Genomic DNA, 55,338 nt, shown 5'->3' with positions numbered 1-55,338 from the left:
CACCTTGTCGATCCAGATGTCGATGCCGAGCGCACAGCCAGATTGTGCCTGGAGCATTTTTGCTGCGCGCACGATCAGGTTGCTGTCGTGGGGAACGCCTGCGAATTCAGTGTGCAGTTGAATCACGCCGTCATCGCGCACGGCAAACGTGATTTCATCGCCGTAATCGACAAACTGAAACAGTGTCTGCAACTCGTGGTAACCGTCTTCACGGCGACCAAGAATGTGCAGCATCAGATTGAGTTTGGCCGGCGAGGGCAGGGTCAGACGTGCAGCGGTCATGGGTTATTGCCCCAACTTGCGCGGTTGCCAGGTTTTGATCACCAGCGTTACGTCGAGGTCGGTGCCGTGCAGCTTGATGCGTTCTGGCAACCAGTAACCATTTTGTTCGGTGTAAGCGGTGTATTCGACTTTCCAGCCATCCTGTTCAAGGTTGGCCAGACGGCTGTCGGCGTCCAGATTCAGGCGGCTTTTGCTGTCTGGTGCAGGCAGGCCACGGACCCACCAGGCCAGATTCGACACCGGCAATTTCCAGCCCAGTTGCTCTTCAAGCAAAGCTTCCGGCGATTGCGATTCGTAGCGACCCTGGTTGGCGACTTCCAGCGCCACCTTGCCCGGACGCCCGGTCAGACGTGCCGCGCCGCGACCCAGCGGGCCGGACAGGCGGATGTCGTAGTAATCCTGACGTTGCAGCCAGAACAACGTGCCGCTACCGGAATCTTTCGGTGCGCGGATGCCGATCTTGCCGTCAATCTGCCAGCCGTCGAGGCCGGTCAGCTGTTGTTTGTTCGCGGCCCATTGAGCGGGACTGCCGTGGCCCTCGACCGATTCGCGAGTACCAAAACCCGAGCAGCCAGCGAGCAGGGCGATGAAGCTGAAAACAATAACGTGGCGCAAAAACATGAGTTAAAGAGTCTCGGATCCGGTCAGGCGCTTGATGGTGCTGCGCAGAATGGTGCTGTCGGGCTGATCCTTGAGGAATTTGCCCCAGACTTGCTTGGCTTCACGCTGGTTGCCCTTGACCCACAACACTTCGCCCAGATGCGCGGCGACTTCGTGGTCAGGGAAACGCTCCAGCGCCTGGCGCAGGTATTTCTCGGCGTCGTCCAGATTGCCCATGCGGAAGTTCACCCAGCCGAGGCTGTCGAGTACCGCCGGGTCTTCCGGATTGATCTGGTGTGCCTGCTCGATCAGCGCTTTGGCTTCAGCGTAACGAGTCGTGCGATCGGAAAGGGTGTAGCCCAGAGCGTTCAGCGCCATGGCGTTGTCCGGGTCACGCTTGATGATCAGGCGCAGGTCTTTTTCCATCTGCCCCAGGTCATTGCGTTTTTCCGCGAGCATGGCGCGGGTGTAGAGCAGATTCAGATCGTCCGGGTATTGCAGCAAGGCTTGCTGCAAGGTTTTCCAGGCCTTGTCGTCCTGTTTATTGGCCGACAGGGTTTCCGATTCGATCAGGTACAACTGGATCGCGTAATCGGGTTGTGCGTCGCGCTCGGCCGCCAGTTTGCTTTGTGCTTCGGCGGTTTTGCCGTTGTTCATCAGGATATCGGCCTGACGCAATTGCGCCGGCAGATAATCATTACCCGGGCCGACCTGGGCGTATTCGATCAATGCGCCTTGCGGGTCGTTGCGTTCTTCGGCGATGCGACCGAGGTTCAAGTGCGCCGAATCAACGTGGCTTTCCCGGGCGATCAGGTCTTCCAGATACCCTTTGGCCTCATCCCAGGCCTTGGCTTCCAGGCATACCAGCGCCAGCGAGTAGCGCAGTTCGTCGTCTTCCGGGTATTGCTGAACGAGGCTGGAGAACTCGGCCTTGGCGTCGTCCATCCGGTCCTGTTCGACCAGCGTGCGCGCATAGGTCAGGCGTAGACGCTTGTCGTCCGGGTACTTCTTGATGCTTTTGCGCAGCAGCGGCAGTGCTTCGTCACCACGATTCATGGTTTGCAGCAGGCGTGCGCGCAGCAGAATCGGGGCGATTTCGCCGTCTTCCGGTGGATTGTCTTCAAGCAGGGTCAGCGCCGCTTTGTTGTCGCCGTCCTGCTGCAAGAGCAGGGCCTTGCCGAAAATCAGCTGGCTGTTCTTCGGGTGGCGTTGCAACAAACGGTCGAAACTTTTCATCAGACCGTTGCGGGTCTCCTGATCGGTATCGGCTGCCGATAGCGCGAGGAAGTCGAAATGGGTGTCGCCCTTGCCCTGCAGGACTTTCTCCATGTAGACCATCGAGTCGTCGTAACGCCCGGCGCGGGCCAGTTGCACGGCGGCGGCGCGTTGCGCTTCGAGATCGTCCGGAGCGTTTTTCGCCCAGATAAGCGCAGTATCCAGCGCTGGCTGATCCGCGCCGAGGTATTCGGCGATACGGAACGCGCGCTCGGAAACGCCGGGATCCTGCGTATTGATGGCCTGGGTCACGTAGTTGTCCAGGGCAATGTCGAAACGATTGCGCTGGCCAGCGAGTTCGGCGCTCAGCAGGCTGAACACGGTTTCTTCGCTGAACGAGCTGTAAACCTTGGGCTTTTCAGGCGCGGGCGTGGTGTCTTCGACCGGTGAGGCACCGTCCTGCGAAACGGGGGCCATGGCCTGGCAGCCGCTGAGGAAGACAAAAGCAAGGAGCAACGCGGAGGATCTATTCATATAGGAAGAGGACGACTAACCTGCGGTCGGATCATCATGACACAAGCCTTCGGCCAAACATAACCGAGTCTCAATTGTGCCCATTATAGGGGCTGACAATTGGGACAATAGTCAGCGGTAGTTGTTCTGAATCTGACGAAGGTGGACAATTGCCGGCTTCACGTCACCATCAGCGACCTTGAATGGCCTTCCTTGCACTTGGTATTAACCACAAGACTGCTTCAGTAGACGTCCGCGAGCGCGTGGCCTTTACCCCTGAGCAGCTGGTTGAGGCCCTGCAGCAGCTCTGCCGAATTACCGACAGCCGCGAAGCTGCGATCCTCTCCACCTGCAATCGCAGTGAGCTTTATATAGAACAGGATCAGCTTTCTGCGGATATCGTGCTGCGCTGGCTGGCCGACTATCACCATTTAAGCCTCGATGAGCTGCGCGCGAGTGCTTATGTGCATGAAGATGATGCGGCAGTTCGTCACATGATGCGCGTCGCCTCCGGGCTCGACTCGCTAGTGCTGGGCGAACCGCAGATTCTCGGCCAGATGAAATCGGCCTACGCCGTGGCCCGCGAGGCCGGCACCATCGGCCCGTTGCTGGGGCGACTGTTTCAAGCGACGTTCAACGCCGCCAAGCAAGTACGCACCGACACCGCCATCGGCGAAAACCCGGTGTCCGTGGCATTTGCCGCAGTCAGCCTGGCCAAGCAGATTTTCAGCGACCTGCAACGCAGCCAGGCCTTGCTGATCGGCGCCGGCGAGACCATCACCCTGGTCGCCCGTCACCTGCATGAGCTGGGGGTCAAGCGCATTGTCGTCGCCAACCGTACGCTGGAGCGCGCCAGCCTTTTGGCTGAACAGTTCGGAGCTCACGCGGTGCTGCTCTCGGACATCCCGGCAGAGCTGGTGCGCAGCGACATCGTCATCAGTTCGACCGCCAGTCAGTTGCCGATCCTTGGCAAAGGCGCGGTCGAGAGCGCATTGAAGCTGCGCAAGCACAAACCGATCTTCATGGTCGACATTGCCGTTCCCCGGGATATCGAACCGGAAGTCGGCGAGTTGGACGACGTTTACCTCTATAGCGTCGATGATCTCCACGAAGTGGTCGCCGAAAATCTCAAGAGCCGCCAGGGTGCAGCCCAGGCGGCCGAAGAAATGGTCTCGGTTGGCGCCGACGATTTCATGGTGCGCCTGCGCGAGCTGGCAGCGGTCGACGTGCTCAAGGCCTATCGTCAACAGAGCGAGCGTCTGCGTGACGAAGAGCTGCAAAAGGCCCTGCGTCTGCTGGCCAACGGCGGCAACGCCGAAGACGTGCTCGGGCAACTGGCCCGTGGCCTGACCAATAAACTCTTGCATGCGCCCAGCGTGCAATTGAAAAAGCTTTCTGCCGAAGGCCGCCTCGATGCGCTGGCCATGGCCCAGGAACTCTTTGCCCTCGAGGGCTCACCGGATAGCTTTTCGGATAAAAAACCGCAATGAAAGCGTCACTGCACAATAAGCTGGACACCCTCCAGGATCGTTTCGAGGAACTGACCGCGCTGCTCGGCGACGGCGAAATCATTGCCGATCAGGCCAAGTTCCGCGCCTACTCCAAGGAATACGCCGAACTCGAACCGGTCGTACACGCCTATCAAAAGCTGCTCAGCGTACAAAGCGATCTTGAAGGCGCGCAGGCGCTGCTCAAGGACAGCGACCCGGACATGCGCGAAATGGCCGTGGAAGAAGTCCGCGAAGCCAAGGAATTGCTGATCACCCTGGAATCCGACCTGCAACGCATGTTGCTGCCCAAGGACCCGAATGACGGCCGCAACGTCTTCCTCGAAATTCGCGCCGGCACCGGCGGCGACGAGGCGGCGATCTTCTCCGGCGATTTGTTCCGCATGTACTCGCGTTATGCCGAGCGTCGCGGCTGGCGTGTGGAAATTCTCTCGGAGAACGAAGGCGAACACGGTGGCTATAAAGAGGTCATCGCCCGCATCGAAGGCGACAACGTTTACGGCAAGTTGAAATTCGAGTCCGGCGCGCACCGTGTACAGCGTGTGCCCGCCACCGAATCCCAAGGCCGTATCCACACCTCGGCCTGCACCGTGGCAGTGTTGCCTGAGCCGGACGAGCGCGAAGCCATCGAGATCAACCCGGCGGATTTGCGCGTCGACACGTTCCGCTCCTCCGGGGCCGGTGGTCAGCACGTCAACACCACCGACTCGGCGATCCGTATCACGCACATACCGACCGGCACTGTCGTCGAGTGTCAGGAAGAGCGTTCCCAGCACAAGAACCGTGCCCGAGCGATGGCCTGGTTGTCGGCCAAGCTCAACGATCAGCAAACTGCAGCGGCGGCGAATGCCATCGCCAGCGAGCGTAAATTGCTCGTCGGTTCCGGCGACCGTTCCGAGCGCATCCGTACTTACAACTTTGCCCAGGGCCGGGTCACCGACCACCGCGTCAACCTGACGCTGTACTCGCTGGATGAAATTCTCGCCGGTGGCGTTGAAGCGGTGATCGAGCCGTTGCTGGCCGAATATCAGGCTGACCAACTCGCAGCGATAGGTGAATAAATGACCATCATTGCCAGCCTGTTGCGTGCCGCCGAATTGCCGGACTCACCGACTGCGCGTCTGGACGCCGAATTGCTACTCGCCGCTGCGCTGGGCAAGTCACGCAGTTTTCTCCACACCTGGCCCGAGCGCATCGTGCCGAGTGAAGCCGCGCTGACCTTTGCCGAGTACCTGCAACGTCGTCGCGGCGGCGAGCCGGTGGCCTACATTCTCGGCCAGCAAGGTTTCTGGAAACTCGATCTGGAAGTCGCACCGCACACGCTGATCCCGCGTCCGGACACTGAACTGCTGGTGGAAGCGGCGCTGGAATTGCTGCCCGCGACCCCGGCCAAAGTGCTCGATCTCGGCACCGGCAGCGGCGCGATTGCTTTGGCCCTGGCCAGCGAGCGTCCGGCGTGGAAAGTCACCGCCGTGGACCGTGTACTGGAAGCGGTGGCCCTGGCTGAACGCAATCGCCAACGCCTGCACTTGAACAACGCTACCGTGCTGAGCAGCCATTGGTTCAGCGCGCTGGAAGGTCAGCAGTTCCAGCTGATCATCAGCAACCCGCCGTACATTGCCGCCGCTGATCCGCATCTGGTCGAGGGCGATGTGCGCTTCGAACCAGCCAGTGCGCTGGTAGCCGGTGAAGACGGGCTCGACGATCTGCGTCTGATCGTCGACCAGGCGCCGGAGCATCTGCAGGCCGGCGGCTGGCTGATGCTCGAACATGGCTATGATCAAGCCGAGGCCGTGCGTGATCTGCTGCTGACTCGCGGTTTCGAAGAAGTCCACAGCCGCACCGATCTGGGCGGCCATCAACGGATCAGTCTGGGGCGCCTGCCGTGCTGAATGATCAAGAGCTGCTGCGTTACAGTCGACAGATTCTGCTGCAACACATCGACATTGATGGTCAGTTGAAGCTCAAAGACAGTCGTGTGTTGATCGTCGGCCTCGGCGGTCTTGGTGCACCGGTGGCCCTGTATCTGGCGGCGGCGGGCGTGGGTGAGCTGCATCTGGCGGATTTCGACACGGTCGATCTGACCAATCTGCAACGCCAGATTATTCATGACACCGACAGCGTCGGCATGAGCAAGGTCGACTCGGCGCTCAAGCGTCTGGGGGCGATCAATCCCGAAATCAAACTGGTCGCCCATCGTCAGGCGCTGGACGAGGATTCCCTCACCGCTGCCGTGACGGCGGTGGATCTGGTGCTCGACTGTTCCGATAATTTTTCCACGCGTGAAGCGGTCAACGCTGCGTGCGTGGCCGCAGGCAAACCCTTGGTCAGCGGCGCGGCGATTCGCCTTGAGGGGCAACTCTCGGTGTTCGATCCACGTCGTCCCGAGAGCCCGTGCTACCACTGTTTGTACGGCCACGGCAGCGAAGCCGAACTGACCTGCAGCGAAGCCGGTGTGGTCGGGCCGCTGGTTGGCCTGGTCGGCAGTCTGCAGGCGCTCGAGGCGTTGAAAGTGCTGGTCGGCTTCGGTGAACCACTGGTGGGCCGCTTGTTGTTGATCGATGCTCTGGGTTCGCGATTCCGCGAGTTGCGGGTCAAGCGTGATCCGGGTTGCAGCGTTTGCGGATCGCGCCATGCGTGAGGCACCGATCGCGGTGTTCGATTCCGGTGTCGGCGGCTTGTCGGTATTGGCGGAAATCCAGCGCTTGCTGCCCAATGAATCACTGCTGTATTTCGCCGATTGCGGGCACATTCCTTACGGCGAGAAAACCCCGGAATTCATTCGTCAACGCTGCGGCGTGATGGCGCGGTTTTTCCGCGAGCAGGGCGCCAAGGCGTTGGTGGTTGCCTGCAATACCGCCACCGTCGCCGCCGCCGCTGATCTGCGTCATGATTTTCCCGACTGGCCGATTGTCGGTATGGAGCCGGCGGTCAAACCGGCCGCTGCCGCGACCCGTAGTGGTGTGGTCGGCGTGCTCGCCACCACCGGCACTTTGCAAAGTGCCAAGTTCGCTGCGTTACTCGACCGTTTTGCCACGGATGTGCGGGTGATCACTCAACCGTGTCCAGGGCTGGTCGAGCTGATTGAAAGCGGCGATTTACATAGCGCCGAGTTGCGCGCGTTGCTCAAGCATTATGTCGATCCGCTGTTGGCCAGCGGTTGTGACACGATCATTCTCGGCTGCACGCACTATCCCTTCCTCAAGCCGATGCTCAAGTCGATGGTCCCCGAGACCATCAGCCTGATCGATACCGGCGCCGCCGTGGCGCGGCAACTTCAACGTCTTTTGGCCGAACGCGACTTGCTCGCTGAGGGGCCCGACCAAGCGGTCAGATTCTGGACCAGTGGTGACCCGCAGCACTTCCGCAAAACCCTGCCGCTGTTGGGGCAGACCGTGGGCGACGTGCAAAACTTCAGTTTGTAAAAAAAATGTGAAATAACCGAAAAATCAGCTGAACTTCTGATCAAGCGCTGACTTCTATAGCGATGAGTTACCTGGAAAACCAAACGATCGTTCCGGAAAGGGAAGTTTCAAAGTGAAGCGACTATTCTGTTTGGCCGCGATTGCGGCCGCACTGATGGGGCAAAGTATTACCGCACAAGCCGCCGGCGTTGAATTCGCCGTCGGTGCTACCAGCGATTCGACCATGACCTATCGCCTGGGAATGAATTTCGACTGGGACAAGAGCTGGCTGCAAAGCGACGTCGGTCGCCTGACCGGTTACTGGAGTGGCGCCTACACCTACTGGGAAGGTGACAAGACCTCCAGCAACAACAGCCTGTCGTTCTCGCCGGTATTCGTTTACGAATTTGCCGGCCAGTCGGTGAAACCGTATGTCGAGGCGGGGATTGGTGTCGCGGCGTTCTCCAACACCAAATATGAGTCGAACAATCTTGGCGGTTCCTTCCAGTTCGAAGACCGTCTCGGTTTTGGTCTGCGCTTCAATGGCGGGCATGAAGTCGGGATTCGTGCGACGCACTATTCCAACGCGGGCCTTTCCAGCGACAACGACGGGGTAGAGAGCTACGCGCTGCATTATACGATGCCGTTGTAAGCAGTACGCATAACCCCTGTAGGCCTTCGCCTGCTCGCGATTGCGGAGTGTCAGTCAAACAAATGTTGGCTGACACACCGCAATCGCGAGCAGGCTCACTCCTACATTTGTTTTAGGGTGTGCTTGGGATCAGCGGTACGCCGTGGCGATGCCCTGGCGCTCTTCGATGCACTCCGGCGCACCCATCTCGAACTCGCGGCAGATCAGCGGACGTTTCTCGTAAATCGTGCACATCATCGTGTCGCGATCCAGCGCCGCACACCAACCGTCGTCCAGACGCAGCATCACTTCGCCGCCCCACTCATCGGTATCGATAAAGCGATCAGGCACGCCCGTGTCGGTGATCAGTATCACTTCGAGCTGGCAGCAGCAGGCTGCGCACGTCGAACAGGTGACCGCCGGTTCGGCGATCTGGAGGTGGGGGATGGTTTTCATGGCCGGCAGTGTAAGGCAGTGCTTGCCGCGTGTGTGAATGCTCTGACAGACGCTCACTGGCCCAGGCGTCGAGCCATCAGGTGGAGCAGCGGAAACAGCAGCGCCCAGAGCAAGCCGATGCCGATCAGGCTGGGTAACTCGCCGTAAGGAAATTGCACCCCGGCCAAATGCCCGCCACCGTAATAAGACAAGGCGCCGCCGCCGGCACCGAGCACGCTGGCCAGCCACCACGGCCGGGCGCTCCACGCCAGACAATGGCGCAAGGTGGTGGCGAGCAACGCCCACAGCAACATCAGCCACAGCGGAATCAACGGCGATGGGTCCTGAAAGTCGAACACGCCGAGGCCACGCAAAGCGCTGTCCACGGCAGTGCCGACAATCACCACACTCAGTATCAAGCGGCCCTCGGCTGCCCAACTGCTGATCCAGCGCAGATGGATCACCAGCACCGCCAATGCCACTAGCAGCCCCAAACTGTTGCCGCCGAGCACGCAGGTCAGCCAGCCGATCTGGAACAACACGGCATTGGCGATCCGCTCAAGCATCGAAGCGTCCGAGCAGCGGCGCCGGCATCGCCGCCGGTTTGGCCAGCAGCAATTGCGCCGTGCCGATGGTGCGCTCGAGGAAGCCACCCTCGCAGTAGCACAGGTAAAACTCCCACAGCCGCAGGAAATAATCGTCATAGCCCAGCTCGCTCAAGCGACCGTGAGCGCGACGAAAATTCTCGTGCCACAGGCGCAAGGTCTTGGCGTAATGCAAACCGAAATCTTCCATGTGCAGCAGGTTCATATCGGTGTCACGGCTGACGATTTCGAGCATCTTCTGCACGCAGGGCAGGGCCCCGCCGGGGAAGATGTAGCGCTGGATGAAATCGACGCCGCGCTTGGCCTGTTCATAGCGCTGCTCGCGAATGGTGATCGCCTGGATCAGCATCAGGCCGTTGCTCTTGAGCAGGTGTGCGCATTGTTTGAAGTAGGTCGGCAGGAAGCGGTGGCCGACGGCTTCGATCATCTCGATCGACACCAGTTTGTCGTACTCGCCGGTGAGGTCGCGGTAGTCCTTGAGCAGCAGCGTTATCTGATCCTGCAAGCCCAGTTGTTCGATGCGCCGGGCGGTGAAGGCGTACTGCTCTTTCGACAGCGTGGTGGTGGTCACGCGGCAGCCGTAATGCTGCGCGGCATAAAGTGCCATGCTGCCCCAGCCCGTGCCGATTTCCAGCAGATGATCCTCAGGCTTGAGCGCAAGCTTCTGGCAGATCCGCTCCAGTTTGTTCAGTTGCGCCTGTTCCAGACTGTCCTCGGGGGTGAGGAATTGCGCGGCGGAATACATCATGGTCGGGTCGAGAAACTGCTCGAACAGATCGTTGCCAAGGTCGTAGTGCGCGGCGATGTTTTTCTGCGAACCCTTGCGGGTGTTGCGGTTGAGCCAGTGCAGGCCTTGCACCAGCGGCCGGCCGAGACGGGCCAGCCCGCCCTCCATCGCATCGAGTACGTCGAGGTTGCTGACGAACACCCGCACCACGGCGGTCAGGTCCGGCGAGCTCCAGTAACCGTGGATAAATGCTTCGCCGGCGCCGATCGAGCCATTGCTGGCGACCATGCCCCAGGCTGCCGGATCGAGTACATGGATCTCGCCCAGCAAAGGGCTGCCCTTGGTGCCGAACAGCATCTGCTCACCGTCCTCGACCACCAGCAACTGGCCGTGTTTGAGCTGAGCCATTTGCCGCAACACACCGCGACGCAGCAGCGATCCTGTCAGGCCGTTGGTGCTGAACAGGCTGGCCGAAAGGCTAGAGGATTTCATGGCGGTGCTCCCTGGGAGGCGCTTTAGCGGTTTGAAAGCTGCCATCGGCAGCCTGATGAGCAAAGATCGGTGCGCGTTTGACCAGCAGTCGCAAGGCTTGCCAGTAGATCGCCAAAGCGGTTTTCGCGGTCATCCACGGAAAGCGTCGCAAGTAACGATGCAGGCTATGACGGTCGAGCGTTTCGCGTTGCAGATTGAGGGTCGCGTCGAACAGCTTCTCTTCGCCCTGCCAGTCGGCCATGTGCACGCCGAGGTTTTGCGCGGCGGGGCTGAAGCTCATGCGGTATTCAAGATCGCGTGGCAAAAATGGCGATACGTGAAACGCCTTCGCCACCGCGAAATGTTGATGGTGTTCATGCCGACCCGCCGGCAGCACGTAGTGGTAGCGCTCGCGCCACGGCGTGTTGGTGACTTCGCAGACAATCGCCGCCAGTTGCCCATCGGCTTCATGGCAATAAAAGAAACTCACCGGATTGAACGCCAGGCCCCAACTGCGCGGTTGCGTCAGCAGGCACACCGCGCCTTGTGGTTCATGACCGATGGCGATCCCGACCTGCTGGCGCACCGCGTCGATCAGGCGCATGCCGGTGCCGGTAAAGGCTTTGAGGTAGTCGCTCTCGCGAAATGAAAACGGCGCAAAACGGCTGCGGCTGGCCAATGGCGACAGGCCGAGGACCGCGTCCTGTTCTGTCAGGTCGAGGTAGAGCAAACCGATCCGGTAGCGAAACTCATGCCGGCGCGGCGCGAAACGCCGATGGCCGATCCAGCCGCTGTACAGGGCGCTGTTCATAAGGTTTCCCCGAACGCCGCCGCCACGCGCAACGCGCTGACCACGCCGTCTTCATGAAAACCGTTGGCCCAGTAGGCGCCGCAATAATGCGTGTTGTGCACGCCGTCCAGTTCGCTCCAGCGGTTCTGCGCAGCGACGGCGGCAAGGCTGAATTGCGGATGGGCGTAGGTGTATTTGGCGAGCACTTTGAACGGGCTGATGCCGGCGCTCTGATTGAGGCTGACGCAGAACGTGGTGTCGCTCTCGATCCCTTGCAGGATGTTCATGTCATAGGTCACGGCTGCATGCGTATGGCCCGCGCCGTTCAGACGAAAATTCCAGCTCGCCCACGCCAGTTTGCGTCTGGGCAGCAGACGCGTATCGGTGTGCAACACCACTTCGTTGTCGGCGTAGGGCAGGGCGCCGAGGATCGCCTGTTCGGCGTCGCTCGGGCTGGCGAGCAGTTGCAGGGCTTGATCGCTGTGACAGGCGAACACCACTTTGTCGAAATGCTCGATACCTGCCGGGCTGTGGATAACCACGCCGTGTTCGTCGCGATCAACGCGAGTCACCGGGCAGTTCAGGCGGATCTTGTCCTTGAACGTTGCCGTCAGCGGCGCGATGTAGGCGCTGGAGCCACCTTCGATGACCTGCCATTGCGGGCGATCACTGACTGACAGCAAGCCATGATTCTTGAAGAAACGCAGAAAGAACTGCAGTGGAAAATTGAGCATCTCGGCCATCGGCATCGACCAGATCGCCGCCCCCATCGGCACGATGTAATGCAGGATGAAGCGCTCGCCATAGCCGCCGGCCTTGAGGTAATCGTCGAGGGTCATGTCAGCGGCGATGCGCAGTTCGGCGAGGTCGCGCTGGGCTTCTTTATTAAAGCGCAGGATGTCCCGCAGCATGCCCCAGAAGCCCGGCGACAGCAGGTTGCGGCGCTGGGCGAACAGGCTGTTGAGGTTGTTGCCGTTGTACTCAAGGCCAGTGTCCGGATCACTCACCGAAAAACTCATTTCGGTCGGCTTGAAGCGCACGCCGATCTGGCTCAGCAGGCGAATGAAGTTCGGGTAGGTCCAGTCGTTGAACACGATAAAACCGGTGTCCACCGCGTATTGGCGATCCTCGACTGTGACTTGCACGGTGTGCGTGTGGCCACCGACCCAGTCGCTGGCCTCGAACACCGTGACGTCATGCCGGCGATTGAGCAGGTAGGCGCAGGTCAGCCCGGCGATTCCGCTACCGACGATGGCTATTTTCATGCTGGATCCCGCAGTGGCGGTGGTTTGCGCACCATGCGTTTGCCGATCATCAATTGCACACGGGCGGGCAGTTTCGACAACGGCCACAGCGCCGCCATGAACAGCGCCGGAAATGCGATCTCCAGCGGACGGTCCTTGAGTTTGGCGAAGATGTGCCGCGCGGCTTTATCCACAGGCCAGCTCAACGGCATCGGAAAATCATTCTTGGCGGTCAGCGGTGTTTCGACAAAGCCCGGGCTGATCACGGTGACTTCAATGCCCTCATCGGCCAGATCAATGCGCAGCGATTCGAACAGATAACGCAGCCCGGCCTTCGATGCTCCGTAGGCTTCGGCCCGGGGCAGCGGCAGGTAAGTCACCGAACTGGCCATGCCGACCAGATGCGGCGCCGTGCCTTTGCGCAGCAGCGGCAGGGCGGCTTCGATGCAGTAGCTGCTGGCGAGCAGATTGGTGCGCACCACATGTTCGACGATGGAGGAATCGAATTGCCGGGCATCGACATATTCACAGGTGCCGGCATTGAGGATCACCGAGTCCAGCGAGCCCCAATCCTCGGCAATCTGCTGGCCGATTTCGCGCACGGTCTGGCTGTTGGTCAAATCCCCCGGCACCACCAGCACTTGCCCGGGATAACGCTGCGAGAGCACTTTGAGTGCAGCGACCTGGCGGGAACTGACGGCCAGGTGCGCGCCGGTTTTCAGAATCTCTTCAGCCAGAGCCGCACCGATGCCACTGCTGGCACCGGTCAGCCAATAACGCCGTGGAGTTGTACGACTCATCCCATTCTCCTTTTCAGCCAGGCGATCACTCGGCCCAATACGGGTAAATGTTCATACAGCAACGCCCCGGCATCGAAATAATCCCGATGGCGATAAACCTTGTCGCGCCACAGCAGGTGCGAGCAGCCTGCGACACGAATCTCCCTGCCACTGGCCAGACGCGGATGGCGGTAACTCATGACCCAGCGCAGATAACCTTCACCCTCGCTGATCTGGTCGAAGCCGTGAAAATCGAAGCGCAGCTCGCTGACATTGGCGTACAACTCAGCGAAGTAGTCGCGCAGTTGCGCCAGCCCCTGAACTTCGTGCAGCGGGTCGGTGAAATGAATGTCGTCGCTGTACAACTCGCCCAGGCGTTGCAGATTGTCTTTGTTCAACGCTGAAAATTGCCGGGCGAAGTTGCGCAGGAAATCACTCATCGGCCTCTCCGATAGACGTACGTGAAGGCAGGTTCTTGAAGGCGGTTAGCGCGCGTTCCCGCGAGGCGCTGAGGTTGACGATCGGGGGCGGATAATCCGCGACGCCAAACAAGCCGCCGGCGCTGGCCGGGTTGTGCACCTGCTTTTTGTCGAGGTCGGCCAATTCCGGCAGCCAGTGCTTGATGAACAGGCCTTCGCTGTCGAATTTTTCCGACTGGCTCAGCGGGTTGAAAATGCGGAAGTACGGCGCCGAATCGGTGCCGGTCGACGAGCTCCATTGCCAGCCGCCGTTGTTCGCCGCCAGATCCCCATCGATCAGATGCCGCATGAAAAAGCGTTCGCCTTCACGCCAGTCGATCAGCAGGTTCTTGGTCAGGAACATCGCCACGACCATGCGCAGACGATTGTGCATCCAGCCGGTTTCGAGCAATTGGCGCATCGACGCATCAATGATCGGCAGGCCGGTGCGCGCCTCTTGCCACGCCAGCAGATCGTCCGGCGCGTCACGCCAGGCCAGCGCTTCGGTTTCCGGGCGGAACGCGCGGTGGCGCGAGACCCGTGGATAGCCGACCAGAATGTGTTTATAGAATTCGCGCCAGAGCAGTTCGTTAATCCACGTGACCGCACCGACCTTGCCGCTTTCGAATTCCCCCTGATTGCTTTGCAGGGCAGCGTGCAGGCATTGGCGCGGCGAGATCACGCCCGCTGCGAGATAGGCCGAAAGCTGACTGGTGCCGGGTTTGGCCGGGAAGTCGCGTTCATTTTTGTAGTAGTCGATCTGAGCGTCGGCGAAGGTGTCGAGACGCCGCCGGGCTTCCTGCTCGCCCGCCGGCCACAAGTCGCGCAGCGACTCACTCGGGGTAGCAAAGCCTTTGACCGCCGCAGGAATCGGGTCACTGTCGATGTTCAGTGGCGATTGTTTGCCGGGAGTTTTCACCAGCGCCGGCATCGAACGGTGCAGGCGTTCGTAGCAGACTTTGCGGAACTGGCTGAACACCTGAAAGTACGTGCCGGTCTTGGTCAGCACGGTGCCGGGCTTGAACAGCAATTGGTCCAGGTAGCTGTGAAATTCGATGCCCTCGGCCTGCAATGTCTCGGCAACGGCGGCATCGCGACGACTTTCATGGACGCCGTATTCTTCGTTGACGTGCACCGCCTGGATATTCAGTTGCCGACAAAGTTTGAGCAGCTCTGCCGGCGCCTGATCCCAATGCGCCGCCGTACGAATCAGCAACGGAATGTTCAATTGAACGAGACTGTTGCTCAGCTCTGTCAGGTTGCGCAGCCAGAAGTCGACCTTGCAGGGCGCGTCGTCATGCTCAAGCCATTGCTCTGGGCTCAGCAGATACACAGCAACCGTCGGGCCGCGCGCTGTGGCGGCCGCGAGGGCGGTGTTGTCGTGTTGGCGCAAGTCGCTGCGCAGCCAGATCAATTGCATATCGGTAGTCGTCGCGTCCATTAAATCTGCCCACGCTGAACGAGTGCCTGGTGCGCTGATAGCGCGTCTTCAGCCAGGTACAGATCAGCCATCTCGCAAGTTTTTACGGACAACTCGGCGTGGTGGATGCACACCGTTGGTCCGACGATCATTTTTGGGCAACCGACGCCAGCCAAAAGTTTTGGCAACTGCCCAGGCTGCATGGCTTTGCTGGAATACAGCAGTACGCCGCGCGCTTGCAGATGTTCGACCGCCAGTGCCAGCTCTCCGGCCGGCACCGGCCAGTCAAACACTTGTACCGGGCAATCGGCGCTGCTGATCAGCCACGCGCACAGCCACAGATGAGGTTCCAGTGGCAGGTCGGAATGATTGATCAGCAACAGAGGGGCGGCGTGCAATTGACGATTGTTATGGTAGATGCGTGCGCCGAATTTGCTGCGTAACCATGAATAAAAAAAGACTTGCTCCATCTGCGCGCCGAACTGGCCCTGCCAGCGCTGTTCGAGTTCGGCCAGCAGCGGCAGTAGCAATTGCTCGCACAGCGTGCGCGGCGGGTAGAGCGCCATGGCTTGATTGACGCTGTCGTCGAGGGCGCGTTCGTCGAGTTGGGTAACGGCCGCCAGTAGCGCGTGTTGCAAGCGTTGCCAGTCATTTTCTACCGGTTCGCTGAAGGCCTGCGCCGTGTCGAGCAGCGGCTTGACCTGACTGACCGCGACGCCGCGATTGAGCCAAGTGAGGATGGTCAGGATGCGTTGCACATGTTCGGCCGAATACAACCGGTGCCCCTTGGGCGTGCGCTGGGGGATGACCAGGCCGTAACGGCGCTCCCATGCACGCAGGGTGATCGCATTGACGCCAGTCTGGCGCGCCACTTCGCGAATCGGCAGCCAGCCTTCGTCGAGGGCTTTCTTGAAGTCGGCGCCGAGGTCTTCCTGGGCGCTGGTGTCGAGTTTGTCGTTCATCAAATGGCGTTTCGCAGGCTGAGATTTTCCGGGTGCGGCTGTAGGTAAACCTGCTGCGCAATGTATGGATCGGGATGGAGACGGAAGTGATGCTTGAGCAGCGTCAGCGGCACCACCAGCGGCACGATGCCTTGGCGGTACTGGCCGATGACGTGAACCATTTCCTGTTTATCTTCGGCGCTGATCGCCTGTTTCAGATAGCCGCTGATGTGCAGCAGCACGTTGCAGTGAGTACCGCGTGTGGCGCATTTTTTCAGTGCCGCCATCAGTTGGCTGAAATAGCGCGGGCCGAGTTCGGCGGGATCGCTCTGCGCCATGTTGCCCAACAGCTTGCCCAGCGCTTTGTATTGCGGCGGGTTGTGGGCCATCAGCAGGTATTTGTAGCGTGAGTGGAATTCGGTGAGCGCGCGGCGGCTCAAGCCTTGAGCGAGCACTTGCTGCCAGGCGCTGTAGGCGAGCACGCGAGTGATGAAGTTTTCCCGCAGCACCGGATCGTTGAGGCGTCCGGCTTCTTCCACCGGCAGGTCCGGGTGTTGTGCGCAGAAAGCCTGGGCGTAGATGCCGCGTCCACCGCCATTCACCGGGGCGCCGTTGGCGTGATAGACCTTGACTCGTTCGAGGCCGCAGGACGGTGATTGCTGCATGAAGATATAGCCGCAGAGGTCATCGAGTTCGGCAGCCATTTTTTGCCCGTATTCGGCAAGGGGGGCGGTGACGTTGATCGCCGGGTTGACGGTGCCGATGGCTTCTGGGTTTTGTGGGTCGCCGACCAGGCGGATCGGCTCGCGGGGAATACCCAGGCCGATGGAGACTTCCGGGCAGAGCGGGACGAATTCGAAATATTCAGCGAGCGTGCGGCTGCACAGTCGCGATTCCTTGTGTCCGCCGTTGTAGCGCACCTCGGCACCCAGCAGGCAAGCGCTGATGGCTATCTTTGGTTTGAGCGCGGAAGATTCGGACATGGGCACCTCAAATCTATACCTGTACACAGAACGATCTCTGTACAACTTTTTATTAGCATAGATTCAATGGTGTACAAGTCAAACAATTTGTATAAGTTTTGAGGTTGAATGCGATCTCTGGAGGAGTGAGCCTGCTCGCGATCGCGGTCGGGCATTCAATGTTTGTGTTGACTGACAAACTGTCATCGCGAGCAGGCTCACTCCTACAAGGGGATCTATTGCCAACCCAATAACCAGTGTTCGCTGTTTTTGAGGCTGTGCCAATCGAGTCGTTCGGCACGTTTGGTCAACACCGCTTGCAGTTCAACTTCCAGCACCGTGCCGTCCTCATCACGGATCAGTTCGGTGACCAGAAAATGCTTTTCGCGGTTCTGCGGGTGGGCTGCTGTCCATTTCGACAGCAGCAGTTTTTGCGGATTGAGGCGGTTCACTGCAGGTGTTCGTGCAAACGGCGAGCGGCTTCCTGGCCGCTGAGCCAGGCACCCTCAACGCGCCCGGACAGGCACCAGTCGCCGCAGGCGTACAAGCCCAGATCGGCATCCGCCAGCGTGCCCCATTCGTGGCCGGTTGCAGGCCGGGCGTAGAGCCAGCGGTGGGCGAGGCTGAAGGTCGGCGCGGGCATGGCGCTGTGCAACAGTTCGGCGAACGCACCGTGCAGTTGCTCGATCACCGCTTCCTTGGGCAGGTCGATGTGTTGCCGGCTCCAGGCACTGGTGGCGTGCAGCACCCAGGTGTCGAGGGTGTTGTCGCGCCCGGGTTTGCTGCGGTTGCGCGCCAGCCAGTCGAGCGGGCTGTCTTGCACGAAGCAGCCTTCGATGGGTGTATCCAGCGGCGTATCGAAGGCTAGGGCGACGGCCCAGGTCGGGTCCATTTTCACCCCGGCGGCGGCGCCGGCCAGTTTCGGTGCGGCGGCCAGCAGCGCGGTGGCTTGCGGGGCCGGCGTGGCAATCACGACATGGCTGAAGGGCCCGTGAGTGAAGCCTTCGGCGTCTTGCAGATGCCAGTGTTCTTCGCCACGAAAGACCTCGGTGATGCGGCAGGCGAAATGCACCTCCAGACCGTCGAGCAAGCCGCGAGTGATGGCGCTCATCCGTGGCGCGCCGACCCAGCGCGTCTGCTCGTCCGGCGACAGGTTCAGTTGTCCGCCCTGGAAGGTGTAGAGCTGCGGCGTCCACTCGGCGACCCAGCCCTGGCTTTGCCAACGCTGGACCTCGGTGACAAAACGCCGGTCGCGAGCGGTGAAATATTGTGCGCCCATGTCCAGCGATCCGGCGTCGCTGCGCTTGCTCGACATGCGTCCGCCGCTGCCGCGGCTTTTATCGAACAATTGGACGGTGTGCCCGGTCTCAGTCAGAGCCTGAGCAGCCGAGAGACCGGCGATGCCGGTGCCGATGATTGCGATAGGTACAGTCATAGGGGCCTCGTTTACCTTTCTGTACAGACTACGCCGTGGATGAAACCTGTACAATTTTGTTTTTTGGTATAACTTCCAGCATTCTCGTTCTGACAGCTTGGCCTATGGTTAAACAATAGAGCCTGCCCAATAGAAAAGATCCCTGCTTATAAAAATAGACTAGTGATCCGGGTAAAACGCCACGCGAGGAAGAAGTCATGCACATATTGCTGACCGGCGGTACTGGTTTGATAGGACGCCAGCTCTGCCGGCATTGGTTGGCGCAGGGCCATCGCTTGTCGGTGTGGAGCCGGCGCCCGGAAAAAGTTGGCAAAATCTGTGGTGCTCAGGTGCGTGGTATCGCGCGTCTGGAAGACCTCGGTGATGAGCCCGTGGACGCCATTATCAATCTGGCCGGTGCGCCGATTGCCGATCGACTGTGGACGCATCGGCGCAAAGCGCTGCTGTGGAGCAGTCGTATCAAGCTGACGGAAACCCTGTTGGCCTGGCTCGAAACACGGGCGCAGAAACCCGCGCTGCTGATTTCCGGATCGGCGATTGGCTGGTACGGCGACGGCGGTGAGCGTGAGTTGAGCGAAGACTCGCCGCCGGTGATCGACGATTTCGCCAGCCAGTTGTGCATCGCCTGGGAGGAAACCGCCCTGCGTGCCGAATCGCTGGGGATCCGTGTGGTGCTGGTGCGCACTGGTCTGGTGTTGTCGGCCGAGGGCGGCTTTTTGTCGCGGCTGTTGCTGCCGTTCAAACTCGGGCTGGGCGGGCCGTTGGGCAATGGTCGGCAGTGGATGCCGTGGATTCACATTGATGATCAAATCGCCCTGATTGATTTTCTTCTGCACCGCGATCAGGCGCGTGGTCCTTATAATGCGTGCGCGCCAAAACCTGTGCGCAATCGCGAATTTGCCAAGACGCTGGGCAGCGTATTGCACCGCCCGGCGTTCATGCCGATGCCGACGCTGGCGTTGAAAGTCGGCCTTGGCGAAATGTCTTTGTTGTTGCTCGGCGGCCAACGGGCCACGCCGGCACGCTTGCTGGAAGCGGGCTTCACTTTCCAGTTCACGGATTTACGCGCGGCCCTGGATGATCTCTCCAGCCGCCTCTGAAATAGGACGTTGCATGACCGATCACGCCTTGCTTCTGGTCAACCTGGGTTCCCCGGCCTCCACCTCGGTGGCCGACGTGCGCAGCTACCTCAATCAATTTCTGATGGACCCGTATGTAATCGACCTGCCGTGGCCGGTGCGGCGTCTGCTGGTCTCGTTGATCCTGATCAAACGCCCCGAGCAATCGGCGCATGCCTACGCGTCGATCTGGTGGGAGGAAGGCTCGCCGCTGGTGGTGCTCAGCCGACGCTTGCAAGAGCAGATGAAGGCGCAGTGGAAGCACGGCCCGGTCGATTTGGCGATGCGTTACGGCGAGCCTTCCATTGAAACGTGCCTGACCAGACTGGTCGCAGCGGGGCACAAGCGCATCACGCTGGCGCCACTTTATCCACAGTTTGCCGACAGCACGACGACCACGGTGATCGAAGAGGCCAAGCGTGTGATCCGCGCGAAGAAGCTCGATGTGCAGTTGTCGATCCTGCAACCGTTCTACGATCAGCCGGAATACCTCGAAGCCTTGGTCGCCAGCGCCAAGCCGCATTTGCAGCAGGAGTACGATCACTTGTTGCTGAGCTTTCACGGTTTGCCGGAACGCCATCTGACCAAGCTCGACCCGACCGGCAATCACTGCTTCAAGAATGAAGACTGCTGCAAGAACGCTTCACCGGCGGTATTGGCTACCTGTTATCGCGCGCAGTGCTTGCGTACTGCGGCGCTCTTCGCCGAGCGCATGGGCTTGCCGGATGGCAAATGGTCGGTGTCCTTTCAGTCACGATTGGGCAGGGCGAAATGGATCGAGCCGTACACCGAAGCGCGGCTGGATGAACTGGCAAAAAGTGGCGTGAAAAAGATTCTGGTGATGTGCCCGGCGTTCGTTGCCGACTGCATCGAGACGCTGGAAGAGATTGGCGATCGCGGCAAGGAGCAGTTCCGCGAAGCGGGGGGCGAGGAGCTGGTGCTGGTGCCGTGCCTCAATGACGATCCGCAATGGGCGAAGGCGTTGGCCACCCTATGTGAACGAGCGCCGTTGGCCCTCTAAAAGCCAAAAGCATCGCGGGCAAGCCCGCTCCCACATGATCGTTCCCACGCTCTGCGTGGGAATGCCTCTAGGGACGCTCTGCGTCCAGTGACGCGGAGCGTCACGGGCTGCATTCCCACGCAGAGCGTGGGAACGATCAGCTTGATCAGATCAGCGGCTCATCCGCCTTCTTGTTCTTCCAGCCATCATTGCCCGGCAGAATCAGGTTCAGCGCAATCGCCACCACCGCGCACAGCGCGATGCCTTTGAGGCCGAAATCGTCAGGACCAGTGCCGGTACCGACGAGTACACCGCCAATGCCGAACACCAGCGTCACCGAAACGATCACCAGGTTACGCGCCTCGCCCAGGTCGATCTTGTGACGGATCAGGGTGTTCATCCCCACCGCCGCGATCGAACCGAACAACAGGCACAGAATCCCACCCATCACCGGCACCGGAATGCTTTGCAGCAGCGCCCCAAACTTGCCGATGAACGCCAGGCTGATGGCGAAGATCGCCGCCCAGGTCATGATTTTCGGGTTGTAGTTCTTGGTCAGCATCACCGCGCCAGTCACTTCGGCGTACGTAGTGTTAGGCGGACCGCCGAACAGGCCGGCAGCCGTGGTGGCAATGCCGTCACCCAGCAGGGTGCGGTGCAAGCCCGGCTTCTTCAGGTAATCGCGACCGGTCACGCTGCCAACGGCAATCACGCCACCGATGTGCTCGATGGCCGGAGCCAATGCCACGGGAACGATGAACAGAATCGCCTGCCAGTTGAACTCCGGCGCAGTGAAGTGCGGAATCGCGAACCACGGCGCAGCGGCAATCTTCGCGGTGTCGACCACGCCGAAATAGAACGCCATGCCGAAGCCGACCAGTACGCCCGAGATGATCGGCACCAGACGGAAGATGCCTTTGCCGAACACCGCCACGATCAACGTGGTCAGCAGCGCCGGCATCGAGATCATCATCGCGGTCTGGTAGTGGATCAGTTCGGAGCCATCGCCAGCCTTGCCCATCGCCATGTTCGCGGCAATCGGCGCCATGGCCAGGCCGATGGAAATGATCACCGGACCAATCACCACCGGCGGCAGCAGACGGTCAATGAATCCCGTGCCTTTGATCTTCACGGCGAGGCCGAGGAAGGTGTAGACGAAACCGGCCGCCATCACACCGCCCATGGTCGCGGCAAGGCCGAATTGGCCCTTGGCGAGGATGATCGGGGTGATGAAAGCGAAGCTCGACGCCAGAAACACCGGCACCTGACGCCCGGTGACGATCTGGAACAGAATCGTCCCTAAGCCCGCGGTAAACAGTGCCACGTTCGGGTCCAGGCCGGTGATCAGCGGCATCAGCACCAAAGCGCCGAAAGCCACGAACAGCATCTGGGCGCCGGACAGCACCGTGCGCCAGAGCGGATCGTTGAACTCTTGCTGCATGGTCACGCGTCCTTCTGCTTGGTGCCGAAGATCTTGTCACCCGCATCGCCAAGCCCAGGAATGATGTAACCGTGTTCGTTCAAACGCTCATCAATGGACGCGGTGTAGATGGTCACGTCCGGGTGAGCCTTCTCGACGGCAGCAATGCCTTCCGGCGCGGCAACCAGCACCATCGCGCGGATGTCTTTGCAGCCAGCCTTTTTCAGCAGGTCAATGGTCGCAACCATCGAGCTGCCGGTGGCGAGCATCGGGTCGATGATCATCGCCAACCGTTCGTCGATTTCCGGAACCAATTTTTCCAGATAGGTGTGGGCTTGCAGGGTTTCTTCGTTGCGGGCGACACCCACAGCGGAAACCTTGGCACCCGGGATCAGGCTCAGCACGCCTTCCAGCATGCCGATGCCGGCGCGCAGGATCGGCACGACGGTGATCTTCTTGCCGGCGATTTTCTCGACCGACACGGTGCCGCACCAACCTGCGATATCGTAGGATTCGAGCGGCAAATCTTTTGTAGCTTCATAGGTCAACAGGGCGCCTACTTCCTGAGCAAGCTCGCGGAAATTCTTGGTGCTGATGTCAGCGCGGCGCATCAGGCCGAGTTTATGGCGGATCAGCGGGTGGCGGATCTCGAGGATGGGCATGGAAAAACTCCGGCGGCGGGCAAAAAAACCGGCCTAGATTAATCTATCCGAGGGTGATGTCCTATAGGACATTGAGTACGTTAGTCCATTAAGGCTTGATTCGACCTCGCGGGATGCGTACCTTTGCCCGCTTTTCCGAAAAACATCCCCCTGGAGAGCGCCATGTCCGCTGATCTCGAGCATATCCGTCAAATCATGCGAGAGGCTGACTGCCTGTACACCGAGTCTGAAGTCGAGGCTGCCATCGCCCGCGTCGGTGCACAAATCAACGAACAACTGGCTGACAGCAACCCGGTGGTGTTCTGCGTGATGAACGGCGGCCTGATCTTCTCCGGCAAGCTGCTGACTCACCTGCAATTCCCGCTGGAAGCGTCCTACCTGCACGCTACCCGCTATCGCAACGAAACCAGCGGCGGCGACCTGTTCTGGAAAGCCAAGCCGGAAGTCTCGTTCATCGACCGCGACGTGCTGATCATCGACGACATCCTCGACGAAGGTCACACCCTGGGCGCGATCATCGACTTCTGCAAACACGCCGGCGCGCGCAAAGTGCACACCGCCGTGCTGATCGACAAGGATCACGACCGCAAGGCGCGTCCTGACCTGAAAGCCGATTTCGTCGGCCTGCCGTGCGTTGACCGTTACATCTTCGGTTACGGCATGGATTACAAAGGCTACTGGCGCAACGCCAACGGGATCTTTGCCGTTAAAGGCATGTAATCCCGGGCTAGCCCGATCCCTGTGGGAGCGGGCTTGCCCGCGATGGCGGACTGTCTGACACATCAATGTTGGATGTGCCGACGCTATCGCGGGCAAGCCACGCTCCCACAGTTGTTTTGTGTGTGCTGATCCGTTTTGTACACCCATGCTAGAGTGCTCGGCCCCGCCTCCGGAGCCTGTCATGCGCCTCTTGATCCGCAGCTTTGCCGCCCTGTTGCTGGCCATCAGCCTGCCAATTTCTGCCGCCCCGGCCCCGATGCACAGCCAATTTCTGCCGCCGGACGATCTGACCCTGCGCGATGCCGAACCTGAACAGCAACAACTGCTGCAGGTCACCGACTATTCCGTGGTAGTCGGTGCGCAACGCCAATCCAATCAGCAACCGATCCCGGTCACATCCCCGCTGATGATCCGCCTCAAGGGCAAATCCCTGAACAAAGGCGCGACGATCACTCAGGTGCTGGTCAATTTCGATGGCGAAAGCAAAAGCCTGAAAAAGCCGCTGTATGACGACAAGAGCAAAACCCTGACGTTGTTCTACCCGCTGGCCCAATATCGCGTGGTCATCGATCTGCTGCGCAACGATACCGTCTATGTGCAGTTCCTCAGCTACGCCAATGGTCATATCTGGGCCGATTTGCACACCGGCAGCGTGCGCACGCGTTGAGCCCGGCGGCAGGGCAGGGGTAAACTGCCTGCCCCGTGTAATGTCTGCGAGCTGGAGTCGGCAATGCGTAAAGATAAGAAACAAGTGATTGGTGACGAGATCGGCGATGAGCAGATCAAGCTGTTCCTCGATTTTGAGCCGGTCGACGCCACTTCGCCGTCGCTGCACAAACTGGTCAAGGCTTATCGTGGTCTGCGCATTGATGATTTCGAGCGCTTTCTGACCTTCTTTGTCGAGGCAGGATATGACATCGATGGCAAGGACGAGCAGGGCAAGACCTTCGTTGACCTGATCGCTGATCAACGCAACGCCCCGGACTACATCGAGCTGATCGAAAAGTCCCGTACCTGAGGTCACCCGATACCTGTGGCGAGGGGATTCATCCCCGATGGGCTGCGAAGCGGCCCCAAAATCTGAATGCATGGTGTATCAGGCACTCCGCATGCACCGGATTTGCGACTGCTGCGCAGCCGATCGGGGCGGTGCGACGTTTCGCTAAATCCCCTCGCCACAAAAGTAGGTGAGCCAGCAGTGTTGGTTTTTACCCCAGCATAAAAAAACGCCCCGCACTCACTGAGTACGGGGCGTTTTTCATGCCGCAAGATCAAGCGAAGCTTGGGGTCTCGCTGCTTTCTTCAACCAGTTCCAGGGCGATGTTGTTCTGCGTGTTGATCTTGCGATACAGCGCAGCATCGGTTTCCAGAACCTTTTCACGGGCCGGGAAGATCTCGGCCAGTTTGCCAGCCCATTCACCCTTGGCCTTGGCCGGGAAGCACTTCTCGATCAGTTCCAGCATGATCGAAACAGTCACCGAAGCGCCTGGCGAAGCGCCGAGCAGGGCGGCGAGGGAACCGTCCTTCGCGGCCACCAGTTCGGTACCGAACTGCAGGATGCCACCCTTTTTCGGGTCTTTCTTGATGATCTGCACCCGTTGGCCGGCCACTTCCAGGCGCCAGTCTTCGGCTTTCGCCTCAGGGTAGAAGCGGCGCAGGGAGTCCAGGCGCTGCTCCATCGATTGCATCACTTCGCTGACCAGATATTTGGTCAGGTCCATGTTGTTTTTCGCCACCGCCAGCATTGGGCCGATGTTGCCGGCGCGAACCGACAGCGGCAGGTCCATGAAGGAACCGTGCTTGAGGAACTTGGTGGTGAAACCGGCGTATGGCCCGAACAGCAGGGATTTCTTGCCATCGACTACGCGGGTGTCCAGATGCGGTACCGACATCGGCGGAGAGCCGACGGCAGCCTGGCTGTAAACCTTGGCCTGGTGATGCTTGACCACTTCCGGGTTGTCGCAACGCAGCCACTGGCCGCTGATCGGGAAGCCGCCGAAGCCTTTGCTTTCTTCGATGCCCGAGGCTTGCAGCAGTGGCAGAGCCGCGCCGCCCGCGCCGAGGAAGACGAATTTGGCATCGACTTCACGGCTGCTGCCGCTGTTGACGTCCTTGATGCTGACGGTCCAGCCGGCGCCATTACGCTTGAGGCCGGTCACGCGTTTGCAGTATTTGACCTGAGTATCCGGAGCGCTGGTCAGGTGCTTGAGCAACTGATTGGTCAGGGCGCCGAAATTGACGTCGGTGCCGTTCATCACGCGGGTGGCGGCGAGGACTTCGTCCGGCGAGCGGCCCGGCATCATCAGCGGCATCCACTCGGCCATTTTGGCCTTGTCTTCGGTGTATTCCATGTCGGAGAAGGCGTGGTGCTTGCTCAGCACGTTGAAGCGTTCCTTGAGGAACGACACGCCTTTGTCGCCCTGCACGAAACTCAGGTGCGGCACCGGACTGATGAAGGATTTGCACGAGCCGAAGGTGCCTTTCTTGGTCAGGTATGACCAGAACTGCTTGGACACTTCGAACTGGGTGTTGATGTGCACGGCTTTCTTGATGTCGACGGTGCCGTCGGCAGCCTGCGGCGTGTAGTTCAGCTCGCACAGGCCGGCGTGACCGGTACCGGCGTTGTTCCACGGGTTGGAACTCTCCGCAGCACCGGAATCCATCAGCTCGACGACTTCCAGCTTGATCGCGGGGTCGAGCTCTTTGAGCAGCACGGCAAGGGTGGCACTCATGATGCCGGCCCCAACCAGTACTACGTCGACTGCTTCGTTATGCGCCATTTAACGCGTCTCCAAAATCTGCAGCACCAAATTGTCGGCATGGCTGCCAGGCGTTCCGGGACAGATCTGTTGTGCCCCAGCTATCCATGGTCAGGTCGCCATGTCCGAATCTTCGCAATTTTTCGCAACTTCGACGGATGCGTGCGGCCTGGCTTCAAGAGCTCCATGAACTCATTTCAGCACGTGGCTGGCAATTCGACTTATGGTCGAGACATCCGTTTTTGTGCAACCAAATCCGTAGCGGACAGGCTTCAGGCTCCGATATTCGAGGTATACCCGGTCCTGTGTCGTTGGGCTGTTTCAGACGCTAATGGTGCATGTTCAGACGCAAAACTATTCATTTGCTCGCCACACTCTTGTGAAGTTGTGAAAACCCGTTTTTTTCACGCTCTTTTGAAGACGTGAACCTCAAAAAGGGCTGTCGAAGCCTGGCACCGTGCCCGCAAAGGCAAAACAGCTCGGTGGCAGAGCGTAATGACAGCTCTGCAGATTCGCGAAAAGCGGGGTTTTGCCGGAAGAACAGGCAAGCGCGCCAACTTCACTCGATCTGTGTGGGCGGCTCTCTGTGGGCGATTTTGATGCCAATGCAAGCGCATTGACGCTGTTGCGGGGCCCGATCAGGAGACGTCCTTATAATCGGGGGGAGATTGTATCGAAGAAATGCGCGGAGTTGCTCGTGTTTAATGACTTTTATTAGGCATCCGGTCAGATGCTCAACTGCACCTGGGCCCGTGCGCGCATTTGTCGCGGTACGACCCGTGCGCTGGCCGGCAGCGGCTGGTTCAACCAGGTGAGGCGGATTTCTTCGATTTCCACCCAGCCATCGCCCATCGGTTGCAGGCTGCACTGCTTGAACGCCTGGCAGTGGCCGTTGCGGTCGAGCAGGGCAAAGCTGCGGTGCAGCGGACGTGGAGCGAACAACGAGATCAGATAACGCATGGCCGAGTACCTTGTTGGAGGACTGATTGGAAGGTTGCCCAACGGCCGTGACGTCAAGGTGTATGGGCGGTGAAGAATCTGTGACAGGAACCGCTTTCGACGGGGTTTGTCAGACATTTCAGTATTCACTGCGCGATGCTGGTGAGCTGCAGTGGCCCACCGCTATACTGCCGGCCTGTTTGTGCCTGATTCTGGAGAGAAGAGCATGTTGCAACGCCTGTTGTTCGGTTTGATCACTGTGGCCGGTTTGACCCTGGCCGGCTGCGCCCACAGCCCGCAACAACTGAGCCCGGAGCCGAAGCTGACCACGCAGTTGGCTGCGGTCGGCCGTGGCCAGCCTGTGGTAGTACGTGTGGTCGACGGTCGTCCGTCGCCAACCCTCGGCACCCGTGGCGGTCTGTACCCGGAAACCAGCGCCATCACCGTGCAGCGCGAGCAGATCCTGCCGAAGTTGCAGGCTCAGGCGGAAGCCGCCGTGCGTTTGCTCGGCTTCACCCCGACCAACAACGCGCCAAACGCGCCGCAGCTGACCGTGACCCTGGCCGAGCTGAAATACCAGTCGCCGAAAGAAGGCATGTACGTGACCGAAGCGACCATCGGCGCAACCTTCCGCTCCGACGTGCAGAACGCCAACCGTCGCTACAGCGGCCGTTACGGTGCTTCGCTGGACCAGCGTTTCGGCATGGCACCGAACCAGGAAACCAACACCAAACTGGTCAGCGATGTATTGAGCGATGCGTTGACGCGTCTGTTCAAGGACCCGACTGTGGGTCAGGTGCTTGCTGAGTAAGGCAATCGCCTGATGTGAAAAAGCCCGGGGCCAGTGATGGTTTCGGGCTTTTTCATGTCTGCACGACTTCCCTGAATGACCCAAGCCGCCTCTCACAGAAGCAGTGGTGTGTCAGGCGGCCTGTGAGTAAAAGTCGAGCACGCTGACCCCCGTCAGCAAATCGGTCTCGGGCAAATCCGCATGCTGGTGCCCGCCCAGCGCGCAATACACCAGCCAATGGCGATCCTGAACATTGAAGGCGAGGCTGCCGACGAGGCTTTGCTGTTCGTCGTAAGGGGCGATGAGGTACAGGCGATCCTGGTTTTCAGCGTGAAGCATGTCGCGTTCCGTGTCGGTTTCGAGGCGCGCATGGTGGTGCATCTACATGACGAAGCCGTGACACAGGACAGCCATCGGTCGATTGTTGGGTTATTTGTCGTAAAGGGCAGGCGTCGGGGGCAGGTTTCGGTAGAATCCCGCCGCGGTCGTCGGTCTGGCGTCCGCCACACCGATTACGTTTGAGGTCTGTGATGTCGCTGCATTTGATGACGCTGTTTACCGCCCATCCCGCCAAATTGATCAACCTGCTCGCGCTGTTATTGGCGTTCCCGGGCAGTTGGCTGCTGCACGCGACCCGCCGCCGTGAACAGCGCGCGATGGCCAGCATTGCTGCTCAGCGTCAGGCGCAACCGAACGCCGAGCCGATCCTCGATTGGGCAACGCTGCGCATGAACCGGTTTTTCTACCGTTTCGGGTTTGCCTGCCTCGGCCTGGCCCTGATCATCTCGTGGATCAGCACCCGCTTCTGAAGCGAATGCAAAACCTTGTGGTGAGGGGATTTATCCCCGATGGCCTGCGCAGCAGGCCCATGATTTCTCAGGCAGAAACCTGGGGCCGCTTCGCGCGCCATCGGGGATAAATCCCCTCGCCACAGGTGCGCAGCGCTGTTGATTACAGCGGCAACCCAGCCTTGACCCGGTACTGATTACGCACCGGCGTCGCATATTGCAGCACCAGATACGGTCGATGCTCCTCAGGGCAGGCATCCAGTCGGCTCAGCCATTCTTCCTGCGCCTTGGCCAGTTCATCCGCCGGGAACACCTCGGCAGCCTTTGGCACATTCAGCGCCGGATCAGCTTCCGCCCACTGTGCATACGCCAGGTAGTGCACCGGGAATAACCGGTAGCCGCCGAGAATCTGCTTGTCCATTTCGACTGCCAATTGCTTGGTGTCTTCGAACAGTTCTTTGATCGGCGCCGCGAAGTTCACGTGCACGCGGCCCTTGTAGCCGGTGATGCCCTTGGCGATGCTCACGTCATCCTCGCCCGGTGCCTTCGCGTAAGTGCCAGTGGTGGCGCGGATGTACAGCTCGCGGGCCTTGGCCTGGTCGCACGGGTCGTATTCGTAACTGATCGACACCGGGGTGACGTTCAGCGACTGGATCACTTCGCCGAACGGCTCGTCCTTGCGGCTCATGTGAAACATCTTGAGGATCGCCGACTCGGTACGGTCGTCGCCATCCTTCGCCCGGCCTTCAGCCTGAGCAATCCAGATCGACGCGCAATCGTTGCGGATCGAGTGGTTGATGTACGCCGAGAGCAATTGATAGGCGGCCATTTTCTCGCGGCGCCCGGTGATCGAGCGGTGCACGATAAAACTTTTGTTCAAGCGCATCAGGTCGCTGACAAACGGCTTTTGCAGCAGGTTGTCGCCAATTGCGATGCGCGGCGTCGGCAGGCCGGCGTGGTACACGGCGTAGTTGACGAAGGCCGGATCCATCACGATATCGCGATGGTTGGCGATGAACAGATAAGCGCTGCCGGACTTGAATTGCTCGACACCGGTGTAGGTCACGCCGTCGGTGGCGCGCTCGATAGTGTGGTCGACGTAAGACTCGACCTTGTCCTGCAAACTCGCCACCGAGGTCACGTCGGCAAACTCACGACGCAGCCGATGGGCTATAAGTGGTTTGAGCATCCAGCCGAAGGCACCGGCAAAACGCGGGAAGCGGAAGTGGGTGAGGATATCTAGAAACGCCTTGTCGCCGAGCAGCCTTGCCAGTACCACAGGTACTTCGCTGTCGTCGTAAGGTCGGATGGCATCGAATTCGCCCATCATGCTCTCTTGTTGGAAACGGCTAGGGTAAGTAAAGGTGTTGATCAAACACCACGGGGCACGGTCTGAAAAAGTAGCCAGACAAAAATAGCCCTGCAAATAGACCGGCGATTATACGCACAAGTCACTTGGGAGACCGCGATGCTGGAAACCGCACTGTATGAATGTCCGTATTGTGGTGAAGAGGTCGAGACGACGGTGGACCTGTCCGCTGGGGATCAGACCTACATCGAGGACTGTCAGGTGTGTTGTCGGCCGATCACGTTCGTATTGCAGGTACATGAAGAGGATTGGTTTCTGGAAGTCTTCAGCGAAAACGAGTGAGGCGCGCCCATGCAGCGAATCTACGAGCCGGAAAACCTGATGGAAGGCGAAATGCTCAAGGGCATGCTCGCCAGCGAAGGCATCGAGGCGCACCTGGTGGGGCGCGATCTGCTCGGCGGTACGGGTGAACTGCCAATTTTTGGCCTGTTGGGACTGTCGGTCGACAACGATCAGGCCGAGTACGCCCGCGAGTTGATCACCGCGTACAATGCCGCGCTGCCGCTGCCCGGCGATGAACCGGAGAGCTTCCCCGGTACGCTGGTCTGTTAGGCTGACGTTCGTTTTACTTCTGAGTCGTGTTGCCCCATGTGTGGACGTTATGCCCTGTTTCGCTGGAACCGTGATTTCGCGGCCCTGCCAGGTTTTCCTGCCGATCAACTGGCGCAGTGGAACATTTCCCCCAGTGATTCGGTGTTGATGCTGCGTGCCGCTGAAGACGGCCAGCGCACATTGGCCCGTGCGCGCTGGGGGCTTACGCCACCGTGGCTGACCGATCTGTCGCGCACGCCAGCGCATGCCCGGGCGGAAACCGTGGCCGAGCAACCGATGTTTCGTGAAGCCTTGCGTCTGCGTCGTTGCCTGCTGCCGGCCAACGGCTTTTATGAATGGCGTGGCACCCAGCGCAAACGCCCGTACTGGCTGACGCCGGGGGAGGGCTCCTCGCTGTTTTTTGCGGCGATCTGGGAAGCGTATCCGGTGCAGGAACAGGTGTGGCTGAGCACGGCGGTGATCACGCAAGCGGCGGCCAGTCAGCGCCGGCCGTTGATTCTCGATGAGGCCGGGCAGGCGGCGTGGCTGGATCCCGCGACGCCGTTGCATGTCTTGCAGGGTCTGCTCGCCAGTGAACCTGCCGCGCTGCGTGAGCGGGTGTTGGCGAATATGGTCAATGATCCGAAGCTCAATGGGCCGGAGTGTCTGACGCCGGGTTAAAGCCTGTAGATCAAAAGCCCCTCACCCTAACCCTCTCCCTGTATGTACCGGAGACATGGTGGACAGGTGTTCGGAGACATGGTGGACACTTTTTAATAGACACATTGCTCATCACCAAGGAGATGACCTGTGTCCTGGGAAGAGGTGTCCACCGTGCAGCTTCGTTCAGAGTTCGTGCATTTGGCTCGGCAAGAAGGAGCCAATGTCCGGCAGCTTTGCCGCCGATTCAATATCAGCCCAAGCACTGCCTACAAATGGCTCAACAGGTTTGAAACTTCAGGTGCAGAGGGCTTGATCGATCAGTCTCGACGACCGAAGACGTCACCCAAACGCTGCGCTGACGAGGTTGAGCAGCAGATTCTGACCGTGAGTGAGGAATACGCGGCTTGGGGCGCTCGCAAGCTCAAACGTGTGCTGGAAGACAGCGGCGCAGTAATGCCTTCGGTCAGTACCGTGCATGCGGTTTTACAGCGTCATTCACGCGTTGATTCAAAGGCCGCTGAGATTAAACCGTTTATCCGCTTCGAGCATGAAGCGCCCAACGATCTTTGGCAGATGGACTTCAAGGGCCATATCAGCCTGGCTCAGGGACGTTGCCATCCGTTGACGATACTGGACGATCATTCGCGGTTTTCGCTGTGTATCGCGGCCTGCCTCGATGAGCGACGTGAAACCGTTCAGGAGCATCTAATCAGGGTCTTTCGGCGTCATGGTCTGCCTTTGCGCATGACGATGGACAACGGTTCACCCTGGGGTGACCAGACTGGCGTTTATACCGCGCTGGAGGTCTGGCTGATGAGTCAGGGCATCAAGGTCGGGCACTCTCGACCTTATCATCCGCAAACCCAAGGAAAGCTGGAACGCTTCCACCGCAGCCTGAAAAATGAAGTCCTGCGAGACCGACATTTTATTGATCTCAACGGTGCACAACGGGCGTTTGATATCTGGCGTGATATCTACAACCAGAAGCGTCCACATCAAGCGTTGGACATGCAGGTGCCTGCTACTCGCTACAGCAGCAGCCCACGGGAATATCAGGAGCAGCCCGCGGCGCCGGAGTACGACGATGGGGATGTGGTCAGGAAGGTTCAGGTGAAGGGCGAGATCTACTGGCGGAACCGTGAATACACAGTCGGAAAAGCTTTTTATGGGAGGTCAGTAGCTATCAGGGAAACGACGGAAGATGGCATCCACGATGTCTACTGGAGTAGACATCGTATTGCCCGAATCGACTTGAACTTGCAGATCGTTACGGCAGGTAAGAAGATCTAAAACCGTCCACCATGTCTCCGAACATGTGTCCACCATGTCTCCGGTACATACACTCCCGGAGGGAGAGGGGACTGATTGGGGGATATTGACGAAATACACCGACTTGAAAGGTCTGTACTGAATCCATAATCGACTCAGTTTCTCAGGTCGATGTGTCGTGCAAGACACCTCGGTCGGCCCCCTCTCCCTCCGGGAGAGGGCTGGGGTGAGGGGCTTTTGGCTTTTCAGACCTTGAACTGATTGATCAACCGCCGCTGCTGCTCCGCCAACTTGGTCAAATCAGCACTCGCCGAACTCGACTCATCCGCGCCGCCCGCCACTTCATTGGCTACCTGACCGATATTGATCACGTTGCGATTGATGTCATCGGCCACCGCGCTCTGCTCCTCGGCCGCACTGGCAATCTGCGTGTTCATGTCGTTGATCACCGACACCGCCCGGGTAATCGTCTCCAGCGCCTCAGCCGCTTTCGCCGCGTGCTGCACGCTTTCGTCGGTGCGGTTCTGGCTGTCTTCCATGACCCGCACCACGTCGCGCGTGCCCTGCTGCAGTTGCTGGATCATGGACTGGATTTCTTCGGTGGCTTTCTGGGTTTTCTGCGCCAGATTGCGTACTTCATCCGCCACCACCGCAAACCCGCGACCCTGTTCACCGGCTCGCGCAGCCTCAATCGCCGCGTTCAGCGCCAGCAGATTGGTCTGCTCGGCGATCCCGCGAATCGCGGTCAGAATCGCGTTGATATTCTCGCTGTCCTTGGCCAGCGTCTGCACCACTTCCACAGCCTTGCCGATTTCCACCGCCAGCACGCCAATCGAGTTCGACGTGTCGCGAACAATCTGCATGCCTTGACCGGCGGCCTGGTCGGCGTGGCTGGCGGCTTGCGCGGCCTGGGTGGCGTTGCGCGCCACGTCCTGCGCGGTGGCGGTCATTTCCTGCACCGCCGTGGCAACCTGATCAATCTCGGCCATCTGTTTCTGGATGCCGATGTTGGTGCGAATCGCAATGTCGGCCGTGTGTTCCGACGAATCGCTAACGCTCTGCACCGACGTCACCACTTGGGTGATCATCGCCTGCAACTTGCTCAGGAAAGTGTTGAAGCCCTTGGCGATCGAGCCCAGTTCATCGCTGCGGTCACTGCTCAAGCGCCGGGTCAGATCGCCCTCGCCCTGAGCGATGTCATCGAGCATGGCGACCATTTGCTTCAGTGGTCGGGCGATGCCGTGGCCGACCAGCCAGATCACCAACAGGCCGACGCCGGCGATGATCAGACCGACCATGGCCATGCCGAAGGTGTCGGATTTGCGTTGGGCGTCGAGGTCGGCCTGAAGTTTCTGCAAGTCAGCCATCACCGCGTTCAACGGCAATTGCAGCATCAGTGTCCAGCGTGCGTCGGTCTGGCCGATGCCGAACGGCAGGTACAGCTCGATGCGGCCCTTGTCCTTGTTGACTGAATAAGTGACTTCGCCGCGCTTGAGATTGGCCATGTTGGCAATCTGCTCGGCGTCGAGAATGTCGCTGACCTTCTCGCCGAATTTGCTCGTGTCCTTGGTGTAGGCGACGATCCGCCCGTTGCCGCCGACCAGCGCCATCTGCCCGGCGCCGCTATAAAGTTTCTGGTTGGCGCCCAGAAGCATTTCCTGGATGAAGTTCACCGACAGGTCGGCGCCGACGATGCCTTGGAACGCGCCGTTGAGCATGATCGGCTCAATGAATGAAGCGAGCATGACGATTTTGTCGCCGACCTTGTACGGCGCCGGATCGATCACGCAGGATTTCTTGCTCTCTTTCGAGCACAGGTAGTACTCGCTGGCGCGCACGCCGGTGGAGAGGACTTTCTGATCGTCGACGTCCACCAGTTTATCGAGGCCGAGCGTGCCGTCGTCATTACGGAACCACCACGGCAGGAAGCGCCCGTTGGCCGCATCGATACCCACCACGCTGTTGCCGATGTAGGCCGCGTCGTTGTGATCGAGGGCGTTTTTTTCCCAGCCGATGTAGGTGCCGAGAATCTTCGGGTTCTTCTCGACGTTCTCTTTGATCAGGCTGATCAGTTGCTCACGGCTGACGTTCAAGCGCGGCTGGCCATCGGCGCCCGGCGTGCCGAGCAGGGCGTTGACCCGTACGAGTCCGCCGGCAATCAGCAGCGGCGCTTCGAGTTCGCGCTGGATCTGGCTGACCTGGGTTTGTGCCAGCGAGGTCAGGCGCTGTTCGATGACTTGCTCGAACTGGGCCTGGGTGCGCTGTTGCACCATATCCTGAGTGCGGGCGCCGGAAAACAGCGCATACAGCACCAGCGCGGCGACCACGCTGAGAACGATGGCGCCGGCCAGGGCGGCGACGGAAAACTGGATCGACTTGAACTTCATGGGAGCTCCGCACGCAAGAGGACGTCTGCGCTGTTGTATCGGCAGCAGGCATTGCGCCATGAGTCGCGGCGAAGGGATTTGCCCAGGGATGTCGCAAATGGATCAGTGGGCGACGCCGTGGCAGAGGCTTGTCGGGCGCTGTGAATTTTTTACGACAGGGGTGCGGGAAATTTCTGAAAGTCGCTGCAATACGTCCGTTGTATCTGGCGTCGATACAATTACCCGCCTAGGATACGCGCAGGTTTTCAGGGAGCTTTTGAATGAACAAGACATTGGTTGTAAGTGCACTGAGCGCAGCGCTGTTGCTGGCCGGTTGTCAGTCGGTCAACACCACCAGCGGCGGCGCCGTGGGTGTGGAGCGCAAGCAGTACATGTTCAGCATGCTGTCCTCGCAAGAGGTCGACCAGATGTATGCCCAGTCGTATCAGAAGACCGTCGGCGAAGCATCGAGCAAAGGCGTGCTGGACAAGACCAGCCCAGAGGCCAAGCGGGTTCAGGCGATTGCCAACCGTTTGATCGCCCAGGCGCCGAACTTCCGTCCGGATGCGGCGCAGTGGCAGTGGGAAGTCAATCTGATCAAGAGCGATGAGCTCAACGCCAACTGTGGTCCTGGCGGCAAGATCATTTTCTATACCGGGCTGATCGACAGCCTGAAACTCACCGACGATGAAATCGCTGCGGTGATGGGCCATGAAATCGCCCACGCCTTGCGCGAGCACGGTCGTGAAGCGATGTCGAAAGCCTATGGCGTTGAAATGGCCAAGCAGGGCGCGGGCGCGTTGCTCGGTCTGGGTCAGGACAGTCTGGCGCTGGCCGACACCGTGGCCAACTACGGCATGACCTTGCCCAACAGCCGTGCCAACGAAAACGAAGCCGACCTGATTGGTCTGGAGCTGGCCGCACGCGCGGGCTACAACCCGAACGCGGCGATCACGCTGTGGAACAAGATGAGCAAGGCGTCGGAAGGTTCGCCGCCGGAGTTCATGAGCACTCACCCGGCATCGACCAGCCGGATTGCCTCGTTGCAAGCGGCGATCCCTAAGGTTATGCCGCTGTACGAACAGGCCCCGAAATCCTGAGTCGGTGATCGTTCCCACGCTCTGCGTGGGAATGTCTCAAGGGACGCTCCGCGTTCCAAAAGGGACGCAGAGCGTCCCCGGCTGCATTCCCACGCAGAGCGTGGGAACGATCCTTCTCTCAGGGTTAAACCCAGCCACTGCTCTGCATCGCCTTGTACACCGCGACGATCGCCAGAATCAGGAATGCCGAAGCTGCCAGGCGACGGATCAAGGTCAACGGCAATTTATCCGCCGCAAAATTACCCGCCAATACCACCGGCACGTTAGCAATCAACATGCCCGCCGTGGTGCCGATAATCACCAGCCAGAGTTCCGGGTATTGCGCGGCGAGCATCACTGTCGCGACCTGTGTCTTGTCACCCATTTCGGCCAGGAAGAACGCAATCAGCGTGGTCAGGAAAGGCCCGAACTTGCGTGCGGTGCTGGTTTCATCGTCGTCCATTTTGTCTGGCACCAGCGTCCACAACGCAGTGGCGGCGAAGCTTGCGGCGAGAATCCAGTGCAGAACAGAGTCTGAGAAAAAGCTGCCGAACCAGGCGCCGACCGCACCGGCTGCTGCGTGGTTGGCCAGGGTCGCGGCAACAATACCGGCAATGATTGGCCAGGGTTTGCGGAAGCGAGCGGCGAGAATCAGCGCGAGCAGTTGCGTCTTGTCGCCGATTTCGGCCAAGGCAACGATTGCGGTGGGAACGAGTAATGAGTCCAGCATCAGGATTTTCCTAAGGGGCGGGTCGACACGGCTATGACACGTACAGCCTTCCCGCCCCGGGTAAGGTGTGCGTGTCATAGGTCTTGTCAAACCCTGCGATCCGTCTGATGCGGACGCTTGGGTCGCATACGCCATGATCTGAGGATCAAGTATGTTGACGTATGCCGGACGAGCTTGGCGCTCGTGGGAGACTACTCCCCTAGGACGGAGCGGATTCTGCCTAGGCAAATCCGATTGAGCAAGCACAAATTTCTAGCCGCGCTTGGCCCGGTAAATCCGGAAACCATTGCCTTCTGCCTTGATTGCGCACACGCCCAGATGCTCTTCGATCAGCGGCTGGTACTTCAGGAAGCTGTTCGCCACCAAGCGCAGTTCGCCGCCGTTTTTCAGATGTTTCGCTGCTTTTCGTAGCAAGTTCTCAGTGGCGAAATAATCCGTGTGTACCCCGACATGGAACGGCGGGTTGCTCAGAATGGCGCTCAAGCCCATCGGCGCGGCGTCGATTCCGTCACCGGTCAGCACCTCGGCTTCCAGGCCGTTGGCAGCCAATGTCAGACGGCTGCTGGCGGCGGCAAATGCGTCAACATCGAGCAACGTGACTTGATTGTGCGGGTAGCGACGTTTGACCGCAGCGCCCAACACGCCCGCGCCACAACCGAAGTCGAGCAGATGACCGCTCGGCAGTTTGTCCAGATGCTCCAGCAGCAGCGCGCTGCCGCGATCAAGTCGGCCATGGCTGAACACGCCCGGCAGGCTGATGACTTTCAGCGGGCCTTCGGCCAGTGGCAGCTCATAAGTCTGCGCCAGACTGTCCAGCGATTTCGCTTCAGGCGCATTGGCGACCGTGACTTGCCACAGTTGGCAGTGACGCGCGCTATCGAGCTTGCGTGGCTTACCGAACGGGTTGAGCTGCTTGGACGCGCCTTCGATACCGCTGCGTTTTTCGCCGACCAGAAACACTTCGCGCCCAGCCAGACGCGCAGCCACCGCGTTGAGGATGTAATCGGTCAGGTCCTTGGACTTGGGCAAAAACACCACGGCGCTGTCGAACTCGCTCTCTGGAATGTTCACGCCAAAATGACTGCGACCTTCGAAACGCGCCTCGAGGGCGGCTTGATCGCCGGCATGCCAGCACCAGCCAAACGCATTGGGCAGGCGCCCGAGCAAATCGTCGGCAGGCAAACCGGCCAGCAACAGCGAACCCTGGAATAACTCGGCCTGACGAAGCAGTACTTCACTGCGCGGATCCATAACTGCTCCTCAAAAAAAAGTGCCGCAGTTTATCAACTGACGACCCGCAGCGCCTTACCGCTGAAGAACGCCTCGGCGTTTTCGGTCAATTGACCGACGATGCGCTGCCGGGCTTCGCGGCTGCCCCAGGCGTTATGCGGGGTGACAATCAGGCGCGGAATGTCAGCGGCCAGCAGCGGATTGCCCTGGGTGGGTGGCTCGACGCTGAGCACATCGGTGGCGGCGCCGCCGAGATGGCCGGCACGCAAGGCATCGGCCAACGCCTGCTCGTCGATCAGTCCGCCACGGGCGGTGTTGACCACGAACGCCCCGGGTTTCATCGACGCCAGTTCGCGTGCGCCGATGAAGTGCCGGGTGTGTTCGTTGAGCGGGCAGTGCAGGGTCAGGGCGTCGACCTGCGGCAGCAATTCATCCAATGGCAGACGATCCGGGCGGGCCGGGCGCCCCGGAATCTGCCCAAGCAATACGCGCATGCCGAAAGCCTCAGCCAGACGCGCGACGGCGCCGCCGAGTTCGCCATGGCCGAGCAGGCCAAGGGTTTTGCCTTCTAGTTCGACAATCGGGTAGTCGAGCAGGCAGAACTGTTTCGCCTGCTGCCAGCGACCTTCGCTGACGGCTTTCTGATAATCGGCCAACCGTGTGGCGAGGTTAAGCAGCAACATGATCGTGTGTTGCGCCACCGATGGCGTGCCGTAACCCTGGCAGTTGCAAACGGTGATGCCCTGAGCGCGGGCGGCGGCGAGATCGACGTTGTTGGTGCCAGTGGCGGTAATCAGGATCAGCTTTAGATCCGGGTTGGCGGCCATGGCGGCGGCGTCGATCAGGATCTTGTTGGAGATCGCTACTGTGGCGCCTTGCAGGCGTTCGGTGACTTGTTCCGGCAAGGTCTGGGCAAACAGTTGCAGGTCGCTGAAGCAGGCGCGCAACGGGCTGAGGTCGAGATCGCCCAGGTCCAGCGAAGGGTGATCGAGGAATACGGCGCGGCGCGGGTTCGTCATCAACTGTACCTTTTGTGCTTTGAACGGAAGGCGTAATCTGCCGAGCCTACCAGATGAAACAAATCGTTACGCACAGCGCCCGCAATACCCTGTGGCGAGGGGATTTATCCCCGATGGGTTGCGAAGCAGCCCCAAAAACGGCTGTTTGGGCGGATCAGACCAGGCAATGGCAATGGTATTGCGACTGCTGCGCAGTCGGTCGGGGCGGTGCGACGTTTCGCTAAATCCCCTCACCATAGGCACTGCGTTTCCTACAGATTTATTTATTGACCAAGCTGCCCCAGAGGAGCCCCCATGTACTGGACCGAGTTCTTGACCGTTGCACTTATCCACCTGCTGGCCGTCGCCAGCCCCGGCCCGGACTTTGCCGTGGTGGTGCGCGAGAGCGTGACCCACGGTCGGCGCGCCGGCACCTGGACGGCGTTGGGTGTCGGCACGGCGATTTTCCTGCACGTGGGATATTCGCTGCTGGGCATCGGCCTGATCGTGTCGCAGTCGATCGTGCTGTTCAACGCCTTGAAATGGGCCGCCGCGGCTTACCTGCTGTACATCGGTTTCAAGGCTTTGCGCGCTCAGCCGGCAAAAACCGTCACCGATGACCTGCACAAGGAAGCGGGTGTGCGCACTGCCCGTGGCGCTTTCACCTCGGGTTTCGTCACCAACGGTCTGAACCCGAAAGCCACGCTGTTTTTCCTGTCGCTGTTCACCGTGGTCATCAACCCACACACGCCGCTGGCGATTCAGGCGGGTTACGGGGTTTATCTGGCGGTCGCGACCGCGTTCTGGTTCTGCCTGGTGGCGATGCTGTTCAGCCAGCAACGGGTACGCGCCGGTTTTGCCCGCATGGGCCACTGGTTTGATCGCACCATGGGCGCGGTGCTGATCGCGCTCGGCGTGAAAATCGCGTTTACCGAAATGCATTGAGAAAACACCGCAAACAACCTGTGGGAGCGAGCCGGCTCGCTCCCACAAGGTATTGGGGTGATTCCTAAAGGAGTTCGCTGAGCTTGCTGAGGGTATTGAGATACTCGCGGGGATTCTCCCCGAGCAGGCGTCGAAACATCGCGCTGAACGCCCGCGCGCTGCCGTAACCCAAGTCCCGCGCCACGCTTTGTACGCTGTCTCCGGCGAGCAGGCGCGGCAGGGCTTCCATCAGGCGCAGTTGCTGGCGCCAGGCATTGAAATTCATCTGCAGTTGTTGCTGAAACAGCCGCGTCAGTGTGCGCGAACTGGCGCCGACCTGCTGCGCCCAGTCTTCCAGCGTGTTGGGATGATCCGGGGTTTGCAGCAGCGCCAGACAAATGTTTTGCAGTCGCCGGTCGCTGGGCATTGGGATGTGCAGCGGCAGGTTTTCCAGGCTGGCGAGTTCTTCCAGCATCAGTTGCTGAATCAGCGGATTGTCGGCATGCGGCGGACCTTGCACGGCACGCAGGATCAGCTCGCGCAATAACGGCGTGACCGCCAATACGCAGCACTGATGCAAGCTGGCCGGCGACAGCTCAGGGGCGATGAACAGCGAACGCATCTGCACATCGCCGGACATGAAAATCTCGTGCGCCACTTCCGGCGGAATCCACACCGCGCGGCTGGGCGGAATCACCCACGCGCCCGATTCCGTGACCACGCGCATGACGCCGCAGACGGCATACAGCAACTGTGCCTCGCGATGCAGGTGCAGCGGCTGGTGCGCGCCGTCCAGATAATCCCGGGGATAGGCGCTCACCGGGCCGTGTTCGAAGTGGCTGATCAACATGGCGGTTTTGATGACTTGTTTGGCAGGAATGCGCTTTTTCGCCAACTTAGCATAGGCACATCACAACAACGAAAAGCGTGCCGTAATGAATCAATCCTGCCAAGTCATCCGCTACATCAACGCTGCCCATGTGATCGATCACATGTTCATGCTGATATTTCCCGCTGCCGTGCTCGGCATGACCCAGGCCTTCGGCCTTGATTACGCCGCGCTGATCGGCCTGTCCCTCGGCGGCTTCATCGCTTTCGGCGCCTGTTCGCTACCCGCCGGTTGGCTGGGCGATCACTGGAGCCGGCGGCAGATGATGCTGGTGTTTTTCTTCGGCATCGGCGCTTCGGCGATCTTCACCGGCCTGAGTAACAGCCCGGCCATGCTGGTGATCGGCCTGACGCTGATCGGTATTTTTGCCGCGATCTATCACCCGGTGGGCACGGCAATGTTGGTCGCGTACGCGCAGAACCGAGGCCGGGAAATCGGCATCAACGGTATGTGGGGCAACCTCGGCGTGGCGTTTTCGGCGCTGATCACCGGTTTGCTGGTGGCGCAATTCGGCTGGCGCTCGGCGTTTCTGTTACCGGGGGCGGTGGCGATTGTGTTGGGTATCGGCTTTGCCTTGCAGGTGCGTGAGGAGCCGATTCCGAAACGCCCGCACACCGCCCTCAAAGGCGCCGGCGGCCAGCGCATTTCGATGGTTATGGTGTTCGGCGTGCTGGCGCTGGCCACGGCCACCGGTGGCGTGGTGTTCAACGCCACCACCATGACCTATCCGAAATTGTTTCAGGAGCGTTTGCATGAGCTGTTTGCCTCGCCGCAAACCCTTGGCGTGGTGGTCAGTCTGGCCTACGCGTTTGGTGCGGTCGCGCAGTTGAGCATTGGTCGGGTGTTGCACCGGATCAGTCTGAAATGGCCGTTCATTGTGTTGACGATGTGCCAGGCACCGCTGCTGTTTGCGCTGGCCTATGCCGACGGCTGGGCGGTGATCGCCCTCGGTGCAGCGTTCATGTTTGTAGTGTTCGGTCAGGTCACGGTGAACGATGCCATGGTCGCCAACTTCGTCGCACCGCAGTGGCAATCCCGGGTCTTTGCCCTGCGTTACTGTTTATCGTTCGGTGCCAGTGCGACGGCGATTCCGCTGATTTCCTATGTCGAACCGCGCCAGGGTTTTGTGGGGCTTTATCTGATTCTGGCGGGTTTCGGTGCTTTGACCTTCCTGGCCGCAGTGGTTTTCCCACGCACACCTTCCGAAGAGGCCGCAGGACAAACCGCCTGAGCGGTGGCGAATTCCGGCAAATGCTGGCGCAAAGCTAGCATTTGTACGGCTGTGCAAATCATTCCTTCGGCTGATTTGGCTGGCGTATAAGGGTTCTAGAGTACAAATCTCTACGCCAACACCGTGCAGTCAGAAAAGGGATTCTTATGTTGCAGACTCGCGTCATTCCCCCGGCCGATGGGGCCTACCAGTATCCATTGCTGATTAAACGGCTGCTGATGTCCGGCGCCCGCTACGAGAAAACCCGCGAGATCATCTACCGTGACCAGTTGCGCTACAGCTATCCGACCCTGATCGAGCGCGTCGCGAGGCTGGCCAACGTGCTCACGGCGGCCGGTGTGAAGGCCGGTGATACCGTGGCGGTGATGGACTGGGACAGCCATCGTTACCTGGAATGCATGTTTGCCATTCCGATGATCGGCGCGGTGATCCACACCATCAACGTGCGCCTTTCGCCGGAGCAGATCCTCTACACCATGAACCATGCCGAGGACCGCTTTGTGCTGGTCAACAGCGAGTTCGTCGGGCTGTATCAAGCGATCGCGCCGCACCTGACCACAGTGAAGAAAACCCTGCTGCTGACCGATCTGCCGGAAAAAACCGCCGAGCTGCCGAACCTGGTTGGCGAGTATGAGCAACTGCTGGCAGCCGCCAGCCCGCAATACGACTTCCAGGATTTCGACGAAAATTCGGTCGCCACCACGTTCTACACCACAGGCACCACCGGCAACCCGAAAGGCGTGTATTTCACCCATCGACAACTGGTGCTGCACACCATGGGCGTGTCGACCATCATGGGCTCGATCGACAGCGTGCGTCTGCTCGGCACCAACGACGTGTACATGCCGATCACCCCGATGTTTCACGTTCACGCCTGGGGCCTGCCTTACGTGGCGACCATGCTTGGACTCAAACAGGTTTATCCGGGGCGTTACGATCCGGAGTTTCTGGTCGAGCTGTGGCGCAAGGAGAAGGTCACGTTCTCCCACTGCGTGCCGACCATCCTGCAAATGTTGCTGAATGCCAAAGGCGCGCAGGGCACCGATTTTGGTGGCTGGAAAATCGTCATTGGCGGCAGCGCGCTCAATCGCACCTTGTATGAAACCGCCAAGGCTCGTGGCATTCAGCTCACCGCTGCGTACGGCATGTCCGAGACCGGGCCACTGGTTTCCTGTGCGCATCTCAATGATGAGCTGATGGCCGGCACTGAAGACGAGCGCACCACCTACCGGATCAAGGCCGGTGTGCCGGGGCCGTTGGTGGAGGCAGCCATCGTCGACGCCGAGGGCAACTTCCTCCCGGCCGATGGCGAAACCCAGGGCGAACTGGTGCTGCGCGCGCCATGGCTGACCGAGGGGTATTTCAACGAACCGCAAAAGGGCGCCGAACTCTGGGCCGGCGGCTGGCTGCATACCGGTGATGTGGCGACGCTCGACAGCATGGGCGTGATCGACATCCGCGATCGCATCAAGGACGTGATCAAGACCGGCGGCGAGTGGATCTCTTCGCTCGATCTCGAAGACCTGATCAGTCGTCATGTCGCGGTACGCGAAGTAGCAGTGGTGGGCATCGCCGATCCACAGTGGGGCGAGCGCCCGTTTGCCCTGCTGGTGATTCGTGAAGGTCATGAAATCGGGGCGCGCGAGCTCAAGGAACACCTCAAACCGTTCGTGGAACTTGGGCACCTGAGCAAGTGGGCGATTCCGAGTCAGATCGCCCTTGTTACCGAAATTCCCAAGACCAGCGTCGGCAAGCTCGACAAGAAGCGCATCCGCCTCGACATCACGGAATGGCAGACCAACAACAGCACCTTCCTTTCGACACTTTGAGTGTCTGCTGGCGCGCCGAAAACGGCGCGCCAGACCCACCAAGCAAGCGCTTGCCTTGTGAAATCGAAAAATTCAGCCATCCTTGCCGTGCCGACATGCGTCGGACTGGCGAAAGGACTGTTCCAGAGTGGTTGGCGACTGCAAATCACACTTTAGAGGGATCAAGCAGTACCACCTGCTGGCTATAGTCCGCTCAAGGATTTTTAAGAACGGGGCACACGCACACATCGGGGCGATGCATCTTTGGAGTGATTTCGGGTCGCCGCTGGCACCCGGTCATCCACAACGTTTTTAAAAGTACTCACTGCCATAACAATAATGCACATGGAGTAGCGTCGATGACCTCAGTAAACCAGTTCTGGCGCCGGGCGAAACTGCCTCTGGCGGTCAGTCTTGCTTCTTCGCTCGCCGGGCCCGCATTCGGCGTCAGTTTCAACGTCGGTGAAATCGAAGGTCAGTTCGATTCATCCCTGTCGATCGGCGCCAGTTGGTCTACCCAGAGCCCGAACAAGAACCTCATCGGCGTCAACAATGGTGGTCACGGTCTGTCGCAGACTTCCGACGACGGCCACGCCAACTTCAAGAGCGGCGAAACCTTTTCGAAGATCTTCAAGGGCATCCATGACCTTGAATTGAAATACGGCGACACCGGCGTGTTCGTCCGTGGCAAATACTGGTACGACTTCGAACTCAAGGACGAAAGCCGCGAGTTCAAGGACATCAGCGATTCGGGCCGCAAAGAGGGCGCCAAGTCGTCCGGCGGGCAGATCCTCGACGCCTTCGTCTACCACAACTACTCGATCGCCGATCAGCCAGGCTCCGTGCGTCTGGGCAAGCAGGTGGTGAGCTGGGGTGAAAGTACCTTCATCGGTGGCGGTATCAACTCGATCAACCCGATCGATGTGTCGGCGTTCCGCCGTCCAGGTGCCGAGATCAAGGAAGGCCTGATTCCGGTCAACATGTTCTACGTGTCCCAGAGCCTGACCGAAAACCTTTCGGCCGAAGCGTTCTATCAGCTGGAATGGGACCAGACCGTTGTCGATAACTGCGGCACGTTCTTCTCGCAGCCGGACATCGTTGCCGACGGTTGCAACGACAACCTGCGCGTGCTGAACAAGCGTTCGCAAATCCCGGCCATTGCCTTGGGGCCGTTGGGCGCCAACGGCGTCAACGTCAACGAGGAAGGCGTGCTGGTACGTCGTGGCCCGGATCGCGATGCCCGTGACAGCGGGCAGTGGGGCGCCTCCTTCAAGTACATGTATGAACCGCTGGACACCGAGTTCGGCGCCTACTTCATGAACTACCACAGCCGTGCGCCGATCTTCAGCGCCACCGGTGCGCCACAATCGGTCTACAACACGGCGCGCGCGCTGCCGGGGCCTTTTGCGGCACTCGCACCACTGCTGGTCGCGGGCAACTCGAACTACTTCATTGAATATCCTGAAGACATTCGTCTCTACGGTCTGAGCTTCTCCACCACCCTGCCTACCGGTACGGCGTGGAGCGGTGAGATCAGCTACCGTCCGAACGCACCGGTGCAACTGAACTCCACCGATATCCTGTTCGCCGGTGTGCGTCCGATCGGCGGCGCACTGACCAACGCTTCGATACTCAATGGCGTGCCGGGTCAGGATCTGCACGGTTACGAGCGCAAGGAAATCACCCAGCTGCAGACAACGTTCACGCACTTCTTCGATCAGGTCATGGGCGCCAGCCGTCTGACCCTCGTTGGTGAAGTCGGCGCGACCTACGTCGGCGGCCTGGAAAGCCGTTCCGACAAACGTTATGGCCGCGATCCGGTATATGGCCCGGGTGAGTTGCCGGCCACTGGCGGCGTCAATACCTGCGCCAATATTCTCAACGCCAGCACCATCAATGGCGCCGGGCCTGGCTCGCCGCAGAACAACCGCAGCCGCAATTGCGACAACGACGGTTTCACCACATCGATGTCCTGGGGCTACCGCGGTCGGGCGATCTGGGAATACAACGACGTGTTTGCGGGTGTGAACCTCAAGCCGAACGTGGCCTGGTCCCACGACGTCAGCGGTTACTCGCCAGGCCCTGGCGGCAACTTCGAGGAAGGGCGCAAGGCTGTCAGCCTCGGCGTTGATGCCGAGTACCAGAACACCTATACCGCGAGCCTGGCTTACACCAACTTCTTCGACGGCAAGTACACCACCGTGGATGATCGCGACTTCGTTGCGCTCAGCTTCGGCGTGAACTTCTAAGCACTGCATTTCAGGACGAACGAATTTATGAAAATAACAAAGAGTCTGTTCCACGCCGGTGTACTGGGCCTGTCGCTGCTGGCGACCGGTGTCATGGCAGCAGTGCCTGCTGCCGAAGCCGACAAACTGGGCAAGAGCCTGACCCCGATGGGCGCCGAAATGGCCGGCAATGCCGACGGTTCGATCCCGGCCTGGAAGCCGCTGCCGAAGAATGCGGGCAGCGTCGACAGCAAAGGTTTCCTGTCCAACCCGTACGCCAGTGAGCAACCGCTGTTCACCATCACTGCGAAGGACGCCGACAAATACAAGGACAAGCTTGCGCCGGGCCAGTACGCGATGTTCAAGCGTTACCCGGACACCTTCAAGATGCCAGTGTATCCGTCGCATCGCGGCGCCACCGTGCCGGATGAAGTGTTCGCCTCGATCAAGAAAAACGCCACCACCACCAATCTGGTGTCCGGTGGCAACGGTCTGGAAAACTTTGAAACCGCTGTACCGTTCCCGATTCCGAAAAGCGGTGTGGAAGTCATCTGGAACCACATCACCCGCTATCGCGGCGGCAGCGTGACCCGTCTGGTGACCCAGGCGACGCCACAGCCGAACGGCTCGTTCAGTCTGGTGTACTTCCAGGACCAGTTCGTGTTCCGCGACAAGATGAAGGACTACGACCCGAAAAACCCGGGCAACATCCTGTTCTACTTCAAGCAGAAAGTGACGGCGCCGGCACGTCTGGCCGGTGGTGTGTTGCTGGTGCACGAAACCCTCGACCAAGTGAAGGAGCCACGTTCGGCGTGGGTCTACAACGCCGGTCAGCGTCGTGTGCGCCGGGCGCCACAAGTGTCCTATGACGGTCCGGGTACTGCGGCGGACGGTCTGCGTACCTCCGACAACCTCGATATGTACAACGGTGCGCCGGATCGCTACGACTGGAAGCTCGAAGGCAAGAAAGAGATGTACATCGCCTCCGACAGCTACAAGCTCGACGATCCGAAGCTCAAGTACACCGACATCATCAAGGCCGGCCACATCAATCAGGATCTCGCCCGTTACGAGCTGCGCCGCGTCTGGCACGTGGTTGCAACCCTGAAAGAAGGTCAGCGCCACATCTACGCCAAACGTGACTTCTACATCGACGAAGACACCTGGCAAGCTGCCGTCATCGACCACTACGACGGTCGTGGTCAACTGTGGCGTGTGGCCGAGGCGCATGCCGAGAACTACTACGACAAGCAAGTGCCGTGGTATGCCCTGGAAACCCTCTACGACCTGCAGTCCGGCCGCTACCTGGCACTAGGCATGAAGAACGAAGAGAAGCAGGCGTATGACTTCGGCTTCACCGCCACCACCAGCGACTTCACCCCGGCTGCACTGCGTCAGGATGGTGTTCGCTAAACCGCTGTAAACGCGAGGCCGCATCCTCGTGAAAACGCCCCGACTGGTTCGGGGCGTTTTTTTGCCTGTAGTCTTTTTGTAGCCATTTGTAGCAGCAACCTTCATAACCGGTTCGTTTAAGGCTAGTCTGCGGACATCTGCAACGCCGCCAACAGCAATTCGAACAAGAGCCGGCCATGACTGATCTGTCCCCACTTCCGGGTCCCGCAAGCGTTGCCGTCGCGGCATTGGACGGGCGTTTTTTTCGCCCGCCGCTGCCCGATGGCTACGTCTTGCGACCACGCCTTTGCGAGCGCCTGCAAGCCGGGCTCGGTGGGCGCCTGTTGCTGGTCAGCGCCCCCGCCGGGTTTGGCAAGAGCTCGCTGGCGGTGGAATTCTGCCAAAGTCTGCCGGCGCACTGGCAGAGCCTCTGGCTGGGTTTGAGCCCGCGCGACAGCGACCCCGGGCGGTTTCTCGAACGTCTGCTCGAAGGTTTGCAAGACTACTTTCCGCAACTGGGCAGCCGCGCACTGGGCCTGCTGAAAATGCGGCAGCGCCACCAGCCGTTTGCCTTCGAAGAATGGCTCGACGGTTTGCTCGATGAGCTGACGCTGCACCTCGATCCGGCCACGCCGCTGTTGCTGGTTCTCGACGATTACCATCTCGCCCAAGGGCCAGTGCTCGACCGTTGCCTGCAATTTTTCCTCAATCATTTGCCCGATGGCTTGCTGGTCATGGTCACCAGTCGGCAGCGTCCGGACTGGCATCTGGCGCGCCTGCGGCTGTCGCGGCAGTTGCTGGAGTTGCACGAGGCGGATCTGCGCCTGACCCACGACGAAGCCCTGACCCTGCTTGATCGCCACAGCACATCACTGCGTGGCGAAGCCCTGGAAAACCTCATCCAGCGCAGCGAAGGCTGGGTCGCCGGGCTGCGCTTCTGGTTGCTGGCGGTGTCCGAGGCCGGCAGTGATGCGGCGTTACCGCAAGCGCTGAACGGCGGGGAAGGGTTGATCCGCGACTATCTGCTGGAAGAAGTCATCGATTGCCTGCCCGCCGAAGTCCAGGCGTTTCTCTACGACACTGCCCCGCAGGAGCGCTTTTGCAGCGAGCTATGCGACGCCGTTCGCGAGGCCCACGACAGCGCCGAGATCCTGCGTTTCCTGCTTGCGCATCAGGTCTTTCTGGTGCCGCTGGATGAACATGGGCACTGGTATCGTTATCACCATCTGTTTTCTGATTTGTTGCGCAGTCGGCCGATTGCTCAAGCCATGGTGCCCACCGCGACCCTGCATTTGCGCGCCTGTCGCTGGTTCAACGCTCAAGGTTTGCTCGACGAAGCGGTGGAGCAGGCCTTGCGTGCCGGCCACCTCGACGTGGCAGCGAATCTGGTACAGAACCTCTCCGAGGAGCAACTGCTCGCCGAGCAGAACGTCGGCATGCTGCTGCGCTGGAAAATGGACTTGCCCGACAGCCTGCTGATCAGTACGCCGCGGCTGATCGTCCTCTACAGCTGGGCGCTGGGGCTGGCCTGTCAGCTCGATGCGGCCGAAGAACTCTCCAGCCACTTGAGCCGTTTCCTTCCGGCGCCGTCCGCCACGGCACAAAGGTCGATGCTGGCGCAATGGCTGGCGCTGAGCGGGATCATCGCTCGTGGTCGCGGCCATCGTGAATTGACCCTCAGGTATTGCAGCGAAGCCCTGGAGAGCCTTCCTGCCAAACGCTACGGTCAACGGCTGATGTGTTTGTCGACGCTGTCCAATCTGGCGATTGCCGACGGTGATCTCTGGCGCGCTCGTGGTCTGAACCGCGAATCCCTTGAGCTGGCGCAACGCGTTGGTAACCCGTTGTTCGAGGCGTTGGCGCATTACGACCGTGCCCGCGTCTTGCAGGCACGCGGCGAAATCCTCCGCGCGCTGGATGAAGTCCATCAAGGACTGGAACGCCTGCGCGGATTGTCCCCACAACGGTTATACGCGGTGCGCGCACGGCTGACCTTGTATGAAGGTTTTCTGCTGGCGATGCGCTTGCAGCCGCAAGCCGCCCGCGTGCGTCTGCTGGCCGGGATCGGCGAAGCGCGGGCCTGCCGCGATATCAGCGTGTTGATCGGACACAGCGTGATCGCCCGCCTGGACGGCGCCACCGGCGAATTCGCCAAAGCCTTCGCCGAACTCGCCGAAGCCGAACGGCTGATGCACATCTGGGACGTGCCGCCGATCTACTATCTGGCGATGATCACCCTGGTCAAATGCGAGCTGTGGCTGGCGCAGGGTCGCACCGATCTGGCCGAGGCCTGGCTGGCGCGTCTGGGCCAGACTTACACCGGCGAACGCGCCGCCGCACCACCGGAATTTCATCCACAGCTGCCGCTGCACGTTGAGTTGCAACAGGCATTGCTAGATATGATCCAGGGGCAACCGATGCTCGCCGAAGGGCGGCTGAACGTGCTGCATGAGAACGGTCAGCAAACCGGGCGACAGTTGCTCAGTGTGATGGCGTTGACCCAAAAGGTTGCGTTGCTGCTGGCAGGTGGGCGCGAGCCGGAAGCGCGCAAGGCGTTGGGCCAGGCGCTGGAAGCCGCGGCTGGGGGTGTGCTGCAACCGTTCGATGCTTTGGTGAAAAGACATGCCGACTGGTTACGCGGACATTTACAGGCTTCACCAGCGCTGGCGGGGCAGCAGTTGCTCGAACATTTTCCACCTGCCACACCCCGTCCAGCCGCCGAGTCCGCGGCCACCGAACAACTCAGCAGTCGGGAGCTGGCAGTGTTACGTCTGATCGCGCAGGGTTGTTCGAATCAGGAAATCAGCGAGCAGTTGTTCATTTCGCTGCATACCGTGAAAACCCACGCTAGCCATATCAACAGTAAATTGGGGGTTGAGCGGCGGACGCAAGCAGTGGCGCGTGCGAAGGAATTGGGGGTGCTGTGATTGAGGGAATGTGCTGTTATTGGCAGAAATTGGATAGTTGGGACTCCAATTCAAAAATGATTGCTTTCAGTTTGTCGGGTGAACAGGCGATAATTTTTGAAACAGCCATTCGCCGGAAGGCCATTTCTTCACTGGCCATAATAAGTTTTTGAACGGCTATATCGTCATTTTTTTCATTGACTGACTCCATGCTGAAACTGATCAGTGGAAGGCCGGTTCCAGCGTCGTCAGTCCTGCAGGCCAGGTGTTGTACGTCGAATAACTTTCCGAGTTCGTACAGCTTTTTTTCCGAGGTCGCTACATAGGATATTTTTATTTCTGGAAGGTGGTTTGGAGTCAAAGATATTTCTGGCATTTTAAGCAGGAACATATCCCATGCAGTTGCCTTGAGGTCATGTATGGCATTTGTCAGTGACTTGTTGGCTTGTGTGTTTACAAGTTTGTCAGCCAGTCCGCTGAAGTAGCAGAGGGCTAAACCTGATTCCCTCGCAAGACGAATGCCCAGTTCGTCAATCATGAACTTTTCGAACTGTTCGCATTTTTTTACGATGCCTCTATTGTCAGCGAACTTTATGAGCACCATTTTCAGTAGGCAGGCGTAAGTGAAGTCTACAATGTATTGTGTGTCTTCCCTGTTGATGCGTGCCGCAATTTCTTGTGCCCAGGCATTTGCGCAATCTCTAAGGTTTTCTTGTTTGTATAAGTCGCAGTAGTAAGCGATTGCGTCGGGTTTAATTTTGATTTCTCTATGTTCGATGAAGGTTTTTTCACACATCGCCTGTAGTTTTAAGATGGATGTCAAAACTTTTGGGATATGCCTGTTGAAGTTGTCAGGTGTCGATTTAAGATAGCTCTCTGTAACATAAAAAATCGGTGAGAAATCAAATTTTTTTTCAGCTAAGTGAAGTATAAATTCTTCAGCAGTTTGATGACTTTCAGACGATAGTGCTTCTGGGTTTTCCACGTATTCGTGCAGTAAACTTGCAACGTGCGAATCCAGGGTGATTGAACACCAGAACTGGAGTTCTAATTCAGAGTTGTTCGTGCAGAACTGATGATTGAAAAGGGCGGGGCGCTTTCCGCAAAATTGATCGATGATATGTATTTTGAGCGAGCCGCTACCCAATGTCAGAGACTCTTCATAGAAAAATGAAGGGTAGGGTGATGCTGAAATTTCAAAAAAATGCGCGTGGATGTCATCCGTTGATGTGAAATAGTTTTTATATTGTTGATACATATGTGCGGCTCACAATGGAATTGTATGAGAGTGGTAAGAACTCAGTTGCAGGGTGGACGTGCTCAATTTGGCATCTTTGATTGGATTGTTCAGATGTTTCACTGAGTTATCGATCTCAACTGCTCAGGGCGAATGCTGGCAGAATGATCTCTTTCTGAAGCGCGTTGCGCAAACCAGATGTGATCAGACTTTAGGAGTATCTATGGCAAATTTATTGCCCGCGCTCATCCGCGAAACCTTCCCCGTCGGTCCGCTACAGTGCAACTGCACGATCATTGGCGATCCGATCACCAAGAAAGCCATCGTCGTCGACCCGGGCGGCAATCCGGACCTGATTATGGCGCGCCTCGACGCGCTGGGTCTGAAAGTGGTCAGCATCATCCACACCCACGCGCATCTCGATCATTTTCTCGCCTCTGGCCAGATGAAAGAGAAAACCGGCGCGACCCTGCATTTGCACAAGGATGACCAGTTTTTGTGGGACAACCTTGAGATGCAGTGCCAGATGTTCGGTGTGCCCTATACCCCGGTGCCGTCGCCGGATCACTGGCTCAGCGATGACGAAGAACTGGCCTGTGGTTGCGGCGTGGCGCTGCATACGCCGGGTCATACGCCAGGTTCCATGAGCTTTTGGTTTTCCGAGGCTAAGCTGTTGATTGCCGGCGACACGCTGTTTCGTCGCGGCGTAGGGCGCACGGATTTGTGGGGCGGCGATCAGGCGACCATCGTGCGTTCGATCAAGCAGCGGTTGTACACCCTGGACGAAGACGCAATCGTCGTTGCCGGGCATGGTCCGGACACGCGTCTGGGCGATGAAATGCGCGAAAACCCGTTTGTGCGGGCCTAAATATTTTGTCACGAGTGTGCGGCGGAATTTTTGTGCATTGTCAGGATCCAACGCCCGCAGAGGTCCATTGCCAAACGGCCGCTGCATCACAGAATGCAAAAGTAGGAGCTCTCAATGTTCACCAAGCGTCGTTTGATTATTGTCGCTACCGCCGTGGCCTTGCTGTCCGGCTGCGCCTCGCCCAACCCGTATGACAATCAGGGCCAGGCCGACGGTGGCTCCCAAGGCATGAGCAAAACCGCCAAGTACGGTGGCCTGGGTGCGCTGGCCGGTGCCCTGGCGGGTGCTGCCATTGACCATAACAACCGTGGCAAGGGCGCCTTGATCGGTGCGGCCGTGGTGGGTGCTTCGGCGGCAGGTTACGGTTACTACGCTGACAAGCAGGAAGCCAAGCTGCGCGCGAGCATGGCCAACACCGGGGTTGAAGTGCAGCGTCAGGGCGATCAGATCAAGCTGATCATGCCGGGCAACATCACGTTCGCTACCGATTCGGCGAACATCGCGTCGAGCTTCTATCAGCCGCTGAACAATCTGGCCAACTCGCTGAAAGAGTTCAACCAGAACCAGATCGAAATCGTCGGCTACACCGACAGCACCGGCAGCCGCCAGCACAACATGGACTTGTCCCAGCGTCGTGCGCAGAGCGTGGCAACCTACCTGACCTCGCAAGGCGTCAGCGGTGCCAATCTGTCGGCCCGTGGTGCCGGTCCGGATAATCCGATTGCCAGCAACGGCGACGTCAATGGCCGCGCGCAGAACCGTCGGGTTGAAGTCAACCTGAAAGCGATTCCTGGCCAGCAGTATGGTGGCCAGCAGCAACAGCCGGGCACCGTTCAGCAGTATCCGTAAGCGATTGCCTGAATGAAGAAATGCCCGGTCCTGTGATCGGGCATTTTTTTGTCTGGCCTGTTATGGCCTCATCGCGGGCAAGCCCGCTCCCACAGGTATTGGTGGTGTACACAAAACCTGTGTTCCACACATCACCCTGTGGGAGCGGGCTTGCCCGCGATGAGGCCATCACTGGCGACACAAATCGGCGGATACAAAAAAGCCCCCGGACAACAACATTGTCCGGGGGCTTTTTCTTTGGTGCGAAGACTGATTACTTCTTCAAACCATAATGCTCATCGAGCATGCCTGGCGAGTTCGGGGCTTTCGGTGCGTAATCACGCGGTGGTTCCTGATCGCGCGGTGGCGTCAGGCGTTCGCGTGGTGCCTGCGCCGCGTCGGCGTGCAGGGCAGCGATCAGGCGTTGGCGGGTTTGCTCGTCCAGGGCCAGACGATTGGCGCCCTCGGCGAGGTGATCCTGCACTTCCTGATAGCTCTGGGTCAGTTTCTTGACCAGCATCGCGGTGCTGTTGAAGTGGGTGACCACCTCGTTTTGATAACTGTCGAAACGCTCCTGGATATCATCCAGTTGACGCTGCGTACGGCTCGGTGCGGCGTTTGGTGCAACGCGCGCGATCAGGAATCCAATGGCGACACCCACAACCAGGGCAAGAGTCGGTAACAACCAAACTAAGAGCGAGTGTTCCACGAGTCCTTCCTCTATAAACGGCTTTGCTTTACGTTAACGGCTCGAACCTGCGCTGTATACCGCGATTCACTTGCAATAGATTGGCACAGACAATTTGCTAGACGAGTCGACCCGATTCGAGGTCACGGAGTTCCTTCCTTGCTGATGCGTGAAACCCCTGTAGTGATTGACGGCCCGGTGGGTCAACTTGAGTCCCTGTACCTGGATAACGAGCAGCCAATCGGCATCGCGCTGATCTGCCATCCGAACCCGGTGCAGGGCGGCACCATGCTCAACAAGGTTGTCTCGACCCTGCAGCGCACCGCGCGCGACGCGGGTCTGATCACCTTGCGCTTCAACTATCGCGGCGTCGGCGCCAGCGAAGGGACGCACGACATGGGCACCGGCGAAGTCGATGACGCCCAGGCTGCCGCCGCATGGCTGCGGGAAAAACACCCGGATCTGCCGCTGACCCTGTTCGGTTTTTCCTTCGGCGGATTTGTTGCAGCAAGTCTCGGCGGGCGCCTCGAAGCGCAAGGCGTGCCGCTCAAGCACCTGTTCATGGTTGCCCCGGCGGTGATGCGTCTTGGCGAACAGGATCCACTGCCACAACACGGCGAACTCACCGTGATCCAGCCAGAAACCGACGAAGTCATCGATCCGCAACTGGTTTACGACTGGTCGGAACAACTCCTGCGCCCCCATGAGCTGCTGAAAGTGGCAGAATGCGGACACTTTTTTCATGGCAAGCTGACCGATCTCAAGGATCTGATCCTGCCGCGTCTTTCGAATTGATTGCAGTCTGACAAGCGATTACCCATGACGAACCGTACCCGCATCCTCACCGGCATCACCACCACCGGCACGCCGCACCTGGGCAACTACGCCGGCGCCATCCGCCCGGCGATTCTCGCCAGCCGCGACAGCAATGCCGATTCGTTCTACTTCCTGGCCGACTACCACGCCCTGATCAAATGCGATGACCCGCTGCGCATTCAGCGCTCGCGTCTGGAAATCGCCGCGACCTGGCTGGCCGGTGGCCTCGACGTTGATCGCGTGACCTTCTACCGTCAGTCCGACATTCCGGAAATCCCTGAACTGACCTGGCTGCTGACCTGCGTCGCCGCCAAGGGCCTGCTCAACCGCGCCCACGCCTACAAGGCTTCGGTGGACAAGAATGTCGAGACCGGCGAAGACCCGGATGCCGGCATCACCATGGGCCTCTACAGCTATCCGGTGCTGATGGCTGCGGACATTCTGATGTTCAACGCGCACAAGGTGCCGGTCGGTCGCGACCAGATCCAGCACGTGGAAATGGCCCGTGATATCGGCCAGCGCTTCAACCACTTGTTCGGTCAGGGCAAAGAATTTTTCACCATGCCCGAAGCGCTGATCGAGGAAAGTGTGGCGACGTTGCCAGGCCTCGACGGTCGCAAGATGTCGAAGAGCTACGACAACACCATCCCGTTGTTCTCCAGCGCCAAAGAG

General features: G+C 59.5%; 56 protein-coding genes, 1 pseudogene and 1 riboswitch (2 of these 58 cut by a window edge). Of the genes and pseudogenes, 28 read left to right on the top strand and 29 right to left on the bottom strand.

Annotation, left to right across the window (positions count from 1 at the left end; all coding sequences use genetic code 11):
* The 3 genes in view from ispE to KI231_RS24605 are tightly spaced (at most 3 nt apart) and all read right to left on the bottom strand, a layout consistent with a single transcriptional unit that may run on beyond the window.
* A protein-coding gene (gene ispE, locus KI231_RS24615) for a 4-(cytidine 5'-diphospho)-2-C-methyl-D-erythritol kinase (RefSeq protein ID WP_103306071.1) crosses the window boundary here: on the bottom strand, positions 1-282 show its beginning. 570 nt of this gene lie to the left of the window's left edge; the window shows 282 of its 852 coding nt (coding positions 1-282); it begins with the start codon at positions 280-282; its stop codon lies beyond the left edge, outside the window.
* A gap of 3 nt (positions 283-285) precedes the next feature.
* Complete coding sequence (lolB, locus tag KI231_RS24610; RefSeq protein WP_213026576.1) at positions 286-903, bottom strand: lipoprotein insertase outer membrane protein LolB; 618 nt, start codon at positions 901-903, stop codon at positions 286-288.
* 3 nt (positions 904-906) lie between these two features.
* On the bottom strand, positions 907-2,631 hold the full coding sequence (locus KI231_RS24605; protein WP_103306073.1) for a tetratricopeptide repeat protein: 1,725 nt from the start codon (positions 2,629-2,631) through the stop codon (positions 907-909).
* A gap of 182 nt (positions 2,632-2,813) precedes the next feature.
* Between KI231_RS24605 and hemA the strand changes: the two genes are divergently transcribed.
* The 6 genes from hemA to KI231_RS24575 all read left to right on the top strand — a co-directional run bounded on the left by hemA (position 2,814) and on the right by KI231_RS24575 (position 8,174).
* Positions 2,814-4,100 (top strand): glutamyl-tRNA reductase, encoded by a 1,287-nt coding sequence (gene hemA / locus KI231_RS24600; RefSeq protein WP_103306074.1) that lies wholly within the window; start codon positions 2,814-2,816, stop codon positions 4,098-4,100.
* Positions 4,097-5,179, top strand: a complete 1,083-nt coding sequence (prfA, locus tag KI231_RS24595; RefSeq protein WP_103306075.1) for a peptide chain release factor 1 — start codon at positions 4,097-4,099, stop codon at positions 5,177-5,179. Before hemA ends, prfA begins: the two co-directional genes overlap by 4 nt.
* Complete coding sequence (prmC, locus tag KI231_RS24590) at positions 5,180-6,010, top strand: peptide chain release factor N(5)-glutamine methyltransferase (protein ID WP_213026575.1); 831 nt, start codon at positions 5,180-5,182, stop codon at positions 6,008-6,010.
* On the top strand, positions 6,004-6,759 hold the full coding sequence (locus KI231_RS24585; RefSeq protein ID WP_213026574.1) for a molybdopterin-synthase adenylyltransferase MoeB: 756 nt from the start codon (positions 6,004-6,006) through the stop codon (positions 6,757-6,759). Before prmC ends, KI231_RS24585 begins: the two co-directional genes overlap by 7 nt.
* Positions 6,752-7,543, top strand: coding sequence for a glutamate racemase (gene murI / locus KI231_RS24580; protein WP_213026573.1), 792 nt, complete (start codon positions 6,752-6,754; stop codon positions 7,541-7,543). The genes KI231_RS24585 and murI overlap by 8 nt, the downstream gene beginning before the upstream one ends.
* Before the next feature lie 112 nt (positions 7,544-7,655).
* Positions 7,656-8,174 carry an acyloxyacyl hydrolase gene (locus KI231_RS24575; RefSeq protein ID WP_213026572.1) on the top strand — a complete coding sequence of 173 codons (519 nt, stop codon included), beginning with the start codon at positions 7,656-7,658 and terminating at the stop codon, positions 8,172-8,174.
* Between the two features lie 129 nt (positions 8,175-8,303).
* Here KI231_RS24575 and KI231_RS24570 read toward each other — a convergent pair whose 3' ends face one another.
* The 12 genes from KI231_RS24570 to KI231_RS24515 form a co-directional block, all read right to left on the bottom strand.
* Positions 8,304-8,609 carry a YkgJ family cysteine cluster protein gene (locus tag KI231_RS24570; RefSeq protein ID WP_213026571.1) on the bottom strand — a complete coding sequence of 102 codons (306 nt, stop codon included), beginning with the start codon at positions 8,607-8,609 and terminating at the stop codon, positions 8,304-8,306.
* Positions 8,610-8,662: 53 nt separating this feature from the next.
* Positions 8,663-9,154 carry a DUF2878 domain-containing protein gene (locus KI231_RS24565; RefSeq protein ID WP_213026570.1) on the bottom strand — a complete coding sequence of 164 codons (492 nt, stop codon included), beginning with the start codon at positions 9,152-9,154 and terminating at the stop codon, positions 8,663-8,665.
* A complete protein-coding gene (locus tag KI231_RS24560; RefSeq protein ID WP_213026569.1) occupies positions 9,147-10,412 on the bottom strand; it encodes an SAM-dependent methyltransferase in 1,266 nt (421 codons plus the stop codon). Before KI231_RS24560 ends, KI231_RS24565 begins: the two co-directional genes overlap by 8 nt.
* Entirely contained in the window at positions 10,399-11,202 is an 804-nt protein-coding gene (locus tag KI231_RS24555) for a DUF1365 domain-containing protein (RefSeq protein WP_213026568.1), read from the bottom strand. Before KI231_RS24555 ends, KI231_RS24560 begins: the two co-directional genes overlap by 14 nt.
* Complete coding sequence (locus KI231_RS24550; RefSeq protein ID WP_213026567.1) at positions 11,199-12,446, bottom strand: NAD(P)/FAD-dependent oxidoreductase; 1,248 nt, start codon at positions 12,444-12,446, stop codon at positions 11,199-11,201. Before KI231_RS24550 ends, KI231_RS24555 begins: the two co-directional genes overlap by 4 nt.
* Positions 12,443-13,225: an SDR family NAD(P)-dependent oxidoreductase gene (locus KI231_RS24545; protein ID WP_103306085.1), complete on the bottom strand. Its 783-nt coding sequence runs from the start codon at positions 13,223-13,225 to the stop codon at positions 12,443-12,445. The genes KI231_RS24550 and KI231_RS24545 overlap by 4 nt, the downstream gene beginning before the upstream one ends.
* Positions 13,222-13,644, bottom strand: coding sequence for a nuclear transport factor 2 family protein (locus KI231_RS24540; RefSeq protein WP_213026566.1), 423 nt, complete (start codon positions 13,642-13,644; stop codon positions 13,222-13,224). The genes KI231_RS24545 and KI231_RS24540 overlap by 4 nt, the downstream gene beginning before the upstream one ends.
* The gene (gene phrB / locus KI231_RS24535; protein WP_213026565.1) at positions 13,637-15,082 is read right to left on the bottom strand and encodes a deoxyribodipyrimidine photo-lyase; all 1,446 of its coding nucleotides are present in this window, start codon (positions 15,080-15,082) and stop codon (positions 13,637-13,639) included. Before phrB ends, KI231_RS24540 begins: the two co-directional genes overlap by 8 nt.
* A gap of 20 nt (positions 15,083-15,102) precedes the next feature.
* Positions 15,103-16,044, bottom strand: a complete 942-nt coding sequence (locus KI231_RS24530) for a MerR family transcriptional regulator (RefSeq protein WP_213026564.1) — start codon at positions 16,042-16,044, stop codon at positions 15,103-15,105.
* Positions 16,044-17,006 (bottom strand): YbgA family protein, encoded by a 963-nt coding sequence (locus KI231_RS24525; RefSeq protein WP_213026563.1) that lies wholly within the window; start codon positions 17,004-17,006, stop codon positions 16,044-16,046. Before KI231_RS24525 ends, KI231_RS24530 begins: the two co-directional genes overlap by 1 nt.
* 215 nt (positions 17,007-17,221) lie before the next feature.
* A complete protein-coding gene (locus tag KI231_RS24520; protein ID WP_103306090.1) occupies positions 17,222-17,437 on the bottom strand; it encodes a TIGR02450 family Trp-rich protein in 216 nt (71 codons plus the stop codon).
* On the bottom strand, positions 17,434-18,420 hold the full coding sequence (locus KI231_RS24515) for an NAD(P)/FAD-dependent oxidoreductase (protein ID WP_095190602.1): 987 nt from the start codon (positions 18,418-18,420) through the stop codon (positions 17,434-17,436). Before KI231_RS24515 ends, KI231_RS24520 begins: the two co-directional genes overlap by 4 nt.
* Before the next feature lie 197 nt (positions 18,421-18,617).
* Between KI231_RS24515 and KI231_RS24510 the strand changes: the two genes are divergently transcribed.
* The gene (locus KI231_RS24510) at positions 18,618-19,520 is read left to right on the top strand and encodes a TIGR01777 family oxidoreductase (protein ID WP_103306092.1); all 903 of its coding nucleotides are present in this window, start codon (positions 18,618-18,620) and stop codon (positions 19,518-19,520) included.
* Positions 19,521-19,533: 13 nt separating this feature from the next.
* On the top strand, positions 19,534-20,559 hold the full coding sequence (gene hemH / locus KI231_RS24505) for a ferrochelatase (RefSeq protein ID WP_213026562.1): 1,026 nt from the start codon (positions 19,534-19,536) through the stop codon (positions 20,557-20,559).
* A gap of 145 nt (positions 20,560-20,704) precedes the next feature.
* Here the strand turns inward: hemH and KI231_RS24500 are convergent, their stop codons facing one another.
* Positions 20,705-21,979 carry a uracil-xanthine permease family protein gene (locus KI231_RS24500; protein ID WP_103306094.1) on the bottom strand — a complete coding sequence of 425 codons (1,275 nt, stop codon included), beginning with the start codon at positions 21,977-21,979 and terminating at the stop codon, positions 20,705-20,707.
* 2 nt (positions 21,980-21,981) lie between these two features.
* Positions 21,982-22,620 (bottom strand): uracil phosphoribosyltransferase, encoded by a 639-nt coding sequence (upp, locus tag KI231_RS24495; protein ID WP_007912842.1) that lies wholly within the window; start codon positions 22,618-22,620, stop codon positions 21,982-21,984.
* Between the two features lie 162 nt (positions 22,621-22,782).
* On the opposite strand from upp, the gene KI231_RS24490 reads away from it, so the two are divergent.
* From KI231_RS24490 to KI231_RS24480, 3 genes are all read left to right on the top strand, one after another.
* The gene (locus tag KI231_RS24490) at positions 22,783-23,340 is read left to right on the top strand and encodes a hypoxanthine-guanine phosphoribosyltransferase (RefSeq protein WP_003228116.1); all 558 of its coding nucleotides are present in this window, start codon (positions 22,783-22,785) and stop codon (positions 23,338-23,340) included.
* A gap of 181 nt (positions 23,341-23,521) precedes the next feature.
* A complete protein-coding gene (locus tag KI231_RS24485) occupies positions 23,522-24,007 on the top strand; it encodes a hypothetical protein (protein WP_213026561.1) in 486 nt (161 codons plus the stop codon).
* Between the two features lie 63 nt (positions 24,008-24,070).
* The gene (locus KI231_RS24480; RefSeq protein WP_213026560.1) at positions 24,071-24,358 is read left to right on the top strand and encodes a PA4642 family protein; all 288 of its coding nucleotides are present in this window, start codon (positions 24,071-24,073) and stop codon (positions 24,356-24,358) included.
* A gap of 253 nt (positions 24,359-24,611) precedes the next feature.
* Here KI231_RS24480 and mqo read toward each other — a convergent pair whose 3' ends face one another.
* Entirely contained in the window at positions 24,612-26,120 is a 1,509-nt protein-coding gene (mqo, locus tag KI231_RS24475; RefSeq protein ID WP_103306097.1) for a malate dehydrogenase (quinone), read from the bottom strand.
* 705 nt (positions 26,121-26,825) lie between these two features.
* Positions 26,826-27,059, bottom strand: coding sequence for a hypothetical protein (locus KI231_RS24470; RefSeq protein ID WP_042561026.1), 234 nt, complete (start codon positions 27,057-27,059; stop codon positions 26,826-26,828).
* A gap of 205 nt (positions 27,060-27,264) precedes the next feature.
* Here KI231_RS24470 and KI231_RS24465 point away from each other — a divergent pair, with 205 nt between their 5' ends.
* Positions 27,265-27,849: a YajG family lipoprotein gene (locus tag KI231_RS24465; protein WP_095190594.1), complete on the top strand. Its 585-nt coding sequence runs from the start codon at positions 27,265-27,267 to the stop codon at positions 27,847-27,849.
* A gap of 111 nt (positions 27,850-27,960) precedes the next feature.
* Here the strand turns inward: KI231_RS24465 and KI231_RS24460 are convergent, their stop codons facing one another.
* Positions 27,961-28,167 carry a hypothetical protein gene (locus KI231_RS24460; RefSeq protein ID WP_103306252.1) on the bottom strand — a complete coding sequence of 69 codons (207 nt, stop codon included), beginning with the start codon at positions 28,165-28,167 and terminating at the stop codon, positions 27,961-27,963.
* Positions 28,168-28,358: 191 nt separating this feature from the next.
* Here KI231_RS24460 and KI231_RS24455 point away from each other — a divergent pair, with 191 nt between their 5' ends.
* Positions 28,359-28,637, top strand: a complete 279-nt coding sequence (locus KI231_RS24455; RefSeq protein ID WP_103306248.1) for a hypothetical protein — start codon at positions 28,359-28,361, stop codon at positions 28,635-28,637.
* A gap of 142 nt (positions 28,638-28,779) precedes the next feature.
* Here KI231_RS24455 and KI231_RS24450 read toward each other — a convergent pair whose 3' ends face one another.
* The gene (locus KI231_RS24450; RefSeq protein ID WP_177431448.1) at positions 28,780-29,943 is read right to left on the bottom strand and encodes a 1-acyl-sn-glycerol-3-phosphate acyltransferase; all 1,164 of its coding nucleotides are present in this window, start codon (positions 29,941-29,943) and stop codon (positions 28,780-28,782) included.
* 141 nt (positions 29,944-30,084) lie between these two features.
* Between KI231_RS24450 and KI231_RS24445 the strand changes: the two genes are divergently transcribed.
* The 4 genes from KI231_RS24445 to KI231_RS24430 all read left to right on the top strand — a co-directional run bounded on the left by KI231_RS24445 (position 30,085) and on the right by KI231_RS24430 (position 32,469).
* Positions 30,085-30,267 carry a CPXCG motif-containing cysteine-rich protein gene (locus KI231_RS24445; RefSeq protein ID WP_103306246.1) on the top strand — a complete coding sequence of 61 codons (183 nt, stop codon included), beginning with the start codon at positions 30,085-30,087 and terminating at the stop codon, positions 30,265-30,267.
* 9 nt (positions 30,268-30,276) lie between these two features.
* Entirely contained in the window at positions 30,277-30,537 is a 261-nt protein-coding gene (locus tag KI231_RS24440) for a putative signal transducing protein (RefSeq protein ID WP_025109321.1), read from the top strand.
* Between the two features lie 36 nt (positions 30,538-30,573).
* Positions 30,574-31,197 (top strand): SOS response-associated peptidase, encoded by a 624-nt coding sequence (locus tag KI231_RS24435; protein WP_213026559.1) that lies wholly within the window; start codon positions 30,574-30,576, stop codon positions 31,195-31,197.
* A 129-nt stretch (positions 31,198-31,326) separates the two neighbouring features.
* Positions 31,327-32,469 carry an IS481 family transposase gene (locus KI231_RS24430; RefSeq protein WP_212809692.1) on the top strand — a complete coding sequence of 381 codons (1,143 nt, stop codon included), beginning with the start codon at positions 31,327-31,329 and terminating at the stop codon, positions 32,467-32,469.
* Between the two features lie 224 nt (positions 32,470-32,693).
* Here KI231_RS24430 and KI231_RS30440 read toward each other — a convergent pair whose 3' ends face one another.
* Both KI231_RS30440 and KI231_RS30435 read right to left on the bottom strand, forming a co-directional pair.
* On the bottom strand, positions 32,694-33,437 hold the full coding sequence (locus tag KI231_RS30440) for a methyl-accepting chemotaxis protein (protein WP_371919333.1): 744 nt from the start codon (positions 33,435-33,437) through the stop codon (positions 32,694-32,696).
* Positions 33,438-33,548: 111 nt separating this feature from the next.
* Positions 33,549-33,746: pseudogene (locus KI231_RS30435) on the bottom strand (HAMP domain-containing protein); the annotation flags it as partial.
* A 1,349-nt stretch (positions 33,747-35,095) separates the two neighbouring features.
* Between KI231_RS30435 and KI231_RS24420 the strand changes: the two are divergent.
* On the top strand, positions 35,096-35,914 hold the full coding sequence (locus KI231_RS24420; protein ID WP_103306243.1) for a M48 family metallopeptidase: 819 nt from the start codon (positions 35,096-35,098) through the stop codon (positions 35,912-35,914).
* 124 nt (positions 35,915-36,038) lie between these two features.
* Here the strand turns inward: KI231_RS24420 and KI231_RS24415 are convergent, their stop codons facing one another.
* From KI231_RS24415 to KI231_RS24405, 3 genes are all read right to left on the bottom strand, one after another.
* A complete protein-coding gene (locus KI231_RS24415) occupies positions 36,039-36,623 on the bottom strand; it encodes a TMEM165/GDT1 family protein (RefSeq protein ID WP_103306242.1) in 585 nt (194 codons plus the stop codon).
* 88 nt (positions 36,624-36,711) lie between these two features.
* A riboswitch (yybP-ykoY riboswitch) is annotated at positions 36,712-36,836 on the bottom strand.
* 39 nt (positions 36,837-36,875) lie between these two features.
* Positions 36,876-37,874, bottom strand: coding sequence for a methyltransferase (locus tag KI231_RS24410; RefSeq protein WP_213026557.1), 999 nt, complete (start codon positions 37,872-37,874; stop codon positions 36,876-36,878).
* A 32-nt stretch (positions 37,875-37,906) separates the two neighbouring features.
* Positions 37,907-38,872, bottom strand: coding sequence for a 2-hydroxyacid dehydrogenase (locus KI231_RS24405; RefSeq protein WP_213026556.1), 966 nt, complete (start codon positions 38,870-38,872; stop codon positions 37,907-37,909).
* A gap of 294 nt (positions 38,873-39,166) precedes the next feature.
* On the opposite strand from KI231_RS24405, the gene KI231_RS24400 reads away from it, so the two are divergent.
* On the top strand, positions 39,167-39,796 hold the full coding sequence (locus tag KI231_RS24400) for a LysE family translocator (protein ID WP_103306239.1): 630 nt from the start codon (positions 39,167-39,169) through the stop codon (positions 39,794-39,796).
* A 64-nt stretch (positions 39,797-39,860) separates the two neighbouring features.
* Here KI231_RS24400 and KI231_RS24395 read toward each other — a convergent pair whose 3' ends face one another.
* The gene (locus KI231_RS24395; RefSeq protein ID WP_213026555.1) at positions 39,861-40,625 is read right to left on the bottom strand and encodes an AraC family transcriptional regulator; all 765 of its coding nucleotides are present in this window, start codon (positions 40,623-40,625) and stop codon (positions 39,861-39,863) included.
* An 85-nt stretch (positions 40,626-40,710) separates the two neighbouring features.
* Here KI231_RS24395 and KI231_RS24390 point away from each other — a divergent pair, with 85 nt between their 5' ends.
* From KI231_RS24390 to KI231_RS24370, 5 genes are all read left to right on the top strand, one after another.
* Positions 40,711-41,895 (top strand): MFS transporter, encoded by a 1,185-nt coding sequence (locus tag KI231_RS24390; protein ID WP_213026554.1) that lies wholly within the window; start codon positions 40,711-40,713, stop codon positions 41,893-41,895.
* A 146-nt stretch (positions 41,896-42,041) separates the two neighbouring features.
* On the top strand, positions 42,042-43,724 hold the full coding sequence (locus KI231_RS24385; RefSeq protein WP_213026553.1) for a fatty acid--CoA ligase: 1,683 nt from the start codon (positions 42,042-42,044) through the stop codon (positions 43,722-43,724).
* 338 nt (positions 43,725-44,062) lie between these two features.
* Positions 44,063-45,952 carry a DUF1302 domain-containing protein gene (locus KI231_RS24380; protein WP_103306236.1) on the top strand — a complete coding sequence of 630 codons (1,890 nt, stop codon included), beginning with the start codon at positions 44,063-44,065 and terminating at the stop codon, positions 45,950-45,952.
* 27 nt (positions 45,953-45,979) lie between these two features.
* Positions 45,980-47,344: a DUF1329 domain-containing protein gene (locus KI231_RS24375; RefSeq protein WP_103306235.1), complete on the top strand. Its 1,365-nt coding sequence runs from the start codon at positions 45,980-45,982 to the stop codon at positions 47,342-47,344.
* Positions 47,345-47,520: 176 nt separating this feature from the next.
* Positions 47,521-50,250: a winged helix-turn-helix domain-containing protein gene (locus tag KI231_RS24370; protein ID WP_213026552.1), complete on the top strand. Its 2,730-nt coding sequence runs from the start codon at positions 47,521-47,523 to the stop codon at positions 50,248-50,250.
* A 16-nt stretch (positions 50,251-50,266) separates the two neighbouring features.
* Here the strand turns inward: KI231_RS24370 and KI231_RS24365 are convergent, their stop codons facing one another.
* Entirely contained in the window at positions 50,267-51,487 is a 1,221-nt protein-coding gene (locus tag KI231_RS24365) for a hypothetical protein (protein ID WP_213026551.1), read from the bottom strand.
* Between the two features lie 202 nt (positions 51,488-51,689).
* On the opposite strand from KI231_RS24365, the gene KI231_RS24360 reads away from it, so the two are divergent.
* Together KI231_RS24360 and KI231_RS24355 are read left to right on the top strand one after the other, a co-directional pair.
* A complete protein-coding gene (locus tag KI231_RS24360; protein WP_213026550.1) occupies positions 51,690-52,334 on the top strand; it encodes an MBL fold metallo-hydrolase in 645 nt (214 codons plus the stop codon).
* 114 nt (positions 52,335-52,448) lie between these two features.
* Positions 52,449-53,183 carry a YiaD family glycine zipper/OmpA-like lipoprotein gene (locus tag KI231_RS24355; RefSeq protein ID WP_103306232.1) on the top strand — a complete coding sequence of 245 codons (735 nt, stop codon included), beginning with the start codon at positions 52,449-52,451 and terminating at the stop codon, positions 53,181-53,183.
* 253 nt (positions 53,184-53,436) lie between these two features.
* On the opposite strand, the gene KI231_RS24350 is transcribed toward KI231_RS24355, so the two are convergent.
* Complete coding sequence (locus KI231_RS24350; protein WP_007961596.1) at positions 53,437-53,871, bottom strand: Z-ring associated ZapG family protein; 435 nt, start codon at positions 53,869-53,871, stop codon at positions 53,437-53,439.
* 144 nt (positions 53,872-54,015) lie between these two features.
* Between KI231_RS24350 and KI231_RS24345 the strand changes: the two genes are divergently transcribed.
* Together KI231_RS24345 and KI231_RS24340 are read left to right on the top strand one after the other, a co-directional pair.
* A complete protein-coding gene (locus tag KI231_RS24345; RefSeq protein WP_213028835.1) occupies positions 54,016-54,645 on the top strand; it encodes an alpha/beta hydrolase in 630 nt (209 codons plus the stop codon).
* 24 nt (positions 54,646-54,669) lie between these two features.
* A protein-coding gene (locus KI231_RS24340) for a tryptophan--tRNA ligase (protein WP_103306231.1) crosses the window boundary here: on the top strand, positions 54,670-55,338 show its 5' end (the start). Its footprint extends 687 nt past the window's final position; 669 of the gene's 1,356 nt are visible here — the first part of the coding sequence; its start codon is at positions 54,670-54,672; the stop codon falls past the right edge of the window.

This window comes from Pseudomonas sp. Seg1, assembly GCF_018326005.1.
Taxonomy (GTDB): domain Bacteria; phylum Pseudomonadota; class Gammaproteobacteria; order Pseudomonadales; family Pseudomonadaceae; genus Aquipseudomonas.
This window is presented reverse-complemented; position numbering and strand designations above follow the sequence as displayed.

Excerpts from the sequence above, each read along its gene's own strand:
- KI231_RS24540 (WP_213026566.1), bottom strand. The coding sequence starts at position 13,644 with ATGAGTGATTTCCTGCGCAACTTCGCCCGGCAATTTTCAGCGTTGAAC.
- KI231_RS24470 (WP_042561026.1), bottom strand. The coding sequence starts at position 27,059 with ATGCGTTATCTGATCTCGTTGTTCGCTCCACGTCCGCTGCACCGCAGC.
- upp (WP_007912842.1), bottom strand. The coding sequence starts at position 22,620 with ATGCCCATCCTCGAGATCCGCCACCCGCTGATCCGCCATAAACTCGGC.
- KI231_RS24400 (WP_103306239.1), top strand. The coding sequence starts at position 39,167 with ATGTACTGGACCGAGTTCTTGACCGTTGCACTTATCCACCTGCTGGCC.
- KI231_RS24355 (WP_103306232.1), top strand. The coding sequence starts at position 52,449 with ATGTTCACCAAGCGTCGTTTGATTATTGTCGCTACCGCCGTGGCCTTG.
- KI231_RS24480 (WP_213026560.1), top strand. The coding sequence starts at position 24,071 with ATGCGTAAAGATAAGAAACAAGTGATTGGTGACGAGATCGGCGATGAG.
- KI231_RS24485 (WP_213026561.1), top strand. The coding sequence starts at position 23,522 with ATGCGCCTCTTGATCCGCAGCTTTGCCGCCCTGTTGCTGGCCATCAGC.
- KI231_RS24550 (WP_213026567.1), bottom strand. The coding sequence starts at position 12,446 with ATGAAAATAGCCATCGTCGGTAGCGGAATCGCCGGGCTGACCTGCGCC.
- KI231_RS24395 (WP_213026555.1), bottom strand. The coding sequence starts at position 40,625 with ATGTTGATCAGCCACTTCGAACACGGCCCGGTGAGCGCCTATCCCCGG.
- KI231_RS24365 (WP_213026551.1), bottom strand. The coding sequence starts at position 51,487 with ATGTATCAACAATATAAAAACTATTTCACATCAACGGATGACATCCAC.
- KI231_RS24450 (WP_177431448.1), bottom strand. The coding sequence starts at position 29,943 with ATGGGCGAATTCGATGCCATCCGACCTTACGACGACAGCGAAGTACCT.
- KI231_RS30440 (WP_371919333.1), bottom strand. The coding sequence starts at position 33,437 with ATGGCCGAGATTGATCAGGTTGCCACGGCGGTGCAGGAAATGACCGCC.
- KI231_RS24420 (WP_103306243.1), top strand. The coding sequence starts at position 35,096 with ATGAACAAGACATTGGTTGTAAGTGCACTGAGCGCAGCGCTGTTGCTG.
- KI231_RS24515 (WP_095190602.1), bottom strand. The coding sequence starts at position 18,420 with ATGACTGTACCTATCGCAATCATCGGCACCGGCATCGCCGGTCTCTCG.
- KI231_RS24370 (WP_213026552.1), top strand. The coding sequence starts at position 47,521 with ATGACTGATCTGTCCCCACTTCCGGGTCCCGCAAGCGTTGCCGTCGCG.
- KI231_RS24455 (WP_103306248.1), top strand. The coding sequence starts at position 28,359 with ATGTCGCTGCATTTGATGACGCTGTTTACCGCCCATCCCGCCAAATTG.
- KI231_RS24565 (WP_213026570.1), bottom strand. The coding sequence starts at position 9,154 with ATGCTTGAGCGGATCGCCAATGCCGTGTTGTTCCAGATCGGCTGGCTG.
- prfA (WP_103306075.1), top strand. The coding sequence starts at position 4,097 with ATGAAAGCGTCACTGCACAATAAGCTGGACACCCTCCAGGATCGTTTC.
- KI231_RS24510 (WP_103306092.1), top strand. The coding sequence starts at position 18,618 with ATGCACATATTGCTGACCGGCGGTACTGGTTTGATAGGACGCCAGCTC.
- KI231_RS24390 (WP_213026554.1), top strand. The coding sequence starts at position 40,711 with ATGAATCAATCCTGCCAAGTCATCCGCTACATCAACGCTGCCCATGTG.
- hemH (WP_213026562.1), top strand. The coding sequence starts at position 19,534 with ATGACCGATCACGCCTTGCTTCTGGTCAACCTGGGTTCCCCGGCCTCC.
- phrB (WP_213026565.1), bottom strand. The coding sequence starts at position 15,082 with ATGCAATTGATCTGGCTGCGCAGCGACTTGCGCCAACACGACAACACC.
- KI231_RS24360 (WP_213026550.1), top strand. The coding sequence starts at position 51,690 with ATGGCAAATTTATTGCCCGCGCTCATCCGCGAAACCTTCCCCGTCGGT.
- KI231_RS24460 (WP_103306252.1), bottom strand. The coding sequence starts at position 28,167 with ATGCTTCACGCTGAAAACCAGGATCGCCTGTACCTCATCGCCCCTTAC.
- KI231_RS24415 (WP_103306242.1), bottom strand. The coding sequence starts at position 36,623 with ATGCTGGACTCATTACTCGTTCCCACCGCAATCGTTGCCTTGGCCGAA.
- prmC (WP_213026575.1), top strand. The coding sequence starts at position 5,180 with ATGACCATCATTGCCAGCCTGTTGCGTGCCGCCGAATTGCCGGACTCA.
- KI231_RS24555 (WP_213026568.1), bottom strand. The coding sequence starts at position 11,202 with ATGAACAGCGCCCTGTACAGCGGCTGGATCGGCCATCGGCGTTTCGCG.
- KI231_RS24385 (WP_213026553.1), top strand. The coding sequence starts at position 42,042 with ATGTTGCAGACTCGCGTCATTCCCCCGGCCGATGGGGCCTACCAGTAT.
- KI231_RS24490 (WP_003228116.1), top strand. The coding sequence starts at position 22,783 with ATGTCCGCTGATCTCGAGCATATCCGTCAAATCATGCGAGAGGCTGAC.
- murI (WP_213026573.1), top strand. The coding sequence starts at position 6,752 with ATGCGTGAGGCACCGATCGCGGTGTTCGATTCCGGTGTCGGCGGCTTG.
- KI231_RS24570 (WP_213026571.1), bottom strand. The coding sequence starts at position 8,609 with ATGAAAACCATCCCCCACCTCCAGATCGCCGAACCGGCGGTCACCTGT.
- KI231_RS24375 (WP_103306235.1), top strand. The coding sequence starts at position 45,980 with ATGAAAATAACAAAGAGTCTGTTCCACGCCGGTGTACTGGGCCTGTCG.
- KI231_RS24435 (WP_213026559.1), top strand. The coding sequence starts at position 30,574 with ATGTGTGGACGTTATGCCCTGTTTCGCTGGAACCGTGATTTCGCGGCC.
- mqo (WP_103306097.1), bottom strand. The coding sequence starts at position 26,120 with ATGGCGCATAACGAAGCAGTCGACGTAGTACTGGTTGGGGCCGGCATC.
- KI231_RS24560 (WP_213026569.1), bottom strand. The coding sequence starts at position 10,412 with ATGAAATCCTCTAGCCTTTCGGCCAGCCTGTTCAGCACCAACGGCCTG.
- KI231_RS24380 (WP_103306236.1), top strand. The coding sequence starts at position 44,063 with ATGACCTCAGTAAACCAGTTCTGGCGCCGGGCGAAACTGCCTCTGGCG.
- KI231_RS24605 (WP_103306073.1), bottom strand. The coding sequence starts at position 2,631 with ATGAATAGATCCTCCGCGTTGCTCCTTGCTTTTGTCTTCCTCAGCGGC.
- KI231_RS24465 (WP_095190594.1), top strand. The coding sequence starts at position 27,265 with ATGTTGCAACGCCTGTTGTTCGGTTTGATCACTGTGGCCGGTTTGACC.
- KI231_RS24545 (WP_103306085.1), bottom strand. The coding sequence starts at position 13,225 with ATGAGTCGTACAACTCCACGGCGTTATTGGCTGACCGGTGCCAGCAGT.
- KI231_RS24525 (WP_213026563.1), bottom strand. The coding sequence starts at position 17,006 with ATGTCCGAATCTTCCGCGCTCAAACCAAAGATAGCCATCAGCGCTTGC.
- hemA (WP_103306074.1), top strand. The coding sequence starts at position 2,814 with ATGGCCTTCCTTGCACTTGGTATTAACCACAAGACTGCTTCAGTAGAC.
- KI231_RS24445 (WP_103306246.1), top strand. The coding sequence starts at position 30,085 with ATGCTGGAAACCGCACTGTATGAATGTCCGTATTGTGGTGAAGAGGTC.
- KI231_RS24345 (WP_213028835.1), top strand. The coding sequence starts at position 54,016 with ATGCGTGAAACCCCTGTAGTGATTGACGGCCCGGTGGGTCAACTTGAG.
- lolB (WP_213026576.1), bottom strand. The coding sequence starts at position 903 with ATGTTTTTGCGCCACGTTATTGTTTTCAGCTTCATCGCCCTGCTCGCT.
- KI231_RS24500 (WP_103306094.1), bottom strand. The coding sequence starts at position 21,979 with ATGCAGCAAGAGTTCAACGATCCGCTCTGGCGCACGGTGCTGTCCGGC.
- KI231_RS24440 (WP_025109321.1), top strand. The coding sequence starts at position 30,277 with ATGCAGCGAATCTACGAGCCGGAAAACCTGATGGAAGGCGAAATGCTC.
- KI231_RS24410 (WP_213026557.1), bottom strand. The coding sequence starts at position 37,874 with ATGGATCCGCGCAGTGAAGTACTGCTTCGTCAGGCCGAGTTATTCCAG.
- KI231_RS24405 (WP_213026556.1), bottom strand. The coding sequence starts at position 38,872 with ATGACGAACCCGCGCCGCGCCGTATTCCTCGATCACCCTTCGCTGGAC.
- KI231_RS24530 (WP_213026564.1), bottom strand. The coding sequence starts at position 16,044 with ATGAACGACAAACTCGACACCAGCGCCCAGGAAGACCTCGGCGCCGAC.